Consider the following 46,885-nt stretch of genomic DNA (forward strand, 5'->3'; position numbering starts at 1 on the left):
AAGCGAAAAGTCGCCGCCTGGGACGACGACTTCCTCGCAAGCCTCCTGGCAGCGTGATTTTTCACCCGATTGCCCTGGCGCCTTGCCGGGCGTGAATTTCGGCGCCTTCGACGCCTTGATCTTCACCGGCTTGCCGGTGCGCGGATTGCGGCCCTCGCGCGCGGCGCGCTTGACCACCGAGAACGAGCCGAACCCGATCAGCTTGACGTCCTCGCCCTTCTTCAGCGCCACCGAGATGACGTCGAAGGTCGCCTCGATGGCAGCGGCGGCAGCCGTCTTGGTCGAATCCAGACGATCCGCAACGGCAGCGACCAATTCATTCTTGGTCATACGTTTCATCCTCCATCGAATCACCGGCACCCGCCGGACTGGCCCGCAAGCATTGGCCAAATCCCCGGAAAATCAAGCGCTGCAACGATTCCCGCCGGTCGCGCCACCCCGCGCCACGGCCCGGAACGGGTGCCCGGGCAACGCAGGCGCCGCCGCGGCCCCAAGCATATTTGTTTGATTCGATTTGTATTTTTCTGGAGGATCGGCGGCCGAACGCGCGTTCACCTTGCATTAACGACAACGGGCGGCCACCGGCCGCCCGTTGAAATGGATTTAACCCATGGAGGTGAGGGCTCTTGCATTGCGCTCACCACGCCGGCCCCTGCGGGCCGGCGTCGACCGGGTCAGTGGGCCACCATGCCCGCCGGCTCCTCGTCGGCGATCACCTGGCTGTCCTTGCCGGCCGCGGCGCTCTCGTCCCAGACGATCGGCGTAGGCTTGGCGGTCAGCGCGTGGGCCAGGACCTCGTCCATCCGCGACACCGGGATGATTTCGAGGCCCGACTTCACGTTCTCCGGGATTTCCGCCAGATCCTTGGCGTTCTCCTCGGGGATCAGCACCGTCTTGAGCCCGCCGCGCAGCGCCGCCAGCAGCTTCTCCTTCAAGCCGCCGATCGGCAGCACGCGGCCGCGCAGCGTCACCTCGCCGGTCATGGCGATGTCGCGCCGGATCGGGATGCCGGTGATGATCGACACGATGACCGTGGCCATGGCGATGCCGGCCGACGGCCCGTCCTTCGGGGTCGCCCCCTCCGGCACGTGGACGTGGATGTCCCGCTTGTCGAACATCGGCGGCTCCATGCCGAAATCGACGGCGCGCGAGCGCACATAGGACGCCGCCGCCGAGATCGATTCCTTCATCACGTCGCGCAAATTGCCGGTCACCGTCATGCGGCCCTTGCCGGGCATCATCACGCCTTCGATGGTGAGCAGCTCGCCGCCGACCTCGGTCCAGGCCAGGCCGGTGACGACGCCGACCTGGTCCTCGGTCTCCGCCTCGCCGTAGCGGAACTTCGGCACGCCGAGGTAGTCGCCGATATTGCCTTCGCCGACCGTGATCTCGGTGTTCTTGGTCAGCGTCAGCTCCTTCACCGCCTTGCGGACCAGCGTGGCGAGTTCGCGCTCCAGGTTCCGCACGCCCGCCTCGCGGGTGTAGCGGCGGATCAGCATCAGCAACCCGGCATCGTCGACCGACCATTCCGACGGCTTCAGGCCGTGCTTGGCGAGAACGTTGGGGATCAGATGCTTGCGGGCGATCTGCACCTTCTCGTCCTCGGTGTAGCCGGCGATGCGGATGACCTCCATGCGGTCCAGCAGCGCCGGCGGAATGTTCAGCGTGTTGGCCGTGGTGACGAACATCACGCTCGACAGATCGTAGTCGACCTCAAGGTAGTGGTCGTTGAAGCTGTTGTTCTGCTCCGGATCGAGCACCTCGAGCAGCGCCGAGGACGGATCGCCGCGGAAATCGGCGCCCATCTTGTCGATCTCGTCGAGCAGGAACAGCGGGTTCGACTTCTTGGCCTTGCGCATCGACTGGATGACCTTGCCGGGCATCGAGCCGATATAGGTGCGCCGATGGCCGCGGATCTCGGCCTCGTCGCGCACGCCGCCGAGCGAGACGCGCACGAATTCGCGCCCCGTCGCCTTGGCGATCGACTTGCCGAGCGAGGTCTTGCCGACGCCGGGCGGGCCGACCAGGCACAGGATCGGACCGGTCAGCTTGTTCGAGCGCTGCTGGACGGCCAGGTACTCGACGATGCGCTCCTTGACCTTCTCCAGGCCATGGTGTTCGGCGTCCAGCACCTCCTGCGCGAACGGCAGATCCTTCTTGACCTTGGACTTGACGCCCCACGGGATCGACAGCAGCCAGTCGAGATAGTTGCGCACCACCGTCGCCTCGGCCGACATCGGCGACATCTGGCGCAGCTTCTTCAGCTCGTGCTGCGCCTTCTCGCGCGCCTCCTTCGACAGCTTGGTGCGCTTGATCTTGTCTTCCAGCTCGGTCAGCTCGTCGCGGCCTTCCTCGTCGCCGAGCTCCTTCTGGATCGCCTTCATCTGCTCGTTGAGGTAGTACTCGCGCTGGGTCTTCTCCATCTGCCGCTTGACGCGGGTGCGGATGCGCTTCTCGACCTGCAGCACCGAGATCTCGCTCTCCATCAGCCCGAGCACCTTCTCCAGGCGCTGGGCGACGTCGGTGATCTCCAGCACGCCCTGCTTCTCGGCGATCTTGACGGCCAGATGCGAGGCCACCGTGTCGGCGAGCTTGGAGTGGTCGTCGATCTGCGCGACCACGCCCACCACCTCGGGCGAGACCTTCTTGTTGAGCTTGACGTAGTTCTCGAACTCGGTGACCACCGAGCGGGCCATCGCCTCGGCCTCGACATGGTCGCCGCCGCTTTCCGGCAGCACCACCGCCTCGGCCTCGAAGAACTCGGCGCGGTCGGTGTAGTGGCCGACGCGGGCGCGCTCGACGCCCTCGACCAGCACCTTGACGGTGCCGTCGGGCAGCTTGAGAAGCTGCAGCACGGTGGCCAGCGTGCCGACCTGATAGATGGCATCGGGCGACGGCTCGTCATCGCCGGCGTTCATCTGGGTCGCCAGCAGGATGTAGGTCTCGCTGCGCATCACTTCTTCGAGCGCGCGAATGGATTTCTCGCGACCGACGAACAGCGGCACGATCATGTGGGGGAACACCACGATGTCGCGCAGCGGCAGCACCGGAAACGTCTGGGGCACGCCCGGAGCGAGAGGGGGGCGCGGCTTGGCAGTGGTGGTCATGGCCCTGTCCTTTCTTGGTCTGGGCGGGATCCTGCATTGGGGCTTGCGCGCAGGAGCCCGCGTCGGGCCGGTCGGTCGTAGGGACACTTCGACTGGGCGGAACTCTCGTGCCGACTCACGCGTCCTGTTCGAAACCGGATCGTTGTCAAATTAGGTGGCGTCCCACCCCTAGGGTGTCAAGCCGGGGTGTCAGGCCGGGGGATGACGGGTCGGGCCAAATCGTCAGGTCGGACCAAATCGTCAGGCTGGGCAAATATCTCGCCGCCCCGGATCGCCGCCCCGAATTCCCGCCTCGGATCCCCGAACGGATTGCCCCGAGCCGCGCCACCAACAAACACACGCAAACCAACCCGCGCGCAAAGGAACCCGCGCGCAAACGTCAACGCTCAAACAAAACAAGGACTCCGGGCCGCGCTCTCGCGGCCCGGACGTCGTCATCGTCACGCACTGGCGCCAGCTTCGGCGCGGTCGGCATAGATGTAGAGCGGCCGGGCGCCGGTGGTCACCACCTCTTCGGAGATCACCACCTCCTGGACGCCTTCGAGCCCGGGCAGATCGAACATGGTGTCGAGCAGGATGCCCTCCATGATCGAGCGCAGGCCGCGCGCGCCGGTCTTGCGCTCGATCGCCTTCTTGGCGATGGCGTTGAGCGCATCCTCGTGAATGCCGAGGTCGACGCCCTCCATCTCGAACAGCCGCTGGTACTGCTTGACCAGCGCGTTCTTGGGCTCGGTGAGGATCTTCTTCAGCGCGTTCTCGTCCAGATCCTCGAGCGTCGCGACCACCGGCAGGCGGCCGACGAATTCGGGGATGAGGCCGTACTTGAGCAGATCCTCGGGCTCGACCTCGCGGAAGATCTCGCCGGTGCGGCGGTCTTCCGGTGCCACCACCTTGGCGCCGAAGCCGATCGAGGCGGTGCGGCCGCGGGCCGAGATGATCTTGTCGAGGCCGGAGAAGGCGCCGCCGCACACGAACAGGATGTTGGTGGTGTCGACCTGCAGGAACTCCTGCTGCGGATGCTTGCGGCCACCCTGCGGCGGCACGCTCGCCACCGTGCCTTCCATGATCTTGAGCAGCGCCTGCTGGACGCCCTCGCCCGACACGTCGCGGGTGATGGAGGGATTGTCGGATTTGCGGCTGATCTTGTCGATTTCGTCGATATAGACGATGCCGCGCTGGGCGCGCTCGACATTGTAGTCGGCCGACTGCAGGAGCTTGAGGATGATGTTCTCGACGTCCTCTCCGACATAGCCGGCCTCGGTCAGCGTCGTGGCATCGGCCATGGTGAAGGGCACGTCGAGGATGCGGGCCAGCGTCTGCGCCAGCAGCGTCTTGCCCGAGCCGGTGGGCCCGATCAGCAGGATGTTGGACTTCGCCAGCTCGACGTCGTTGTGCTTGGACTGGTGATTCAGCCGCTTGTAGTGGTTGTGCACCGCAACCGAAAGCACCTTCTTGGCGTGGTCCTGGCCGATGACGTAGTCGTCCAAAACCTTGCGGATTTCGCGCGGCGTCGGAATACCATCACGCGACTTCACCAGAGAGGATTTGTTCTCCTCCCGGATGATGTCCATGCACAGCTCGACGCACTCGTCGCAGATGAACACGGTCGGTCCCGCGATGAGCTTGCGCACCTCGTGCTGGCTCTTTCCGCAAAACGAGCAGTAGAGGGTATTTTTCGAGTCGCTGCCGCCGACTTTGCTCATTCCACTTGGTCTCCCGAAGCGCCGCCGCGCTTCGCAATATGTCACCCTGCCGACCTGTCACGGCGATCCGTAAATATCCGGACCGAGGCGACGATTCCGACAACGTACCGACATTCTAGTCGATCACGATACGGCTTGGCGGATCAATACCGCGTTAAAATGACCAGACTGGAACGAGGCTTGTCGACCCCGCCCGCGCCGGACCTGTCACAAATACGATGCAAAATCGAGGCCGGTTCATGGCGTAACGGCCAAACGCCTGACAATTTGTTGCGGCGCACGCATTCCCTTTCGGAAGGGTCGGCCGGAAACCGCATCTTGCCCACACGTGCAGCCATGCTTGCGCAGGCTGCAGGAATTTGCCTCTCGCGGGCATCCGCGACCCGAAATGTCTCTTGAGGCAAAGACATCAATGGCCGGGACAAGCCCGGCCATGACGAATGACCGAAATATGTCGGTCTCCGTCGAAACCTGCCCGGCCATGACGGCGGCAACCCACTGGCAAAGCCCGAAGGCCCCGGCTCGCTCCGGCCAGACCCTGGCCTTCCGAGCCGCGACTTCGTTCAGCGCTTGATCCCGTTCAGCCTTTGGCCGGTTCCTCGGGGCGCTTGTCGAGCACCTGATCGATCAGGCCGAAGGTCTTGGCGCCGTCCGCGGTCATGAAGTTGTCGCGCTCCAGCGCGTCCTCGATCGTCTTCACGTCCTGCCCGGTGTGGTGGACGTAGATCTCGTTCAGCCGGCGGCGCAGGCCCTCGATCTCGCGGGCATGGATGAGGATGTCGGTGGCCTGGCCCTGGAAGCCGCCGGAGGGCTGATGGACCATGATTCGGGCGTTCGGCAGCGCGAAGCGCATGTCCTTCTCGCCCGCCGCCAGGAGCAGCGAGCCCATCGAGGCCGCCTGCCCGACGCAGAGCGTCGACACCTGCGGCCGGATGAACTGCATGGTGTCGTAGATCGCCAAGCCCGACGTCACCACCCCGCCCGGCGAGTTGATGTACATCGAGATCTCCTTCTTCGGGTTCTCCGCTTCGAGGAACAGAAGCTGGGCGACGACCAGCGTCGCCATGCCGTCCTCGACCGGACCCGTGACGAAGATGATGCGCTCCTTCAGCAGACGCGAGAAGATGTCGTAGGCACGCTCGCCGCGATTGGTCTGCTCGACCACCATCGGGACAAGGTTCATGTAGGTTTCGACGGGGTCGCGCATCGTCATCCTCGTAAAGGCAAGGCCGCAGCTCGGGGGCGAATGAGGGCAAGCCTCAGGCGGCGGGTTTGTCGGCGTCCTCTTCGCGGAACAATTCGTCCTTGGTCACCCGCTTTTCGGCGAGCTGCACAAGCGTCAGCAGATGGTCGACGACCTTCTCCTCGAAGATCGGGGCGCGCAGGCTGGCCAGCGCGTTCGGATTCTTCCGATAATAGTCCCACACCTGCTGTTCCTGCCCGGGGAAGCTGCGGGCACGCTCGACCAGCGACCGGGTGACCTCGTCGTCCGTCACCTTGATATCGGCCTTCTGGCCAAGCTCGGCAAGGACGAGCCCGAGGCGGACGCGCCGCTCGGCGATCTTGCGGTATTCGTCGCGGGCGGCCTCTTCGGTGGTCTTCTCGTCCTCGAAGGTGCGGCCGGCCTGCTTCATCTCGCCGGTGACCTGGGCCCAGACGCCCTCGAATTCCTGCGACACCAGCCCGTCCGGCAGCGCAAAGCTGTGGCGCGCGTCGAGCGCATCGAGCAGCGCGCGCTTGAGGCGGGCGCGCGACAGGCCTTCGCGCTCGCTGGTCAGCCGGCCGCGGATGGCCTCCTTCAGCGCATCGATCGTCTCGATGCCCAGCGTCTTGGCGAAGGCATCGTCGATGTCGACGTGGCCCGGCGCGGCGATCTCCGAGCAGGTGACCTCGAACGAGGCATCCTTGCCGGCGAGGTTCGGCGCCAGATAGTTGACCGGGAAGGTGACGTTGACGGTGCGGGTCTCGCCCACGGCGATGCCGACGAGCTGCTCCTCGAAGCCGGGGATGAAGGAGCCCGATCCGACCACCACCGGCACGTCGTCGGCGCTGCCGCCGTCGAAGAGCTCGCCGTCGATGGTGCCCTTGAAGGAGATCGTCACCCGGTCGCGCTGCTCGGCCTTGCTGCCCTCGGGGCGCGGCTCGTAGGGGCGGTTCTGGTCGACCAGCCGGTCGATCGCCTGGTCGACGTCGGCGTCCTCGACCGGCGCCACCGGCTTCTCCAGCGCGATGGTCGAGAAGTCGGCCAGCATGATCTCGGGCAGGATCTCCATCGCCACGGTGTAGGCGAGGTCGCCGCGGCCCTCGAGCACGGCCTCGATCTCGCTCTGGCTCTCGGGGAAGGTGACCTTCGGTTCGAGCGCGAGCTTGAAGCTGTTGTCGTTGACGATCTGGCCGTTGACGTCGGCCACCGCCTGCTCGATCACCTCGGCCATCACCGAGCGGCCATAGAGGCGCTTCAGGTGCGAGGCCGGCACCTTGCCGGGCCGAAAGCCGTTGATGCGGACGCGGTCCTTGAGTTCCTCAAAGCGGGAGGCGGCGCGACCGTCGAGGTCGCTGGCCTCAAGAACAACGCGAAACTCGCGCTTCAGGCCTTCGTCACTGGTTTTGGTTACCTGCATGATCGCGCTCTTTTCGAATCGACGGTTCGCCCCGGCCGCCCCGCGCGGGCCGAGCGTCGGCCGCTCATCCCAAATTGCCTGGGCGTCCCGACCGGATTCGCGGGGGTGGTGCGGGCGGAGGGGCTCGAACCCCCACGACTTTCGTCACTGGAACCTAAATCCAGCGCGTCTACCAGTTCCGCCACGCCCGCTCACGGCACGGGCTTGCGCACGTGGCCGGTCGGGAGGCGGCTTATAGCACGCGTCCGCCACGACGCCAGCGGGAAATGCGCGGCAGACTTCCGCAAGATGCGGAACCGGTGGCACAACGCGCCCCTTGAAGCCATCTAAAGCAGGCCGACGCGCCGCACCCTGCCCAACCGAGGTTCGAGATGACCGCATTCCGCCCGACCCGACGCACCGTCCTCGGCGGCACCGTTGTGACCATCGCCGCGCTCGGTCCGAGCCGGCCGCTGCGGGCCGAGACCGGCGGAGAGCCGCCTCCGGGCGAGGCGCGGCGCCTCGCGCTGAAGCCGGGAGCCGCATTGCTGCGCGGCCCCGACCTGCCGCCCTCGCCGGTCTGGGGCTTCGACGGCCAGGCGCCGGGGCCGATCCTGCGGGTGCGCCGCGGCGGCGAGGTGTGGGTGCGGGCCGAGAACGGTCTCGACCAGCCCACCGCCATCCATTGGCACGGCATCCGCCTGACCAACCCGATGGACGGCGTGCCGCCGCTGACCCAGGCGGCGATTCCCCCCGGCGGCGCCTTCGACTACCGCTTCGCCTGCCCGGATGCCGGCACCTTCTGGTACCACGCCTTCGCCGGCACGCCCGAGCAGCTCGGCCGCGGGCTGGCCGGCGCGCTGATCGTCGAGGAGGAGACGCCGATCGCCGTCGACCAGGACATCGTGCTGCTGCTGCAGGACTGGCGGCTGGACGACGGCAGCGCGGCCGATCCGGCGCCCGGCGCGGTCAAGGACGACGAGGCCAAGGACGGCGAGGCCAAGAATGCTCAGGCCAAGGAGGCGGAAGCCAAGGAGGCCGACGCCCGCCACGCCACGGTGAACGGCCGCCCGGCCGCGGACATCGCGGTGAAGGGCCACGACCGCATCCGCCTGCGGCTGATCAATGCCGCGGCGTGGCGCATCGCGGCGCTGGCGTTCGAAGGCGGGCTCAGGCCGGTGCTGGTGGCGGTCGACGGACAGCCTTCTGAGGCCTTCGAGCTCGGCCGGCCGCGCGTGGCGCTGCCGCCGGGCGGCCGGGTCGACCTGATCGTCGACATGCCGCCGGCCGTCGCCGACCCGGCGGCGAGCCCGCCGGCCATCCGGCTCCACGGCTACGGCACCGACAGCGTGCTCGCCACCTTCCGCGTCGATCCCGGCCCGCCCCGCCGCCCCGAGCCGCCGGGCGCGGTCGCCCCCCTGCCCGACAATCCCCTGCCCCGCCATATCGAGCTGAAGGGCGCCCACCGCCTCGACCTGGCGATGGACGGCGGCAGCCAACCGCCTGCGGCGGGCTCGCCCTGGACCTTCCGGGGCGGCGACGGCCCGGCCGGGCCGCCGCTGTTTCGCGTGGCGCGCGGGCGCACCGTGGTGCTGGCCCTGGTCAACAAGACGCCGCTGCCGCACGCCGTCCACATCCACGGCCATCACGTGCGGCTGCTCGACAGCCTCGATGACGGCTGGAAGCCGTGGTGGCACGACACGCTGCTGGTGCCCGAGGCGAAGACCGCCCGCATCGCCTTCATTGCCGACAATCCCGGCAAATGGCTGCTGCCCTGCCGCGCCGTTGAGCAGCCGGCGGACGGAACGGGATCGGCGATGGCGGCGTGGTTCGAGGTCACGTGAGCGTGGTACGCCACCCCGTCGCGAGGTCGACGTCGAGCCGCTCGTAGAGCGCGCACGTCACTTTCGGCAGCACCTCGGGCAGATCCTCGGCGATCAGGCCGGGGCCGGCCTCGCGGCCGCTCTCGCCATGCAGCCAGGTGGCCGCGGCCGCCGCCTCGAACGCCGGCATGCCCTGGCACAGCAGCGCGGTGGCGATGCCGGCCAGCACGTCGCCGGAGCCGGCGGTGGCGAGCCAGGGCGGGGCGTTGTTGGTGATGGCGGCGCGGCCGTCCGGCGCGGCGATGACGCTGTCGCCGCCCTTCAGCACCACGACGGCGCCAAGCCGGGCCGCGGCGCGGCGGGCGCGCTCCAGCTTCGAGCCGGCCCCGCCCGCCTCCCCGGCGAGCAGCCGGGCGAACTCGCCCTCGTGCGGCGTCAGCACCACCGGCCGGTCCGGCTGGGCCTGGATGCGGTGGGCGAGGTCGCCGGCCCGGCCGGCGAAGATCGTCAGCGCGTCGGCATCCAGCACGGCCGGGCGGCCCGCGGCCAGCGCGGCATCGACCAAGGCGGCGGCCTCCGGCCCGGTGCCGAGGGCGGGCCCCAGGCCGACGGCCCGGAAGCGCGCGTCCAGCAGCAGCTCCGACAGCGCGGCGGCCTCGGCGAGCGGGCGCACCATCACCGCGGTGAGGCCCATGGCGTTCTCGTCCAGCGCATCGAGGGGGCTTGCCACCGTCACCAGCCCGGCGCCGGCCCGCAGCGCCGCCCGCGCCGCCATGCGGATGGCACCGGTGCGCCCGCGCGGACCCGACACCATGACGGCGTGGCCGCGGACATATTTGTGGTCGAGCAGGGTCGGCACCGGAAAATACCTGCCCCACAGGTCGGGATCATTGGCGAACGCGCGGGGGCCGACCGCCGCCACCGTGTCGTCGGCGATGCCGATGTCGGCGACGCGGATGCGGCCGCAATGCATGCGGCCGGGCAGCAGCAGGTGGCCGGGCTTCCGCCGGCAGAACGTCACCGTCTCCACGGCGCGCACCGCTGCGCCCATCACCGCCCCGGTGTCGCCATTGATCCCGGACGGCAGGTCGACCGCCACCACCGGCACGCCGGAGCGGTCGATGCGGGCGATGAGATCGGCGGCGGCGCCCTCGACCGGGCGGTCGAGCCCGGCGCCGAACAGCGCGTCGATGATGAAGCCGGCGCGCACCGAATCGAACGCCTCCGGCGACTCGACGTCGCCGCGGAAGCGCGCGGCCGCCTCGGCGGCGTCGCCCTTCAGGCGCTCGCGGGCGCCGACCAGGATCAGCCGCACCGGATAGCCGCGCTGGGCGAGGATGCGGGCCGCGACGAAGCCGTCGCCGCCATTGTTGCCGGGCCCGCACACCACAAGCGCCGGCGTCGCCAGCGGAAAGCAGCGCGCGGCGGTATCGGCCACGGCGAGGCCCGCATGGTCCATCAAGGCGATGCCGGGCGTGCCGGCGGCGATGGTGCGCCGGTCGGCCTCGGCCATTTCGGCGGTGGTGAGAAGATCGATCAGCATGACACCTGCTCCCGATACCACCCTGCACAGTCGCCCGTCAGAATGGCATTATGCACAAACAAAAGGCGCAAACCGGTTCCCATGATTGACCGCGGCCGGAAGTGGGGCCTATTTTTTGGGCGCCCCGCCTCTTGGTTGGGCAAGCAAATGGGAACAATTGGGCAAGACATTTCGATCGTCAGCGCAAATCATTGTTCCGCAAGCACTATCTTAACCAGCCTCGTTGGCATGGGATCTGCTAACGCGCTGTCGGCCTGACCGGAGCGGGGCCGGCCGGCCAGGGAGACGCGAGCGATGAAAAAAATCGAAGCCATCATCAAGCCGTTCAAGCTCGATGAGGTGAAGGAGGCATTGCAGGAGGTCGGTCTCCAAGGCATCACCGTCACCGAAGCAAAGGGATTTGGCCGTCAGAAGGGGCATACCGAACTCTATCGGGGCGCAGAATACGTTGTGGACTTTCTGCCGAAGGTGAAGATCGAGGTGGTCCTCGCCGACGACATGGTCGAGAAGGCGATCGACGCGATCCGGCGGGCGGCGCAGACCGGCCGCATCGGCGACGGCAAGATCTTCGTCTCCGACGTCGAGGAAGCCATCCGTATCCGGACCGGGGAGTCCGGGCTGGACGCCATCTAATGCGACAGCTCCTTGCCTATTTGCGCGATACCTTTTTGCGGAATATCTCAATCCTGCCACCACGACCCGTCGAAATCAGAGGAACAGACATGAAGACGGCACAAGATGTGCTCAAGACCATCACCGACAACGACGTGAAGTATGTCGATTGCCGTTTCACCGACCCGCGCGGCAAGTGGCAGCACGTTACCTTCGACATCTCCCAGATCACGGAAGAGACCTTCTCTGAAGGCGTGATGTTCGACGGCTCCTCGATCGCCGGCTGGAAGGCGATCAACGAGTCCGACATGTGCCTGATGCCCGACCCGGCCACCGCCACCATCGACCCGTTCTTCGCCGAGACGACGCTCAACATCGTCTGCGACGTGCTCGAGCCGACCACCGGCGAGCCCTACAATCGCGACCCGCGCGGCATCGCCAAGAAGGCCGAAGCCTATGTGAAGGCCTCGGGCGTGGGCGACACCATCTATTTCGGCCCCGAGGCCGAGTTCTTCGTGTTCGACGACGTGAAGTTCATGGCCGACCCGTACAATACGGGCTTCGTGCTGGACTCGACCGAGCTGCCGATCAACGCCGACACCGACTATGAGGGCGGCAACCTCGGTCACCGCGTCCGCACCAAGGGCGGCTACTTCCCGGTGCCGCCGGTCGACTCCGCCCAGGACATGCGCTCCGAGATGCTGGGCGCCATGGCCAAGATGGGCGTCAGCGTCGAGAAGCACCACCACGAAGTGGCGTCCGCCCAGCACGAACTCGGCATGAAGTTCGACACGCTGACGCTGATGGCCGACCAGCTGCAGATCTACAAGTACTGCATCCATCAGGTCGCCCACATCTACGGCAAGACCGCCACCTTCATGCCGAAGCCGGTGTTCGGCGACAACGGCTCGGGCATGCACTGCCACCAGTCGATCTGGAAGGCCGGCAAGCCGGTGTTCGCCGGCAACAAGTACGCCGACCTCTCCGACGAGTGCCTGTGGTACATCGGCGGCATCATCAAGCACGCCAAGGCCGTCAACGCCTTCACCAACCCGCTGACCAACTCCTACAAGCGTCTGGTCCCGGGCTACGAGGCGCCGGTGCTGCTCGCCTATTCGTCGCGCAACCGCTCGGCCTCCTGCCGCATCCCCTACACCAACAATCCGAAGGCCAAGCGCGTCGAGGTCCGCTTCCCCGATCCGGGCGCGAACCCCTACCTCGCCTTCGCGGCGATGGTGATGGCCGGCATGGACGGCATCAAGAACAAGATCGATCCCGGCCCGGCGATGGACAAGGACCTCTACGACCTGCCGCCGCGCGAGCTGAAGGAGATCCCGACAGTGTGCGGCTCGCTGCGCGAGGCTCTCGAAAGCCTCGACAAGGACCGCGCCTTCCTGACCGCCGGCGGCGTGTTCAACGACGACTTCATCGACAGCTACATCGAGCTGAAGATGGCCGAGGTGATGCGGTTCGAAATGACCCCGCACCCGGTCGAGTTCGACATGTACTACTCGGTCTGACGTTCGATCGAACTCCGGTCTCCGGCCCTGCGGGCCGGAGACCGCCCGACGTATTCTCTCTCGATCCGACGTATTCTCTCAAAACCCTTGCGGGGCGCCACGGCGCCCCGCTTTTTTATGCGTGGTTGCTTTGGGCGTGGTGCTCTTGAAGGTGCCGCTTCTGGGCGTGCTGTAGCGCGGCGGTGAGCGCAACCGCTCTGCGGCATTGGGCTTCATACGTTTCCGGCCGATGCCCTCGGGACGCCGGAGACCGTCTAAATAGAAACTGGCTCTGTGGCGGCGCTCTCCCCGTGGTCATCGCCGGGCTTGTCCCACGGCGATCTCGATGGGAACGCAGCGGTACCTGCAAAGAGGACGGCAGGCGAGATGATCAGGGGGTCGGGAGCGCCGGGACAAGCCCGGCGATGACGGGGGCTGTTTCCGCCACACCGCCTGGACCCGAGATTCCCGTCCACGCAGTCCGGCCTCACCCCTTGTCGCGCAGCAGGCGGCCCTTCTCGCGCGCCCAGTCGCGGCTCTTCTCGGTCTCGCGCTTGTCGTGGGCCTTCTTGCCCTTGGCCAGCGCCAGCAGCACCTTGGCGCGGCCCTTGGCGTTGAAATAGACCCGCAGCGGCACCACCGTCATGCCCTCGCGGGCGACCGCGCTCATCAGCTTGAACACTTGGCGCTTGTGCAACAGCAGCTTGCGCGGGCGCTTGGGCTCATGGTTGAAGCGGTTGGCCTCCAGGTATTCCGGAATATAGGCGTTGACCAGCCAGATCTCGCCATCCTTGGCGTCGGCATAGCTGTCGCCGATCGTCGCCTTGCCGCCGCGCAACGACTTGACCTCCGTGCCGGTCAGCATGATGCCGGCCTCGAAGGTCTCGCCGATCTCATAGTGAAAGCGGGCCTTGCGATTGTCGGCGACCACCTTGCCGGTGGTTTCGTCCTTGCCCTTCGCCATTGTGTGCCTGTCGGGCCGCTCAGTTGAGCAGGCCGGCGTGAGCCATCGCTTCGCGCACCGCGCGCTGGGTCGCCTCGCCGACCGTCACCATCGGCAGCCGCACCTCGTCCGTCATCTTGCCGAGCAGCGACAGCGCGTACTTCACCGGCGATGGGTTGGTCTCCACGAACAGCGCGGTGTGCAGCGGCATCAGCCGGTCCTGCAGCTCCAGCGCCTTGGCGTAGTCGCCGGCGAGGCAGGCGGCCTGGAACGCCGCGCACTGGCGCGGCGCCACGTTGGAGGCGACCGAGATGCAGCCATGGCCGCCATGGGCCATGAAGCCCAGCGCCGTGGCGTCCTCGCCGGAGAGCTGGTTGAAGTCCGGCCCCAAATGCTGACGCTGCAGCGAGGCGCGCGCCACATTGGCGGTGGCGTCCTTGACCCCGGCGATGTTCTTCAGATCGAACAGCCGCTTCATGGTGTCAACCGACATGTCGATCACCGAGCGGGCCGGGATGTTGTAGATGATGATCGGGATGCCGATGGCGTCGTTGATCGCCTTGAAGTGCTGGAAGAGCCCCTCCTGGGTGGGCTTGTTGTAGTAGGGCGTCACCACCAGCACGGCGTCGGCGCCGGCCTGCTCGGCGTGGCGGCTGAGCTCGATGGCCTCGATGGTGGAGTTCGACCCGGTGCCGGCGACCACCGGCACGCGACCGGACGCCTCCTGGACGCACCATTCCACCACCTGCTTGTGCTCGTGATGGCTCAGCGTCGGGCTCTCGCCGGTGGTGCCGCACGGCACCAGCCCATTGGTGCCCTCCTCGACCTGCCAGGCGGCGTGCGCCCGAAAGGCGGCCTCGTCGACCCTGCCATTTTTGAACGGTGTCACCAGTGCGGTGAAGGAGCCACGGAAATTCGTCTTGGCCGTCATGGATGGTTCCTCGGGTCGTTCCTTGCTGCCGGCGCCGGTCCCCGCCGCGGCACCACGGTAACCAATCTTCATAGAGGCGATCCGCCGCGGGCGGAAGGATTTTCGGCGCCCTCGTTTCGCCGCAAGCGGCCGACAGGGTCCGCCGCAGCCAGGCCGTGCCGCCGTTTGGTCAACGATTCGTCAACGAGATCGCCGGAAGGTGGCTCGATCCGGAGCACCCCATGCGCACAGCCGCGACCCTCGCCATCCTCGCCACCGTCTTGTCCCCCCTGCCCGCCGCCGCCAGCAGCGACTCGACGGCCGTCGCCCAGGCGATCCAGCTGATCGAGCGCGGCCGCGGCGCGGAGGCCGACCAGATCGCCGCGACCTTGCGCGATCCGGCCGCGCGCAAGACCATCGAGTGGATGCGGCTACGCCGCAACAGCGGCGACGTCCGCTTCGAGCGATTCGCCACCTTCGCCCGCGAAAACCCCGGCTGGCCGAGCGTCGGCCTGATCCGCAAGCGCGCGGAAGGGAAGCTGTGGGAGGACAGGGCTTCCGCCCGCACCATCTTCGCCTATTTCGGCCAGAGCCGCCCGACCAGCGGCAAGGGCAAGCTGGCGCTGGCCCGCGCCCACCTGGAGACCGGCAACCAGGCCGCCGCCCAGGCGCTGGTGCGCGAGGCCTGGCGCGAGGAGCCGTTCTCCAAGGACGGCGAGGACGACATCCTGCGCGTCTTCGGCCCGCTGCTCGGCCGCGCCGACCACAAGGCGCGCACCGACATGTTCCTCTATGCCGAGGACGGGGCGGATGCGCTGCGCAACGCCGCCCGCGTCGGCTCCGACATGGTGGCGGTGGCCAAGGCCCGCATCGCCGCCATCAAGAAGGACAAGGCGCTGGCCAAACTGCTCAATGCCGTGCCGGCCTCGGCCCGCAACGAGCCCAGCTACATCTATGCCCGCTCGCAGTTCCATCGCCGCGCGGACAAGCCCAAACTTGCCGCCGAGTGGGTGTTCAAGGCGCCGAGCGACCCCAAGGCGCTGGTCGACACCGACCAATGGTGGATCGAGCGGCGCCTGCTGGTGCGCCACCTCCTTGAGGAGAACGAGCCGCGCACGGCCTACCGCATGGCCGCCGGCGCGGCGATGCCCGAGAAGGAGAACTACAAGGTCGAGCGCGACTTCATGGCCGGCTGGGTGGCGTTGCGCTTCCTCAACGACCCGGCCACCGCCCGCCGCCATTTCGCGCGCATCCTGCAACTCACCAACAACCCGACCAGCGAAGCGCGCGGCCATTATTGGCTGGGCCGCGCCGCCGAGGCGACGGGCGACCGGGCCGGCGCCCGCGCCGCCTATGAGAAGGGCGCGCGCGTCGTGTCGGCCTATTATGGGCAGTTGTCGCGCGCCAAGCTCGGCCGGACCGACCTGCCGGTGCCGAGCCTGCCGCGGCCCTCCGCCCAGGGGCGCGCGGCGTTCCTGAACTCCGACACCGGACGGGCACTGCAGATCCTGCACGATATCGGCCGCTCCGACCTGACGGTGCCGATGTATGCCGAGCTCGGCGAGCGCATCCACGACCCTGACCGGCTCGCGGCCCTCGCCGAATTCGTCGCCCAGCGCAAGGATGCCCGCGCCATGCTGCTGGTCGGCCGCGACGCGATCAACCGTGGCCTGCCGTTCGAGGCGGCGGCGTTCCCCGCCGTCGGCCTGCCCTCCTTCCCGGCCCGGGAGCCGGCGGCCGACCTGCCGGTGGTCTATGCCATCGCCCGGCAGGAGAGCGCCTTCAACCCGGCCACCGTGTCGAGCGCCAACGCGCTGGGCTTCATGCAAGTGACACCCGCGGCCGGGCGCTACGTGGCCAAGAAGTTCGGCCTGCCGTTCGACGCCAAGCGGCTGTTGTCCGACCCGGTCTACAACATGCAGATGGGGGCGCTGGAGATCGGCGACCTGATCCGCGACTACGACAACAACATGATCCTGGCGTTCGCCGGCTACAATGCCGGGCGCGGGCGGGTGCGCGACTGGGTGGCCCGCTTCGGCGACCCGCGCGACCCGAAGGTCGATCCGGTCGACTGGGTGGAGAAGATCCCGTTCTTCGAGACCCGCAACTATGTGCAGCGGGTGCTGGAGAATCTGCAGATCTACCGCGTGCGGTTCTCCGGCCGGCAGGCACTGCACATCGAGGCCGACCTGCGCACCGGACGGTGAGGGGTGGGGGGCAATGTCGCCTCTCCCCTCAGTCCGGTAGACATCCTTCGCCGCCGTCATCCACCGCCGTCTCGCCGGACCGGGCTGCCGCCGGCCCTGACGTGCGTGCGCACTCTCTCCGTGGTCGTCGCCGGGCTTGTCCCGGCGATCCCGACCCGAAGAGCTCGGCTGCCGTGACGGCGCTGTCGGAGAAAAGGGCGGCAGGCGGAGTGGCCAGGGTGTCGGGATCGCCGGGCCAAGCCCGGCGATGACGGTGGGGTGGCCCGGCGGTGACGGGAGTGCCCGGCGATCCGGTCACATGACGAGTTCGGGATAGAGATCCCGCCATGTCGGGTTTGTCTGCGCGATCAGCCGCGTCTTCCACACCCGTGGCCAGTGCTTGATGTTCTTCTCGCGCTGGATCGCATCGATGATCCTGTCGAACTGCTCGAAGTGCACGAGCAGTTTGATGTTGTATCGCTTCGTGAAACCGTCGAGCGCTTCCGTCCGGTGTTCATGAACACGCCGGACCAGATCATTGGTGACGCCGACATAAATCGCGCCACCCGGCCTGCTGGCGAGAATGTAGACATAGGCTCGCGTCATCGGTCGACCCTCTCCGATCGGGATCGCCGGGACAAGCCCGGCGATGACGGAGGGGTGGCCCGGCGGTGACGGTGGCGTGCCCGGCGATGACGGAAGGATGCCGGCGATGACCGATGGCGCCCAGCGATGGCGGAACAGGGGCCTGCGACGACCGGAGCTCCAGCGTCCGACGTGATCGGCCCCGGGCGAGCCCGGCCCACCAGCGATCCTGACGTGCGTCCACACTCTTGCCGCCGTCATCGCCGGGCTTGCCCCGGCGATCCCGATTGGAACGGTGCGGCGGTGGTGGCGGTTGTCTCGGAGAAAAAGGCGGCGAGCAGAGTGACCACGGTGTCGGGATCGCCGGGACAAGCCCGGCGATGACGGAGGGGTGCTGGCGATGACGGGGATGTGCGCCCGGCGATGACGGGAGAATTCCACCTCGCCACAAACGAAAACCCCGGCGGTTGCCCGCCGGGGTTTCCTTCAAGACCGAGCCTTCGCCGGATCAGAAGTTCCGCTGAACGCGGACCATGCCGGAGAAGATGTCTTCGTCGTGGCTGTAGGAGAGAGCGCGGTCTGCGTTCGCCTGGGTGCCCATATTGGCAGCCGTATAGCCCTTGAATCCTTCAACATCAACTTTAGTATAGAGCATTTCAACACCGATGTCGAGGTTCTTGACCGGCGACCACGTGGTGTTGAAGCCGACCTGCCAGAGGTTGAAGTCGCGGACGGTCTGGGAGTCCTCTGTACCTGCGCCCAGATTCAGCGGCGAGCCAGCCGTGATGCCGTCGATGAAGGGCACCTCAACCGCGGAATAGCCGCCGAACAGGGTCGAGCGCAGCGACGGGGTCCAGAAATGACGGAAGTCGGCGCGGATGGTCCAGGCGTCGACCTGCTCGATGCTACCGTCCACCGGGTTGATGAAGGCGTCGGCGAGATCGACGATCGCACCGGTGGCGCCGCGAATCATGCCAAGTGCGGAAGGACCGCTGGTGGTCTGGCGGCTAGAGACGCCAGTGTATTCCGTAGCGCCCGAGGCGTAGCTGCCCTGAACCATGAACTGGTCGCCCTTGGCGAGCGAGTCAAGGTTGAAGGTGATGCCAGCACCGATGGCGTAGCCATAATCAGTTTCGTTGATGTCCGCAGTCGCAGGCAAAAACGCGTTACCTAAATTATCGTAGGCGTCGGCGGCGCGAAGCTGGTGGATGGCGCCGGAGAGCTGCGCGGAGCCCCAGGACTGATCGACACGAATGTTGGCGACGATGTCCGGCATCGCCTGGCCGCCCTGGTAGTTGGTGGCGTCGGTGTAGTCGAAGACCGTCGTTGTGCCGAGCTGGGTAACGGTGCCCGGCGCCACCTGGATCGCATTACGGCGATAGGTGGCGTCTTCCACGCCTATGGTCGCCGACAGACCGTTGCCGAGCGAGGCGGTGTAGGCAACGACGTTGGTGAATTTGTTGGAGCCGACGTTGATAGTGGTGAAGGTGCCAAGGCCGGCCGAATAGTCGAAGAACGACTGCAGGTAGCCGAAGGTGAAGCCGGCGAACTGGATGAAGGCGCGGTCCATACCAGCGGAGGCGCCACCAAAGCCCTGGTCCTGCCAATTTCTCCTTCCCGTACCCGACGCATAATCATAAGTGGTATAGAAAAGTCCATAGGCCCGCAGCGTGCCATACTCGGTGCGCGTGCGAGCGTCCATGGTGACAGCAATACGCGACCGGAACGCGGTCAGATCGTCCTGACGGTCATAGGAGATGTCGCCACCCGCACCCGAACCAGGAGCGAGACCGGTCAAGGCGTTTGCAGGGTACAGCGGCGTATGGTAGCCGGGAACCATGCCGTAATAGGTGTCGGCACGGACATAGCCGCCGACCTTCAGGCAGATGTCGGTGCCCGGGATGTAATAGAAGCCGGCGCCGTAGGCGTCGCAAACCTTGACGTAATCGACGGCCTTCGCCTTCATCGGCAGGTCGGCAGCTTGAGCGCTGGCAACCGCCACGAGACCCGCCGCGGAGCCGAGGAGAAGGCTCTTCACGATAGACATAGATAACCTCCGTTTTCTCTCTCGTTCTGATGGAGCGGGTTCTTGCCGTCAGGTGTCGCCACCCGGGGAAGTTCCCCAAACCCCTTGCCCAGTCCTTCCAGGTGCTTTCGACCTTGCGGCCAATGCCACCCTTGTTCCGGGGCGAGGCGGGGTTCCCCCCTCCGTCGCGTCATCACCATGACGCGACAAGGTTTCGCGATCAATGATTCGAGGGGCTTCGGCGGGGGGTGGATGCCGCATTTCCCGGCACTGTTGCAAGACTGCCACGGACCGTTAATCAACCGCAAACCATGCCAGCGGCGTGGCAATTTCGTCGCGGTTCGCTGGTCTGCCGCGACCTACGCCATCCGGCTGCCGCGCCCAACGGCGCTCATCGGTCACCGCCGGGTGCGCCCCAACGTCATCGCTGGCACTCTCCATGGTCATCGCCGGGCTTGTCCCGGCGATCCCGATACCCTGCCACGCCCCCTCCATCGTCATCGCCGCCGTGTCCTTCGAATCGAGATCGCCGGGACAAGCCCGGCGATGACGGCGGCGAGGGCGCGCGAACACCTCCGACGCCGGGACAAGCCCGGCGATGACGAAGGAGGGGGAGTGCAAAGGCGATGACGACGGAGAGGTAGAATCAGCCAGCCCGAAATCTCCGCAGTCCGGGCCGCTGGGCATTCTTACGCGAAGTCGCCGTCGTCGAAGCCGCCATCGTCGAAGCCGATGTCGTCCTCGTCGGCGGAGGCGTCCTGCCAGCCCTTGTCGGCGGCGGGGGCATCGCTGCCGGCGGCGGCCGGGCTGCTGTTGCCGGACTCCTTGCCGGACTCGCCCAGGCCGAGCCCGCCGGCCAGCTTCGAGGCCTCATCGCCGCCGGAGAAGGCGCTGGAGAGCGCGTTGGCGATCATCATGCCGCCGGCAACGCCGAGCGCCGTCGACATGGCGCCGGCCAGAAAGCCGCCGCCACCCAAACCGCCGCCGCGCTGGCCGGGCGCGGCCTGCTGGCCCCACGGGCCGGCGGCCGGCGCCGGCTGCGCCCGGCCCCACGGACCGGACGACGGGCCGCCCGTCTCCGGTTGCATCGGCGCGGCCGGCCGGTTGGGCTGGGACTGATAGGATTGATATTGCGGCTGGGGCTGGGGTTGCGGCGCGCCGCCGCCGAACAGGCCCGACAGGAAGCCGCTCGAACCCTGCGGCGCGGCCTGCGGCCGCCGCGACAGCTCCTCGACCTCGGCGCGGAGCTGCTCGACCTCCTGGTTCAGATTGGTCAGCGCCTGCTCCTGGACGTAGATCGCCTGGGCCATGACGTAGGGCGCATAAGGCTGCGCCTGGATGCGCTCGGCGATGAAACGTTCCGCCTCGGCGTCGCGCGGCTGGCCTTCGGCCTGCGCAAGACGGTCGAAAATCCCGGCGATGACGGTCTTTTCCTCGGGCGACATGACGGCGAATTCCCCTTTCCATACGGCCGGACGTCCGGCCCGCGCGTCACATAGGAAGCGCGGGCGTGGTTTGCGAGGGGGGTCGGCGACCCGTACGTCATGCGGCTTCCGGTCGATCCCTTCGGGATCATCCGGAGACGATCACCCGCCGGTAGAGATGCCAAGTGGCATGGCCCAGCACCGGCAACGCCACCGGCAGCAGCAGGAACGCCGCGGCCACCGCACTGACCAGCGCGCTCGCGACGATCAGGGCAAAGGCGAACATCGGTCCCGGATTGACCAGCACCGCGCGCACCGACACCGCCATTGCGGTCGCGAAGTCGACGTCGCGGTCGAGCAGATAGGGGAAGGACACCACGCTGATCGAGAACACGACAGCGGCGAGCATGGCACCGACGATATTGCCGAACACGAAGAAGCCGAGCCCGGTCGGGGTGGTGAGGATGGCGTCGAGCAGCTCGCGCGGGGCCACCGGGTGAAGGCCGAAGGCGATGGCATAGATGTAGGTGGCGAGCTTGACCCAGACGATCAGCGCGAACACCAGCACCACACCGAGCATGGCGATCTCGCGACCGGACTGGCCGTGGATGGCGCCGAGGATGGCGCGCCAAGTCAGCGGCAGGCCGAGTTCGCGGCGGCGGCTGACCTCATAGAGGCCGACCGCGACGAACGGGCCGATCAGCACGAAGCCGGCGGTCATCGGAAAGACCAGAAAGGTCCAGTTGATGAAATATTCGAGCGAAACGATGGCAAGCCCGGCCGCCGCATAGATGCCGCCGAAGAACAGGCCGAACTGCGGCGCGGCGGTGAAGTCGTCGATGCCGGCGGCGATGACGGCCTTGATGTCGGCGCGGGTCAGCCGGCGAATGGACGGCAGCGCCATCGCCAGCGGCCTGCCCTCCCGGACGGGGCCGCCCGTCGCGTTCACGTGCATGGTCATGCGCTCTCTCCCTCGATACCCCCTCCCCCGCTGCTGCCGCCCTGACTTGCGACTGCGTGGCAGTTTGAGTGGTATATTGAGGTGGCGTCAATCGACGTTGCCGTGAGAGGGGCGCGGCCAAACGCCCCGAAGAAACGGTTTCCGGTCGGTCCCTTCGGGATGCCGGAAACGATCTCGCCGAAAGATCCCTGATCCGGACAGGACTTCGGCGACCGGAACACGACTCGAAGACCTGTTCAGCCGGAAACCAAATGAAAACGGCGCGCCGGAGACCGGCGCGCCGCAAAACGTCAGGTCAAGGCAATGCCTTGAACGAAGCCTTCGCTCACTTCAGGCTGTCGAGGGTGAGGTCGACCGACAGCTTGGCCAGGAAGGTGGCGCCGCACCACTTGGACTGGCCGAGGTCGTTGGCCCCGAAGTCGCCGGTGATCAGGTAGCAGTCGGTCTTGCTCAGGTCGGTGTCCGAATAGCGCAGGTCGAGCGTGAACACCTTGTAGGTGAAGCCGAGACCCGCGTTCCAGGTGGTGTAGGACGGCAGCGACACATAGCCGTAGAAGTCGTCGGTGGTGCCGAGATCCTGGTAGCCCACTTCGCCGGACACGTAGACGCCGACGCCGTTCGCGAAGGTCGGGAAGACGTACTTGGCGACACCCGAGTAGTAGATGCCCTCGGCGCCGGTGTTCACGTACGAGTCGGTGTAGTAGATGTTGCCGCCGATGCTGAAGGCATCGGTCAGAGCGAGGCTGGCCTTGCCGTAGACTTCGAAGAAGCTGGCATCTTCCTTGGCCAGCGTGGCGACGCCGTACTTGTTCCACTCCCAGGTGCACGCCGGGTTGGAAGTGTCGTAGCACTCGCCGCCCGGATACCAGTAGTAGATGCCGCCGATGTCGAGGGCGAGCTTGCCGAAGGTCGGGCGGATACCGCCGTAGAGATCGATCTCGGCCGCGGCGCGGTTCGGGAAGTCGATGCTGGCGCCGGCGATGCCGACGTAGCCCTGGAAGTTCGGCGTGAAGTTGAAGCGCGGCTCGAAATAGGCCGACACCGACGGCTCATTGTTCGACTGGGAGATGCCGCGGAAGAGGTAGTTCGACGACAGCGCAGCGCCGAACGCAATGTCGAAGATCGACGGCGGCGGCGGCACCTCGATGGTCTTGCTCTGGGCCCGCAGATCGGCGGCATTCGCCGCGCTCGCGGCCAGCAGGACGGCGGCAGCGGCCGTCAGCGTTGTGAAGGTCTTCATCATGATACTCATCCCCTGCTTCCTCCGCGGCGAGGCCCCAGCCCCCACGAAGCGTCGCACCATTTGTGACAAATCCAACGCACGCAGAGGAAGGATAAACAGCGGGCAGTTGCCTAATAAATGAGCAAAAATCGCCTTGTTTTGAACTTTACAAACTGCTGTTGCCGAACCGCAACAGCCATGCTGCCGCTCCCGGCAACCCGACTCCACCTTGAAGGGTACGGTAGGGCAATTTACAGTTTTCGGTTGGTCCGGCTGGCGGTATCGCGAATCGAATCCGCTGGAAACTTCGCGGCGCAGCACCTTTAGAGCGTGATCCGATCTGACTGCATCAGATCGGACGCTCTAAGTTTCTGGTTTGTCGCATTTTCTTTCGCACAACCGGTATCCACTTGTGCGGAAAATGCTCTAGCGGAGCTCGGCCCGCGGCCTCCGCGATCCCGAAAGGGCACCGGGAGCCGGCGTGCTCACGCCCCCGTCGCCGCGGGCGGGTGGGACCGGCCGCCGAGCCAGGCGCCGACCCGCCGGCGTCCCGCCCCGAAGATCAGCGACGCCAGCGCCACGCCGATGACGAAACCAGCACCGGCATGGACCGCGCCCTCGATGGTGGCCGGTACCGCCGGGCGGAAATCGGCGAAGGCGGCGCGCCCGACCTCGCGGTCATAGGTGCGCACGAACACCGCCAGCCGTTCCATCGGTGCCGCCGTGTCGAGCGCGGTCTTGGTGGCCTGGAACGCCTCGAAGCGGTGGATCATGAAGGCGGCGTCGTCGCCGCGGTCGCGCAGGAAGGTCGAGCCCGGCTTGGCGAACTCGGCCAGCCCCTGTTCGCGGGTCAGCCCGGCGCGGGCGGCGTCGGCATCGAAGCGCTCGGCAAAGCCGCGCAGCTCGTCCAGCCGGCCGCCGAGGCGCTGGCTGTACTGCTGGGCGAACTCGGGAAACTGCGCCAGCGCGATGGCGCAGGCGGCGCCGACGGCGAGGGCGAACAGGCGGTTGACCATGGCGGCCTCCTGATACTCGACCAGCATGACGAGAAGCCGGGCGGAATGTTCCCCCGCCCGCCGCTACAGCGTCAAGATGCCCGCCGCGCCGTCCTCGGTGCCGTAGAGCAAGGTCGATGCGTTGCCGGCCCCCTTCGCCGCCCCCTTGGCCGCCCCCTTGCCAGCCCAGGCGAGCGCGCTCACCGGGCCGGCGCCGGGCGGCCTGACCAGGATCTCGGCGCCATCGGAGAGGCGGATGAGCAGGATCAGCCCGTCCTCGAAGCCGATGGCGGCGATCTCGGTGGTCGGGTGGCAGGCCACCGCCGCGATGCGGCTCGAGCCCGCCGCGAATATCGCCGGCTCTCTGCCCATCGGCCCGTCCTTGGCCGCGAACGGCCAGACGATCAGCGCCGTCGCCCCGCCGGTGGCGAGGCCGTTGCCGGTGGCGGTCCAGCTCATCGAGCGCACCCGGCCGGGATAGCCGGACATGCGCATGTTGGCGCCGTCTGCCACCCGCCAGCCATGGAGCTGGGGCTCGTGCATGGCGGTGACGACGAAGCGCCCGTCCGGGCTCCAGGTCACCGGCAAATGCGAGCCCTTCCAGTCCAGGACGTCCGGCTTGGTCGCGGCGTTGGGGAACCACAGCGTCACCCCGCCATAATGGGATACCGCCAGCCGCACCCCTTTGGGCGCGAAGGCGAGGCCGCCGGGCGTCGAGGGCGCGGCGAAGGTTTTCGGGGCCCCCTTGCCGGGCTCGATTTTGCCGGTGTCGGCATGAACGGTCTTGCCGGCCGACCACGCCCGCGCGCCGGCCGGGCCGAGCGCCACCGTGTCGATCCAGGCCTTGCCGGAGAACACTTCGCGCGCCGTGCCGTCGGCGGTTGTCTCCACCACGCGGCCGTCGTCGCCGCCGGTCAGCAACCGGCTGCCGTCGCAGGCGGCGCACAGGATCACCCCGCCGGGGTGCGCGGCCACCCGGCGCTCGTCGGTGCTGGCGAACAGGATCCCGCCCTCGGCGAGCACCAGCACCGGCGTCTCGCCGAGGAAGCCGCAGGCGGTGACCGTGTCGCCCGGTGTGAGGTGGCGAACGCGGTCGGCCACCGAAGGGGTCGGCGGGGTGCCCGGATTGGCCGTCATGGTCACGCCGCGACGCAGGCGGAGAAGCCGGATTCGATCTTGGCGCGGTCGAGCTTCCGGCCGATGAACACGAGGCGGCTCGTCCGCCGCTCGCCATCGTTCCACGGCCGCTGGTGGGTGCCGTCGAGGATCATGTGCACGCCCTGGAACACGAAGCGGTCGGGGTCGTCCTTGAACGACAGGATGCCCTTCGAGCGCAGGATGCTCGGGCCATCCACCGCCACCAGATTCTGGATCCAGGGAAAGAACTTCTCGGGATCGAGCGGCGCCTCGAGTTCGAGCGCGACCGAGTCGATCTCCTCGTCGTGAATGTGCTTCAGCCCGCCGTGGCGGTGGATGATGCGGCCGGCCTCGTCGCGCTCGCTGCAGCCGCAGTCCTTGCCGTGCTCGTGGTGATGGGCGTGATCGTGCTTGCAGCCGCAACCCTCGCCGTGCGCATGGTCGTGGCCGTGATCTTGGTCGTGGCCGTGATCTTGGCCGTGATCTTGGCCATTCTTGCAGCCGCAGCCCTCGCCATGATCGTGCGCGTGGTCGTGATCGCAGCCGCACCCCTCGCCGTGCGCGTGCTCCTCCTCAGCTTCCAGGAAGCCCGGCTCCAGCGTCAGGATGCGGTCGAGGTCGAAGGCGCCGCGGCCGAGCACCCGGTCGAGCGGGATGGCGCAGCGCTGGGTGAGGTGAAGCGTGGCGTAGGGGTTGAGGCCGCGGATGCGCGCCTCCACCTCGGCGAGCTCGTCCGGGGACACGAGGTCGGTCTTGTTGAGCAGCACGACGTCGGCGAAGGCGATCTGGTTCTTGGCCTCCGGGGCATCCTTCAGCCGGGCCGACAGCCATTTGGCGTCGGCCACCGTGACCACCGCGTCGAGCCGCGTCTTGGCCGAGACGATGTCGTCGACGAAGAAGGTCTGGGCCACCGGCGCAGGATCGGCGAGGCCGGTGGTCTCGATCAGGATGGCGTCGAACCTGCCCTTGCGGCGCAACAGGCCGTCGATGACGCGGATCAGGTCGCCGCGCACCGTGCAGCAGATGCAGCCATTGTTCATCTCGAACACTTCCTCGTCGGCGCCCACCACGAGGTCGTTGTCGATGCCGATCTCGCCGAACTCGTTGACGATGACCGCGAACTTCTGGCCGTGCGGCTCGGAGAGGATGCGGTTGAGCAGCGTGGTCTTGCCGGCGCCGAGATAGCCGGTGAGGACGGTGACGGGAACCTTGTCGGACATCGGGGCTTCCAAAAATCGGGGGCAAATCGGGGACGAGGCGGGCATACGCGCCCTCCCCTCTCATCGAGAGGGAAGAGCGCGACAGGCGTCGTCCGTCAAGCGCAACCTTGCGCCGGCTGGGCCGGTCAGCTCGTGGCCAGCGCGCCGGTCAGAGCTTCTATATTATGGCGTATCATGTCGATGTAAGTGGGCGCCGGGCCGTCCGCCGCGGTCAGGGCGTCGGAATAGAGCGTGCCGCCGATCTTCGCGCCGGTCTCGTCGGCGATGCGCTTGACGAGGCGCGGGTCGGTGACATTCTCCAGGAAGACCGCCGGGATCTTCTGCTTCCTGATCTGGGCGATGATCCTCGACACCGCCTTGGCCGACGCCTCGCTTTCGGTCGAGACGCCGGTCGGCGCCACGAACGCGATGCCATAGGCTTTCTCGAAATACCGGAACGCCTCGTGCGAGGTGATGATGCGTCGCCGATTGGCCGGAATGCGGGCGATCGCCGCCGTCACCTCCACCTCCAGCGCATCGAGCCTGTCGAGATAGGCCTTGGCGTTGGCCTCGTAGACGTCCTTGCCGGCCGGATCGGCCGCACTCAGCGCGTCGCGGATATTGGCGACGTAGATTTTTGCATTGCCGACCGACTGCCACGCGTGCGGATCGAACGCGCCATGGTGATGGCCGGCATGGCCGTGATCATGACCATGATCATGGTCGTGGTCATGATCGCCATGCTCGTCGTGCTCGGACTTGAGCGGGCTCACGCCCTTGGTGGCGACAACCAGCGTCGCCTTGGTGCCGGACGCCTTCACCAGCCGGTCGATCCAGCCCTCGAAGCCGAGGCCGTTGACGAAGACCAGATCCGCGCCGGCCAGCGTCCTGGCGTCGGCCGGCGACGGCGCAAAGACGTGCGCATCGCCATTGGGGCCGACCAGGGTCGTCACGTCGAGCCGGTCGCCGCCGACCGTCTTCACGAAGTCGCCGAGGATCGAGAAGCTGGCGATGGCCCTGATCCTGGCCGGGCTGGCTGCTTGATCCGCCTTGTCCTCGGCGGCGGCGGGAACGGCCGCCAGCAGCAGGGCGGCGGAGGCGAGAAGCACGCAGCGTCGGTCGAGCATCGCATTCTCCTGCATCGGGATCTTTTGGGGGTCAGGCTTCGAGGTGACGGGCCGGGATCAGCCGGCGGAGGATGCCGCCGACCGGGCCGATGAAGATCGAGACAAGGCAGATGCCGCCCGCCACCAGGATGATCGAGGGGCCGGAGGGCAGCTCGGTGTTGTAGGAGACCAGAAGTCCGGCATAGCCCGAGACCATGCCGACCAGGACGGCGATGGCGGCAAGCGCGGTGATGTCGCGCGCCCAGAACCGTGCCGCCGCCGCCGGCAGCATCATCAGCCCGACCGCCAGAAGCGTGCCGAGCGCGTGGAAGGCGCCGACCAGATTCATCACCACCAGCGCCAGGAAGACGAGGTGCACCGGCCCGCCCGCGCCCGACACCGAGCGCAGGAAATTGGGATCGACGCACTCCATCACCAATGGCCGCCAGATCACCGCCAGCGTGACGAGCGACAGCGAGGCGACGGACGCAAGCAGCAGCATGGCGGCGTCGTCGAGCGCCAGCACGCTGCCGAACAGGATGTGGAACAGATCGACATTCGAGCCGCGCAGCGACACGATCACCACGCCGAGCGCCAGCGACACCAGATAGAACGCCGCCAGCGCGGCATCCTCCTTCAGCTCGGTGCCGCGCGCGACGAGGCCGGCGAGAACCGCCACTACCACGCCGGCAACGAGGCCGCCCAGCGTCATCGCGAACAGGTCGAGCCCCGCCACCAGAAAGCCCACCGCCGCGCCGGGCAGGATGGCGTGCGACATGGCATCGCCGGTAAGGCTCATCCGCCGCAGCATCAGGAACACGCCGACCGGCGCGGCGCCCAGCGCCAAGGCCAGCGTGCCGACCAGCGCGCGGCGCATGAACTCGAAATCCTGGAACGGCGCGATCAGAAGGTCGTGGAGCATAGTCACCGATCAGATAGGACTGGGCGCGGCGAAGCCGCTTTCTTCCTTCCCCTCTCCCCTTGTGGGAGAGGGTGCCCGAACGAAGTGAGGGCGGGTGAGGGGTAACGGCGAGCTTGAACTCCGTTGCCCCCTCACCCGGCTCGGATCTCGCTCCGCTCAATCCTCGCCACCCTCTCCCGCAAGGGGAGAGGGGAAGGAAGAAGCGTCTCACGCCGCGCGCTCGCAGACGCCGGCCTCGTCGTCCCACGCCTCGGTAATGTGGCGGGCGCGCAGCAGATTGTCCGGCGTCAGCACCTGCGGCGTCGGACCCCAGGCGACCGGCTCGCGGGCGAGCAGCAGTGTGGTGGGAAAGTGCGCCCGCACGGTCTCCAGATCGTGCAGCACGGCGAGGATGGTGCGGCGCTCGCCGTGCCAGCGCTTGATCAGCGCGAGCAGGTCGGCCGCCGTCCGGGCGTCGATGGCGGTGAACGGCTCGTCGAGCAGGATGAGGCGCGCATCCTGCAGCAGCAGGCGCGCGAACAGCGTGCGCTGCATCTGCCCGCCCGACAGCGTGCCGATGGTGCGGTTCTCGAATCCCGCCAGCCCCACCGCCGACATGGCGGCCTTGATGCGTGCGCGATCGGTGCCGGCGATGGCGCCGAACAGGCCGGCGCGGCGCCACAGCCCCATCGCCACCATGTCGTAGACGGCGATCGGAAACGACCGGTCGATCTCGGCGATCTGCGGCAGGTAGGCGATGTCGCGCGCCTTGACGCCACCGCGCTCGATGACCCCGTCGAGCGGCCTCAGCGCGCCGACGATGCCCTTGAGCAGGGTCGACTTGCCGGCGCCATTGGGGCCGACCACCGCCAGCAGCTCGCCCTCGGCCACCGAGCCATCAAGGTGGTGGACGGCCGGGTGGCGCTCATAGCCGAGCGTGAGGGTGCGAAAGGTCAAGGCCGGCATGGTGCGTCCCCGCTCACCCGATCAGGACCCCGACGACCGCGAGCCAGATCGCCGCCACCAGCACCCCGGCCACACCGAGCCGCGCCGCCAGCGACAGGCGCAGCAGCGAGGGGGCGAGGGAGACGGGACGGCGATGCGCGCGATGGTGGCGGTGCACTCTCATGAACGGTCCGGGCAATTCGGGTGTCACTGTTATACTATAACATTGCGGCTGTCGAGCCCGCCGTAGGGAGCCTCGTCGTCCCGAGCAAGCGGCAACGCCGCGCGGGATCGTTCCCTCCGGGTGTCATCCCGACCGAGCGTCAGCGAGAGCCGGGATCGTTTTCAGAAAGAGGTCCCTTTCCGGCACGCGGTCCCGGGTCTCGCTGCGCTCGCCGGGACGATGGCCCCCATCACAGCCCGCTTCTCCAGCGCTTGAGCAGCAGCGAGTTGGAGACCACCGACACCGAGGACATCGCCATCGCCGCCCCCGCCAGCGCCGGGGTGAGGAAGCCCAGCGCCGCCAGCGGCAGGCCGCTGACATTGTAGATGAACGCCCAGAACAGGTTCTGGCGGATCTTGGCCACTGTGCGCCGGGCGATGTCGAGCGCCGCCGGCACGAGGCGCGGATCGGGCCGCATCAAGGTGACGCCGGCCGCGGCAATCGCCGCGTCGGTGCCGGTGCCCATGGCGATGCCGAGCGTGGCGGCGGCCAGCGCCGGCGCGTCATTGATGCCGTCGCCGACCATGGCGACGCGGTGGCCTTCCCGCTCCAGCGCCGCCAGCGCCGCCGCCTTGCCCTCGGGCTTCACCTCGGCATCGAATCCGTCGAGCCCGGCCTCGCGGGCGATGGCCGCGGCGACCGCCGGATTGTCGCCGGTCAGCATGCGCACGGTGAGGCCGCGGGCCTTGAGCGCAGCCACCGCCTCGGCGGCGCCGGGGCGCAGCGGATCGGCGAAGCCGAGCACGCCGCGCGCGGTCCCATCGAGCGCGACGATGGCGGCGGTGCGGGCCTGGCCCTCGATCCGCGCCAGCGCCACGGCGACCGGCGCCGGATCGATGCCGCGCTCGGCCATCAGTTCGCGATTGCCGATCGCCACCGCCTGCCCCGCAACCTCACCCACCAGGCCGCGGCCGATGGCGGCGGCAACACCGGTGGCCGGCTGGAGCGCGAGGCCGCGCGCCCGCGCCGCCTCCACCACGGCGCGGCCCAGCGGATGCTCGCTCGCTGCCTGCAATGAGGCTGCGACAGCCAGCAGCCCGGCCTCGTCGCCATCGGCGGCAAAGACGTCGGTCACCGCCGGGCGCCCTTCGGTGAGCGTGCCGGTCTTGTCGAACACCACGGTATCAACGCTCGCCGCCCGCTCCAGCGCCTCGATGTCCTTGACCAGGATGCCGGCCTTCGCCGCAGCACCGGTGCCGGCCACCAGCGCGGCCGGCGTCGCCAGCCCCAGCGCACACGGGCAGGCGATCACCAGCACCGAGACGGCGGTCATCAGCGCCTCCTCGAAACTGGCACCGCCGATGAGCCAGCCGGCCATGGCGGCGAGCGCGATCGCCACCACCGCCGGCACGAACACGGCCGCCACGCGATCGACCAGAAGCTGCACCGGCGCCTTGCCGGTCTGGGCTGCCTCGACCAGGCGGGTGATGCGGGCAAGCGTGGTGTCCTCGCCAACCGCCACCGCCCGCACCAAGAGCCGCCCTGCCCCATTGAGCGCGCCGGAGGCGACGCGGTCGCCCGGCCGCTTGGCCACCGGCAGGCTCTCGCCGGTGATCAGCGATTCGTCGGCCTCGCTCGTGCCCTCCTCGACGATGCCATCGACCGGCATGCGGGCGCCGGGGCGCACCACCACCAGATCGCCGCCTGCGACCGCCTCGATGCCGACCTCGCGCTCGACGCCGTCGCGCAGCACCGCCGCCCGTTCGGGGCGCAGCGTCATCAGCGTGCGCACCGCCTCGGTGGTGCCGCGCCGGGCGCGGGTCTCCAGCCATTTGCCGAGCATCACGAAGGTGATGACCGCCGCCGCCGCCTCGAAATAGAGGTGGCCGGTGGCATGCTCGCCATGCAGCGCGATCATCCACAGGCTGAAGGCGTAGGCGGCGGAGGTGCCGAGCGCCACCAGCACGTCCATATTGGCCGAGCCGGCACGCAGCGCCTTGGCGGCGCCGCGATAGAACCGGGCGCCGACCAGCACCTGCACCGGCGTCGCCAGGAGAAGCTGCGTCCAGGGGCCGAGGTGCAGGTTGAGCCCGAACGGCGCCAGCACCATCGGCGCCACCAGCGGCAGCGTCAGCACCACCGAGACGATGAGGGCGAGCAGCGTCCGGCGCTCGTCGGCGAGGCGACGGGCCTCGCGCTCGGCCTCGGCCAGCTTCCGGGCCTGGGCATCGCGCAGGCGGGGGGTGGCGGAGAAGCCGGCGCCCTCCACCGCCTCGGCCAGCGCCTTCTCGTCCGGCCCGCCGGGCGCGACGCGAACATCGGCGCGCTCCAGCGGCAGGTTGACGCTGACGGCCGTGACGCCCGGCAGGCGGGCCAGCACCCGCTCCACCCGCGCCGAGCAGGCGGCGCAGGTCATGCCGGAGATGTCGAGCACGATGGTGCGGGCGGGCTGAGCCCCGGCAGCGGACAAGGGCGGATCGGCGGCAAGGTGCGTGGCGGCGGTCATGGCCCATCATATAGGCCGCCGCCGGCGGGCGGGAACGCCAGCGGATCCGCCGGTGGCGGAGAATGCGGCGGCACGGGCCGGCTCGCCCCTCCCCAGTGTCTGTCACACGATGCACACGATCCGCCGAACAGCGTCTGGACATGGCGAAAACCTGCCCTTATAACCCGCCCACTTCGCAGCGACCGGCCTTGAGCCGGAGCGGTGCGGCGCCCAGGTAGCTCAGTTGGTAGAGCACGTGACTGAAAATCACGGTGTCGGTGGTTCGATTCCGCCCCTGGGCACCACTAAATTCCGCATAGTCAGCTTGTTGAGATGAGCGCCTTCCGGCGTCCCTAAGGCGCGTTCCCTTTGGGGTATCGCTGCGGGTAACGGCGGAAAGTCACAGCCCTCGCTTCCCCCCAGAACGAAAGAGCCGTCCGAAGGCGACTCCAGCGTGGCGATGCCAGGCAGGATCAGCGGCGCCGGACGTAGAAGCCCTCCGCCTCGGGCAGCGGCGTTTCGCCGATAATGATGCCGACCGCGAGGGACAGCGCGCACGACACAGGGCGACAGAGGCAGCAGAGTAGGCTCAATCGGCGGCATCGCGCGCGGCCTCCTCGACCTCGGCGCTGCCAGCGTCGAGTTCATCCCGAGAGCGGTTGCGGGACCAGGAGTTGAAGCTGAGAATGGCTTGAGCGATAAAACCAAAAGGGACACAGCCGCTTAAGCTAGCTCTGCACAAGAGTCTGATTTTTCTTGATTTTTCGGAGAGAGTCGCTAGTTTAATCAATGGCAGCCATGCGCCGGAATTACCCAGAGCATTCGCAAGATTGCAGGCGAGAAATCGCAATCATGGGCCGGGGGGCTGCCGCTTTCATTTAAACAGGTCGATCAGTCGATTTTGTTCATCGGTAAGACCGCATTCCTCCGGTTTCGGAACCACCTTCACGCCATATGAAAGGTAGTTCCCCTTCCTCTGATAAGTAATAGGCTTCAATATCTCTGCATACCTCAGTTCACAATTACCATATGGGTTAGGCGCGACCGCGCAAGCAAACGATGACGCGATAGCATCTACCAACTGAAGGCTAGCGCTTCTTGAGTGATCCTGCGCATCAACACCATCAATGTCGATAACTGGCCAGTGAATTTTTATCTCAGGATCATTCAGCGCTTTCAAGCGACGCAAATATTCACGAAACGTTTCGTAGGACATCCCGCCACGACGAGAGAATGTAATTGCAACGCGACCGTCACCTTCGGGCACGCGCGGGCGAAGGTCGCGGCACAGCCATGATAGACGCTCTATAAGGTAGCGTGTCATATAGAAATAAAATTGGTTCTTATTGGCGTAAATCCCCTGAGGAATTGGTCGTTTTGCTGCAATCACACTCATTGCTCGAAGTGGCTTCGTAGAAATTATTTGAGCGGCGACAACTCTTTGACTGTGATTTAGCTCCACAAAGTGCAGTGCACGACTCTTCTTTTCGGGCATCCTTGCGGAAATCTCATCGCGCCAAGCTACTGCATCAAGTCGGTGAACTTGGCGGAAGAGGCACGCCGAAAGTATCAACCAGGACGACGACCCACCGCGTGCGCCGGCTCGCGGAATTTTTCAAGCCCATCATCGCCCGACTCATCAATGAATGCCAAATAACTGTGTGTCATGTGACGTTATTATCATGAATCTAATTTGTTCCCCTTGTTCCCCAACGCCCAAGCGTTTGGGGAACAGAGCGCTCGGTGCTCTGATCGCCGAAAATCTCCGGCGGCACCATGAGCGGCGCTGGCCGCGACGCTCTCGCTCTGCCCGGCCCGGTGAAGACCTGCCGCAAGCTCGGCCTGTCGTTCTTCGCCTGTCTCGGCCAGCACCTCCGCATCAAAGGCGCCCGTCCCGGCCCGTGCCGCCGCTCGCCGATCTCGCCAGCCCTCGCGCCAACCCGCTGCCCGGGAGCCTGCCACGGTTACGGCTGATGATCCGGCGCGAGGCCAGCGGTCCTGTGCAAGACCAACGGCCGCGAAAGCTGGCCGTTGGTCCGCGCGCGGATTTTCGCGAAATCTTTGATTTCGGATGAGAAAATACGCGAGAGCCAACGGCCCCACACGTCAGCGTCTGGGGCCGTTCGTATCTCGCACTGAGGGCTTCCCGCCGGCCCCGCCAGATCGGCCGCATCGGCCAGCGGGGCCGCGCGCGCTTGCGAGGAGGATCAGCGTCTGATCCTGGCCGGGTCGCCCGTCACGTCGGCCGACGGCTCGGAACTGAGCCAGCGATACAGCAAGCCGCCGATGGCGCCTCCGACCAATGGCGCCACCCAGAACAGCCATAGCTGCGCCAGCGCCCAACCGCCGACGAACAAGGCCGGTCCTGTGCTCCGGGCCGGATTCACCGAGGTGTTGGTCACCGGAATGCTGATGAGGTGGATAAGGGTGAGCCCGAGGCCGATCGCGATCGGCGCAAACCCGGCCGGCGCCCGACCGTGGGTCGACCCCATGATGATGAAGAGGAACATCATGGTGAGGACGATTTCGGCGAGCAGGCAGGAGACCAGGCCGTACTTGCCCGGCGAGTGATCGCCAAATCCGTTCGCGGCGAAGCCCTTGGCCAGACTGAAGTCGGCGGTGCCGCTCGCGATCGCATAGAGGACGGCGGCGCCGATCACCGCACCAACGACCTGCGCAAGGATGTAGGGAACGACCTGGCCGGCCGGAAACCGTCCGCCGGCCGCGAGCCCCACGGTGACGGCCGGATTGAGATGACATCCGGAGACGTGACCGATGGCATAGGCCATCGTCAGCACGGTCAAGCCGAACGCGAGCGACACGCCGACGAGGCCGATCCCGACCTCCGGAAAGCCCGCCGCGATCACCGCGCTGCCGCAGCCGCCAAAGGTGAGCCAAAACGTGCCGATCATCTCGGCCACGAGTTTCCTTGCGTTCACGGGCATCCTCCTGTCGACAATCGAGACGGCTCGATCTGCAGTTCCGTTTTTGCAACGCTTGGTCGTGTCGCCGCGATCGTCCCCAAATACGCCGGCCGGCGCAATGCAATTTGTGACGCGATCTCTCGGATTCGGATCGATCGGCCACCACGGATCAGCCGCCATCGACGAGGGCGTCGGGCAGCACGAAGGTCTCGGCGTCGTCGACGGTGACGAGGGTGTCGTCGCCGTCCCGCCGCGTGGTCACCGTGCCGGCGCTGGTCGTGACCTGCCCGTGGCTGACGTGCAGCGTGCGCTTGAAGCCGTCCGGCAAGGTCACATCGACGGTCGCCACGCCCTTGCCGCTGCGCACGACGCCGAAATCGCAGGCCCGGACCGAGTCGTTGCCCTTGAAGCTGCACGGGATCTGACCGGTCGCATGATAAAGCGTGTCCGCCACCCGGGCGTCCTGCGGCCCGGCGGGGGCTGCGGCCTCCCGGAGATGGCGGCCGTCCACCCAGCCGGCCGCGTCGGCGTCGCCGGTGAGCTGGACACGGCACCAGCGCGCGCCGTCGATGGGCCGGCACCCCAAATTGCGCACCACGGCGCCTTCGCCGAGCTGGAGGATGGTTTGCGCCTGCGCCGAAGGCTCGGCGCGAAGCTTGAGCGTGTCGCCGGCCACAAGCCCCATCACGGCCCAGAAGTCCGGCCCACCGCCATAGCTGTCGGCGAAGTCGGGCTGCGGGACGGGCGGCATGGCAGGGCTCCCGTCCGGTCCGGCGGAACCACCCTGTCCAGCGTCGATCCGGAAGTCGATGGCGAAGTCGGCTCCCTCGTTGCGGCGTGCGGCGGCGCGCACGAGATGGACATCGACGACATAGACGCCGTCCACCGGCAGGACGCCCGAGAAGTCGCTGCCCGAGACCTGACCGATGAACATGGCCGTATCGCTGCCGGGGGCCAGTACATTGAAATTGGCGCTGGCGTTGCGCGCGCGCAGGCTGACCGACAGGGTCTGGCCGGCCTTGGCCTCAAGCCGGTACTGCGCGCTGCGGTCACCCTTCACGCTGCCCTTGAAGGACGCGGAGGCGGCCCCGGCCGCGAACTGGACATCGACTTGGCGAACACCCTTTGCGGTCGCGCCTGGAACGCCCGTCGCGGCCAAAATCATCGCAGCGATCGCGGCCACCAGCGCATTTTTCATGGATTTCCCCCTCCGCCGGCGATGGTTTGCGGCACATTACGTTCCTGGAGCAGTCAAAACGGATACACTCCAACTTTTCTGGAGCCCGAAGACCTTAAGCTCGGCTTTGCCAGAGATTCAACAACACGTCGAAGCATTTTGACGCTCGATGTCCATCCCGCTTTTATAGTATGGTATAATGTATTGAATGGCGACACGCCTCGCGTCATGACTTGCGGAGGAGATGCCCATGGGATTCCTCGACGATGTCGGAAATGCCCTGCAGGGCGTCATTAATCGCACGGGACCGGACGGCATCCCGCCGATGATCACCGAGGCTTTGGCGAAGACCAGCCTCCGTGATTTGCAGGGCGTGGTGACCAAGCTGCAGGAGAGCGGCCTCACCGAGCAGGTGCAGTCATGGCTCGGAACGGGAGCCAACCTGCCCATCTCCGCCGACCAAATCCGCGAGGCGCTCGGCAGCGGTTACATCAAGCAGCTCGGAGATAAGCTCGGCTTGCCGCTCGACGCGGCCGCCAAGTTCCTGGCCGACCAGTTGCCGGAGGCCGTCGACAAGGCAAGCCCCGACGGCACGCTGGAAACCCAGAGCGTTCGCTGATCTGATCGAACCAGGCGGACGCTCTAAAGTAATGAGTTGTCGCATTCTGTTTCGCAAATCGGTTCCCACTTTTGCGGAGAATGCTTGGGTCTTCGAGTTGTCGCATTCTGTTTCGCAAATCGGTTCCCACTTTTGCGGAGAATGCTTGGGTCTTCGAGTTGTCGCGTTCTCTTTCGCAAAACCGGTTCCCACTTTTGCGGAGAATGCTTAATACCAAGGGCCGCAAGATACCAAGGGCCGCAAGACATGACGCGTCATGCCCGTGATTGCAGCCAAGCTTGTGCAGGCTGCATGAATTTGCCTGCGCGGGCATCACGACTTGAAACGTCCTTTGAAACAAAGACGTGGATGGCCGGGACGGAGCCCGGCCCTGACGAGGGCCAATCAAAGACGAGGGCCGCCGGTATAAGCGCGCCGGCGGCGCATCTGCCGGCCGGCAAGACGAGTTCCGACAGGCTTGCGGGATCCCGTTTGCAGTGAGTGACGAGCCTCAACACGGAGGATGGAGATGAGCATACTCGACAAGATCGTGTCGTCGATCTTCGGCCGGGCCAAGGCGAGCGAAGTCGCCGCAACGCCGGCGAAACCGGCCTCGCCGGCGGCGTCGGCCGCCAGCGCCGCCCCGGCATCTGCGTCCGCAGCGGCGACGGCGACGGCTTCAGTCGACGTCGCGGCGGTCCTGTCGGCGTTGGCCAGCCAGACCACGGAGAAGCTCGACTGGCGCCGCTCGATCGTCGACCTGCTGAAGCTCCTCGATCTCGACAGCAGCCTGGCGGCCCGCAAGGAATTGGCCAGGGAGCTGCACTATCCCGGCGATCCGGACGGCTCCGCTGCGATGAATGTCTGGCTGCACAAGCAGGTGATGCAGAAGCTTGCGGACAATGGCGGCAAGGTGCCCGACGATCTAAAAGACTGAGCGGCGAACCGTGACCTCGCGCCAGCTTTGCTCTCGCTCATCGCCGCAATCCGGTCGAGGACCGGCCCGTTCTGGGCCGGGCTGAAGGGTCCATCGGGGGAAGGCCGCGCGCGTCACTCCGGTTTTGAGATCTTTTGCTGTAACTCGCCATCATATCCACAAAAAAGAGGGCCAGCATCGGCTGGCCCTCTTGGTATTCCACACTGGAATCTATTCCATCACCAGGAATTGAACCGGTAGTTCACGGAAAGCTTGAACGTCTGAACGGTCGGCTCGAGGGTCGCGTAGAGGGCGTCGTTCAGATTGAACCCGTTGATCGCAGGCAGGCTGAGGTCCTTCGTATCGAACGACGAATAGCGATACTCCGCCTTCAACGAGATGTTGTTCGTCAGCTTCGATTCGGCACCGACGCCGACGAACCAGCCGTCGAAGTCCGGGATGCCGACCACAAACGTGCCGTTGCCGAAGCCGAGGGTGCCGCTCGCCTCCAAGTCATCGATGCTGAGATTGGTGTATCCGGCCGACAGATACCAGAGCGTGGCAGGCGACGACAAGTATCCGAGACGGACGCCGACCGACCACTGGCCGTTGACATCGGTTTTCGCCTGGCCGCTTGCGGTGCGCCGTCTGGCTTCCTCGCCCTCCCAGTCGATGTAGGACGCCGAGGCCGACGCTTTGACGTCTTCGTTGTGCCAGTCGTAATCGACGAAGGCACCGATCACGAACTGCTGGGAAAACTGGTAGTCGAAGCCGGCATTGAGGCCGAACAGGAACCCCTGGGCGCCCAGGCCGTTCAGCTCGGCGGACACATCGCCGTAGCCGGGATAGGTGCCGCCGGCCAGATCATAGGTGCCGGCCGCGCCGCCAATGCCAGCGCCGACATAGAAGCCGGTCCATGTGGGCGGCGCCTCGATGGGCGTCTTGTAGACACGGGTGCCCAGGTCGGCCGCAACCGCCGGCTGAATGACGAACGCCGCGGCAAGCACCACCCCAGCGCCAAGGAAACTACGTTTCATGGTTGCCCTCCTCAATGACCGAACAGCGGCGAATCGCGGTTGCATGGCGCCGAATGTTCAATCAGTGGGCGGCACTTTCCCTTAGCCGTTGCAGGCCGGCTAGTGCATAAAAGTCACAGAGGCGACAGAATCCGCCAACCTGTGATTTAACCTTAAGCGATGTTGTAATTATGCGTTGCGCTTTCGGCGATCGGCGGCGCGCGCGCCGATACCGTCCCCCGCCGCCAGCCAATCGCCTGGGTTGCAGTCCGCCCTCAATGGCGGGGCCTCACCGGAGGCCCCTTCCCTGCAACCCGGCGGGACTCACGGACCCAGCGGGACTCACGGATCTGAGTCTGCCGCGTGAGATCAATGGCTTAATATCAACGGCCCCAGACGCTGACGCGTTGGGCCGTTGACACTTGCGGATTTTCTTTTTGGAAATCGTTACTGCCCAGGTACCCTGCGGAGCGCTAACTCATTGAAATATAAGGCGCCAGTGCCATACGCCGTCCGGAAACATGCGGGAAACGGGCCAAAAATCGCCCTGTTTGGCTCGCCCCCCGAAAAAACATGACGACTTTTCAATAGGTTGGGGTACCTGGGCAGTAACTGGAAATCAGAGATTTCGCGACAATCCGCGAGCGGAACCAACGGTCCGCGTTCGCGGCCGTTGGTCTTAAACGCGCTTGAAATCTTGGTCTTAAACGCGCTTGAAATCAAAGGCGTCATGGCCGGGACAGCCCGGCCATGACGACGGCGGGTCAAATTCAAGGGCCGTTGATATCACGCGTCATGCTTCGCGCCCGCGGGGCTCAGGGCTTCTTCGAGAACACCAGCTCGGGCGCGGCCGGGGCCGGGGTCAGCGGTGTCGACAGGATCCTCTTGGCAAGGGGATCGAAGCTCGGCAGGTCGATGGCGCGCAGCACCTGGTCGTCATAGGTCTTGACGTAGTAGCGCAGGCTGGCGAGGTCGGCGATGGTCGACCACTGGGTGAACTCCATGACCGACGCGTCACCCTGGTCGGGCCGCACCCATCCCTGCGGGATGTCGAAATTGTTCAGGATGTGCTCGGCCAGCCGCACGCTCTCCATGCCGCCGGCCTTGGGCTGCACCGACATCGCGTAGCCCAGCGCGCGGATGAAGCGCGAGGGCGGGGTCGGGTCGCCGGGAATGCCGAGCAGGCCGGAGCCCTGGCCGAGCGGCGCGACCGTCTGCCCGCCGACCCGCAGCGGCGGGGCATTGGTGGGCGAGATCTTCACATAGTTGCGCAGATTGCTGAGGTGCCAGTCGAACGTCGGCGAATTGGTCATCACGCCGAACGGGTTGTCGTGAACCTTGAGCACCCCGTCCACCGGCTCGATCACCACCGCGGCGCCCGAGGCGTCGTGCAGCGTGTAGTGGAGCGGCGGCGCCACGCCCATATTGGGATCCTTGACCCCGATCACCGATATTCCGGCCAGCGCCGCCTTCACCTCGGCGACCGAGGCGAAGCTGGTCAGCGCCCAGGTGAGGAAATCCCATTGTGCCAGCGAATGCTTGGGGTTGGCCTTGGCCGGGTCGGCGTAGCCGACATAATCCGGGAAATACAGCGCGCCACCGACGAGCCCCTTCTCGTTGAGCCCGTCGACCAGCACCGGCATGTCGAAGGCGTTGAGGCCAACGGCGGCGTACCTGCTGGTCCAGGTCATGGCGCCGGGCTTGCCGTCGGGGCCGGTGGCCGTGAAGGCGAAATTGCGCGGCACGACGATGGCCGCGGACTTCAGCAGGAAGCCCATCTCCATCGTCCGCCCGTAGATGACGCCACCATCGGTTGTGCGGATGACGAAGCTGGTGCAGGCGTCGACGGGCGAACTCACCGCCACGGCGCCCGCCAGGGCCGGGGCAAGTGCCCAGACCGCGGCCTTCGAGCGGATACGTTTCAGCCAGGACATTGATTCCTCACTTGTTTTCTTGACGCAGCGCCGGGTCCTGCCGGTCCCGGCATCTCTCCCGGATGGTCCGGGGCAAAGGCAGGCGTCTCACACAAACCCGAGCCAAACCCTAGCATCGCAAGCTCGCCGAGAGGTTAAGACGGCGCGGAAAACGAGAATCCGTCTTTCAGTCTCCTTCTAGGGCCTCCGCCGATCCGACTGACCCAAGCGGATGCGTCTCAAGTGTTTGCCTCCCAAGCCTCTGAGTTGTCGCATTTTCTTTCGCAAAACCGGTTCCCACTTTTGCGGAGAATGCTCAAGTCTCTGAGTTGTCGCATTCTCTTTCGCAAAACCGGTTCCCACTTTTGCGGAGAATGCTCTAGGTCTTTGATCTGTCACATTCTCTTTCGCAAAAACGGTTCCCACTTTTGCGGAGAATGCTCTAGGTCTTTGATCTGTCGCATTCTCTTTCGCAAGACCGGTATCCGCTTCTGCGGAGAGTGCTCTAAACCAACCGCCGTTGACAACCACTGATTATGCCCCAAGGGGCGATGTGGCTCAACGGCACGGGCCGCCCGCCACGCGCCGTGCCGTGGTGCGCGCGCGGCCGCGGGATCCGGCGGCTGGCTGGTCTTGAAAATCATTCTGCCATCAACTCGCAAATACAGACGTATCCCTTTGAGATCTGGCGCGAGGTCCTTGGCGCGGAGATGAAATCATGCGTCTTACCTGCGCCGGGCAGCATATTTCCATTGACTTTTCGCACCTGCAAAAATGTAATCACCGCCGCAACAGATTGCTCGGCATCGGCGACCGCTGGCCTCTCCCCCGGGACCAGCATAGCGAGCGAGAGGGGGAAATGACGCGACAACACAACAGGTTGGGCCGGCGGCGCGCGCCGCGGCAACGATGGCGCCTGGGCTGACGCCAGCCCGGCCCGCCGCTCGCGCCGCGGGCTTCGGCTCCCCTTGCCTGGTCCGATGGCCGGTCGACGGCAGCCGCGACCGCACCGCCGAAAGCATCGGGCCGGGCGACGACGCATTGCCCGCCGGGCCCGCGCCGGACGCGGTCGTTGCGGCGCCGGATGAGGCCGTTGCGACGGCGGACGCGGCCGTTGCGGCGTCGCCCGCATGCGTTGCGGCGCCGTTCGCTCGACCAGACGACACGCCACACGACCCCAACGCCAACGGACCGCTCTCCCCCGCCGGTCTGGACGAAACGACCTTGTAGCGCCGGTGCCCTCCGGCGGTGGAGACATGCCATGTTGCTGACGGAACAGGACAAGCAGAAGGCGCAGATTTCCCAGCTCGCCGAGACGCATTCCCGCAATCGCTCGGCCCTGATTCCCATCCTGCAGACGGTGCAGCGCGATTATGGCGAGGTGTCGCAGTTCGCGCTGCAGCACATCGCCGACGTGCTCGGCCTGCACGCCGCCGACGTCTATTCGGTCGCCACCTTCTATCAGTTCATCAACACCGCGCCGAAGGGCAAGTTCATCATCCGGCTCAGCCGCGACATGTCGTCGATGATGAAGGGGGCCAAGATCGTCGCGCGCCAGCTCGAGAACGACCTCGGCATCAAGTTCGGCGAGACCACGCCCGACGGCATGTTCACGCTCGAATGGACGAGCTGCATCGGCATGAACTACCAGGCGCCGGCGATGATGATCAACAATGAGGTGTTCTCCAACCTCACGCCGCAGCGCGCCCATTTGATCATCGAGGACTGCCTGCAGGGCTTCCGCTCGCACCGGCCGACGGTGGGCAAGATCGGCGAGACCTATTCGTCCGCCCTCACCTATGCCAGCCACGAGGCCGAGGCCGGCCTGCGCAACGCGCTGGCGATGAGCCCGCCGGAGGTGGTCAGCGAAGTCGCCGCCTCCGGCATCCGCGGCCGCGGCGGCGCCGGCTTTCCGACCGGCACCAAGTGGCGGCTCGCCGCCGCCGCCAAGGGCGACCTCAAATACATCGTCTGCAACGCCGACGAGGGCGAGCCCGGCACCTTCAAGGACCGCATCCTGCTCAGCCGCTTCGCCGACGTGGTGTTCGAGGGCATGACGATCGCCGCCTATGCGGTGGGAGCGCGCGAGGGCGTGATCTATCTGCGCGCCGAATACACCTTCCTCAAGCCGCAGCTGGAGGCGGCGCTGGCGGCGCGCCGCCAGACCGGCCTCCTGGGCAAGAGCATCCTCGGCCATGACGGCTTCGACTTCGACATCCGCATCCACATGGGCGCCGGCGCCTATGTGTGCGGCGAGGAAACCGCGCTGATCGAGTCGCTCGAAGGCCGGCGCGGCCATCCGCGCAACCGCCCGCCCTACCCCATCGATGTCGGCCTCAACGGCAAGCCGACGGTGGTCAACAATGTCGAGACGCTGTCCTCGATCTCCTGCATCCTGGCGCGCGGCGCCGCGTGGTTCTCGTCGATCGGCACCGAGCGCTCGAAGGGCTTCAAGCTGTTCAGCGTGTCGGGCGACTGCACGCGCCCGGGCGTCTACGAGCTGCCGTGGGGCATCACCGTCGAGGGGCTGCTGGAGACGGTCGGCGGCGGTAACGCCAAGGCGGTGCAGGTCGGCGGCTATTCCGGCATGCTGATCCCGGCCTCGCAGTTCGACCGCCGCCTCGCCTATGAGGATCTCGGCATCGGCGGCTCGGTGATCGTCTACGGCCAGGACCGCGACATGCTCGACGTCGCCGAGAACTATTTCGAGTTCTTCGTCGACGAATCCTGCGGCCAGTGCACGCCGTGCCGCGACGGCAACGTCAAGCTGCTCGAAGGCATCCGCGCGCTGCGCCAGGGCAAGTGTTCGAGCCGCTACCTCAACGAGCTGATCAGCCTGTGCGAGACCATCCAGGTCGCCTCCAAATGCGGCCTCGGCCAGCTCAGCCCCAACATCCTGATCGCCATCAACAAGCACTTCCGGGACGAAATTCTCGCGCGTCCCATGGTCGGCCAACACTGACGCCGGAGGATCAAGTCCATGGACACCGCAAGCCACAACGCCAGCCCGGCCGCCACCAGCTCCGCGCGCGCCCCGCGCAGCCATGCCCACAGCCATCCCGCCGTCGATCCCAACGCCGCGCCGGTAACCCTCACCATCGACGGCATCGAGGTCACGGTGCCGAGCGGCACCACCATCCTCGCCGCGGCCGAGGCGGCCGGCGTCCGCATCCCGACGCTGTGCCACCATGCCGACCTCGCGCCGGCCGGGGTGTGCCGGGTGTGCGTGGTCGAGGTCGAGGGCTCGCGCGCGCTGCAGGCGTCGTGCGCCTATCCGATCACCCAGCCGATCAAGGTCAACACCACCACCAAGGCGGTGCGCAAGGCGCGCCGCCACATCATCGACCTGATGCTCGCCAACCATTATGGCGACTGCTACACCTGCGCCCGCAACGGCAATTGCGAGCTGCAGGCGCTGGCCCAGGAATACGGCGTCGACGGCCTCAAGTTCGGCCGCACCACCGAGCCGAAATACGAGATCGACCGCTCGAACGGCACCATCGTGCGCGACATGAACAAGTGCGTGCTGTGCGGCCGCTGCGTGCGCACCTGCAACGAGCTGCAGGAGGTCGGCTGCCTCACCCTCGACGGGCGCGGCGCGCAGTCCAAGGTCTCGACCTTCGCCGACAAGGCGCTGGCGTCGGTGATCTGCATCAGTTGCGGCCAGTGCATCAATCGCTGCCCGACCGGCGCGCTCAGCGAACTCGACCAGACCGACGAGGTGTGGGCGCTGCTCGACGATCCTTCCAAGCACGTGGTGATCCAGACCGCGCCGGCGCCGCGCGCGGCGATCGGCGAATGCTTCGGGCTTGAGCCCGGCACGCCGGTGACGTTCGAGATGAACTCGGCGCTGCGGCGCATCGGCTTCGACGGGGTGTTCGACACCAACTTCACCGCCGACCTCACCATCATCGAGGAGGGCACCGAGCTGATCCTGCGGCTCTACAAGGCGCTGGTGAAGAAGGATCCCGCCGTCATGCTGCCGATGTTCACCTCCTGCTCGCCGGGCTGGGTGAAATACATCGAGCACTTCAACCCGGACATGCTGGCGCACCTGTCGACGGCCAAGAGCCCGCAGCAGATGTTCGGCGCGCTGATCAAGACCTACTACGCCCAGAAGAAGGGCATCGATCCCGCCGACATCGCGGTGGTGTCGCTGATGCCGTGCACCGCCAAGAAGTACGAGGCCAACCGGCCGGAGATGGTCTCCAGCGGCTTCAAGGACGTCGACTACGCGCTGACCACCCGCGAGCTCGCCAAGATGGTGAAGGAGGCGGGCATCGACCTGCCCAAGCTGCCGAAGTCGGACTTCGACCCGCCGTTCGGCTCGGCCACCGGCTCGGGCGTGATCTTCGGCGCCACCGGCGGCGTGATGGAGGCGGCGATCCGCACCGTCATCGAGCTGGTCACCGGCAAGACCGTCGAGAACTTCTACGACCACGCCGACATCGTGCCGCTGCGCGGCTTCGAGGGCGCGCGCATGGCCGAGCTCACCATCGGCGAGGTGGGCGAGGTGCCGGGGATTCTCAAGCACCTCGTGCCCGACTGGAACTGGCTGAAGGGCGCGACGCTGAAGGTCGGCGTCGCCCACGGCACGGCCAATGCCCGCAAGGTGCTCGACGACATCAAGGCCGGCGGGCCGTTCAGCCAGTGCCACTTCATCGAGTTCATGGCGTGTCCGGGCGGCTGCCTCGGCGGCGGCGGCCAGCCGATCCCGACCGATGCCGAGATCCGGGCGGCGCGCGCCAAGGCGATCTATGCCGAGGACCGCGGCGCGCCGGTGCGCAAGTCGCACGAGAACCCGGCGGTGCTGCAGCTCTACAGCGAGTTCCTGCTCGGCGGGCCGGCCGGGCACGAGGCGCACCAGCTCCTGCACACCCACTACACGCAACGCGGCAAGTTCATCGCCTGACGCCAAAGCTCCGTCATCGCCGGGCTTGTCCCACGGCTGTCCGTGCCGGACAGCCGTGGGCTTGTCCCGGCGATGACCGGGTGGTTGTGGCCGGCAGGGGTGCCGTGACGGCGCGGTTGTGGCGGGGCTCTGCCGTGGCGGGGGCTTCCGGGGCGGGGGCTTCCGGGGCGGAGCTGTCGCGGCCGGCGGGGGCGCCAGCGGGCGGCCCGTGGCCACGGAAAGCTTTCATCAAGCATGAGAATCAAGAGGATAAAGCTTAGGTTTGATTAACCCATCTTCTTAAGCGGGTGGCGAACTCGCAGTGGCAGTCTTCTCGTCAATTGAAGCAAATAATAACTCGGCGAGGAGTGCAATGAAGCGTCAAACCGAGTTCGGCGGAAGTGCAACCGCCGGCGCCACTTGTACGTCATGGGTCGATCCCTTCGCATTGCCTGCGCGGTTCGCCGCGGCCGACCCGACGGCCGATGGACGGGTGCGCGACATCGAGATCGACCGCAACCGCGTGGTGCTCCGGCGGGCGGTGGCCGGCATCCGGATGCGGCTCAACGTGCCGATCGAGAGCTATCTCGGCGTGGTGGTGCGCATCGAGCCCGGCCCGGCGCCTTCTTACGGCAACATCGCCGTGGTGCTGGCGCACCGCGACCCGGCGCTGTCGGTGACGCTGTCGGCGGCCGGCGATTGCGACGACGTGATCGCTGACTGGCAGGCGTGGTCGAAGAGCCTCGGCTGCCCGATGCTGGTCGGCGACGGCGAAGGGGCGTGGCGCGAGCCGATGTCCCGGCTCGGCGCCCTGGTGGTGACCCCAGCCGTGCCGCGCCGCCGCCGCCGCTCGGCCCACGTCAAGCGCCGCCCGCGCGCCTTGATGCGGCGCAAGCCCGGCCGCCCGGCGCTCACCGCATTGGTCCATCGCGACGAGCGCGAGATCATCGCAAGATCTTGACCAACCCCTGAGACGTCGTCCCGGACGGACGCGAAGCGTCCGAGCCGGGACCGTTCGCCGAAAAGCACACGCTCAAAACGGTCCCGGGTCGCGCGGCTGCCGCCGCTTGCCCGGGACGACAGCCCGGGCCTCGTCATCCCGGCCGAGCGTCAGCGAGAGCCGGGATCGTTATCCAGATAAGGCACCCCGTCCTGCAAACGGTCCCGGGTCGCGCGGCTGCCGCCGCTTGCCCGGGACGACAGTCCGGGCCTCGTCATCCCGGCCGAGCGTCAGCGAGAGCCGGGATCGTTATCCAGATAAGGCACCCCGTCCTGCAAACGGTCCCGGGTCGCGCGGCTGCCGCCGCTTGCCCGGGACGACAGTCCGGGCCTCGTCATCCCGGCCGAGCGTCAGCGAGAGCCGGGATCGTTATCC

General features: G+C 66.8%; 35 protein-coding genes, 2 tRNA genes and 1 pseudogene. 11 read left to right on the forward strand and 27 right to left on the reverse strand.

Going from position 1 to position 46,885, the window contains the following annotated elements; genetic code table 11:
- Positions 1-81: 81 nt before the first annotated feature.
- The 6 genes and pseudogenes from F1193_RS12970 to F1193_RS12995 all read right to left on the reverse strand — a co-directional run.
- Positions 82-330: pseudogene (locus tag F1193_RS12970) on the reverse strand (HU family DNA-binding protein); the annotation flags it as partial.
- Between the two features lie 344 nt (positions 331-674).
- Positions 675-3,107: an endopeptidase La gene (gene lon / locus F1193_RS12975; RefSeq protein ID WP_150098237.1), complete on the reverse strand. Its 2,433-nt coding sequence runs from the start codon at positions 3,105-3,107 to the stop codon at positions 675-677.
- A 440-nt stretch (positions 3,108-3,547) separates the two neighbouring features.
- A complete protein-coding gene (clpX, locus tag F1193_RS12980; protein ID WP_150098238.1) occupies positions 3,548-4,810 on the reverse strand; it encodes an ATP-dependent Clp protease ATP-binding subunit ClpX in 1,263 nt (420 codons plus the stop codon).
- Positions 4,811-5,390: 580 nt separating this feature from the next.
- Positions 5,391-6,017 (reverse strand): ATP-dependent Clp protease proteolytic subunit, encoded by a 627-nt coding sequence (locus F1193_RS12985; RefSeq protein ID WP_150098239.1) that lies wholly within the window; start codon positions 6,015-6,017, stop codon positions 5,391-5,393.
- Between the two features lie 52 nt (positions 6,018-6,069).
- Positions 6,070-7,431 carry a trigger factor gene (gene tig, locus F1193_RS12990; protein ID WP_150098240.1) on the reverse strand — a complete coding sequence of 454 codons (1,362 nt, stop codon included), beginning with the start codon at positions 7,429-7,431 and terminating at the stop codon, positions 6,070-6,072.
- Between the two features lie 106 nt (positions 7,432-7,537).
- Positions 7,538-7,622, reverse strand: a tRNA-Leu gene (locus tag F1193_RS12995).
- Between the two features lie 180 nt (positions 7,623-7,802).
- Between F1193_RS12995 and F1193_RS13000 the strand changes: the two genes are divergently transcribed.
- Positions 7,803-9,254: a multicopper oxidase family protein gene (locus tag F1193_RS13000; protein ID WP_150098241.1), complete on the forward strand. Its 1,452-nt coding sequence runs from the start codon at positions 7,803-7,805 to the stop codon at positions 9,252-9,254.
- On the opposite strand, the gene F1193_RS13005 is transcribed toward F1193_RS13000, so the two are convergent.
- Positions 9,247-10,770 carry an NAD(P)H-hydrate dehydratase gene (locus tag F1193_RS13005; RefSeq protein WP_150098268.1) on the reverse strand — a complete coding sequence of 508 codons (1,524 nt, stop codon included), beginning with the start codon at positions 10,768-10,770 and terminating at the stop codon, positions 9,247-9,249. The two genes, F1193_RS13000 and F1193_RS13005, sit on opposite strands and share 8 nt — an antisense overlap.
- Before the next feature lie 300 nt (positions 10,771-11,070).
- Between F1193_RS13005 and F1193_RS13010 the strand changes: the two genes are divergently transcribed.
- Positions 11,071-11,409 (forward strand): P-II family nitrogen regulator, encoded by a 339-nt coding sequence (locus F1193_RS13010; protein ID WP_150098242.1) that lies wholly within the window; start codon positions 11,071-11,073, stop codon positions 11,407-11,409.
- Positions 11,410-11,498: 89 nt separating this feature from the next.
- Positions 11,499-12,908, forward strand: coding sequence for a type I glutamate--ammonia ligase (gene glnA, locus F1193_RS13015; RefSeq protein ID WP_150098243.1), 1,410 nt, complete (start codon positions 11,499-11,501; stop codon positions 12,906-12,908).
- A 466-nt stretch (positions 12,909-13,374) separates the two neighbouring features.
- Here the strand turns inward: glnA and smpB are convergent, their stop codons facing one another.
- Positions 13,375-13,851, reverse strand: coding sequence for an SsrA-binding protein SmpB (gene smpB / locus F1193_RS13020; RefSeq protein ID WP_150098244.1), 477 nt, complete (start codon positions 13,849-13,851; stop codon positions 13,375-13,377).
- Positions 13,852-13,870: 19 nt separating this feature from the next.
- Positions 13,871-14,761, reverse strand: coding sequence for a 4-hydroxy-tetrahydrodipicolinate synthase (dapA, locus tag F1193_RS13025; protein WP_150098245.1), 891 nt, complete (start codon positions 14,759-14,761; stop codon positions 13,871-13,873).
- 221 nt (positions 14,762-14,982) lie between these two features.
- Here dapA and F1193_RS13030 point away from each other — a divergent pair, with 221 nt between their 5' ends.
- Positions 14,983-16,947: a lytic transglycosylase domain-containing protein gene (locus tag F1193_RS13030; protein ID WP_150098246.1), complete on the forward strand. Its 1,965-nt coding sequence runs from the start codon at positions 14,983-14,985 to the stop codon at positions 16,945-16,947.
- A gap of 294 nt (positions 16,948-17,241) precedes the next feature.
- Here the strand turns inward: F1193_RS13030 and F1193_RS13035 are convergent, their stop codons facing one another.
- From F1193_RS13035 to F1193_RS13090, 13 genes are all read right to left on the reverse strand, one after another.
- The gene (locus F1193_RS13035; RefSeq protein ID WP_150098247.1) at positions 17,242-17,532 is read right to left on the reverse strand and encodes a GIY-YIG nuclease family protein; all 291 of its coding nucleotides are present in this window, start codon (positions 17,530-17,532) and stop codon (positions 17,242-17,244) included.
- Positions 17,533-18,019: 487 nt separating this feature from the next.
- The gene (locus tag F1193_RS13040; protein WP_150098248.1) at positions 18,020-19,558 is read right to left on the reverse strand and encodes a porin; all 1,539 of its coding nucleotides are present in this window, start codon (positions 19,556-19,558) and stop codon (positions 18,020-18,022) included.
- Between the two features lie 668 nt (positions 19,559-20,226).
- The gene (locus F1193_RS13045) at positions 20,227-20,982 is read right to left on the reverse strand and encodes a DUF2076 domain-containing protein (RefSeq protein ID WP_150098249.1); all 756 of its coding nucleotides are present in this window, start codon (positions 20,980-20,982) and stop codon (positions 20,227-20,229) included.
- Between the two features lie 127 nt (positions 20,983-21,109).
- Positions 21,110-21,922, reverse strand: coding sequence for a DUF2189 domain-containing protein (locus F1193_RS13050; RefSeq protein WP_150098250.1), 813 nt, complete (start codon positions 21,920-21,922; stop codon positions 21,110-21,112).
- Between the two features lie 325 nt (positions 21,923-22,247).
- Complete coding sequence (locus F1193_RS13055; protein WP_342781823.1) at positions 22,248-23,174, reverse strand: TorF family putative porin; 927 nt, start codon at positions 23,172-23,174, stop codon at positions 22,248-22,250.
- 455 nt (positions 23,175-23,629) lie between these two features.
- A complete protein-coding gene (locus tag F1193_RS13060; protein WP_150098251.1) occupies positions 23,630-24,187 on the reverse strand; it encodes a DUF2937 family protein in 558 nt (185 codons plus the stop codon).
- Between the two features lie 36 nt (positions 24,188-24,223).
- The gene (locus F1193_RS13065; protein ID WP_150098252.1) at positions 24,224-25,276 is read right to left on the reverse strand and encodes a WD40 repeat domain-containing protein; all 1,053 of its coding nucleotides are present in this window, start codon (positions 25,274-25,276) and stop codon (positions 24,224-24,226) included.
- Positions 25,277-25,278: 2 nt separating this feature from the next.
- Positions 25,279-26,496, reverse strand: coding sequence for a CobW family GTP-binding protein (locus tag F1193_RS13070; protein ID WP_150098253.1), 1,218 nt, complete (start codon positions 26,494-26,496; stop codon positions 25,279-25,281).
- A gap of 125 nt (positions 26,497-26,621) precedes the next feature.
- Positions 26,622-27,602 carry a metal ABC transporter substrate-binding protein gene (locus F1193_RS13075; RefSeq protein ID WP_150098254.1) on the reverse strand — a complete coding sequence of 327 codons (981 nt, stop codon included), beginning with the start codon at positions 27,600-27,602 and terminating at the stop codon, positions 26,622-26,624.
- A 31-nt stretch (positions 27,603-27,633) separates the two neighbouring features.
- Positions 27,634-28,503 (reverse strand): metal ABC transporter permease, encoded by an 870-nt coding sequence (locus F1193_RS13080; protein ID WP_150098255.1) that lies wholly within the window; start codon positions 28,501-28,503, stop codon positions 27,634-27,636.
- Between the two features lie 207 nt (positions 28,504-28,710).
- Positions 28,711-29,448 (reverse strand): zinc ABC transporter ATP-binding protein AztA, encoded by a 738-nt coding sequence (gene aztA / locus F1193_RS13085; protein ID WP_150098256.1) that lies wholly within the window; start codon positions 29,446-29,448, stop codon positions 28,711-28,713.
- 13 nt (positions 29,449-29,461) lie between these two features.
- The gene (locus F1193_RS17130; protein ID WP_170263622.1) at positions 29,462-29,611 is read right to left on the reverse strand and encodes a hypothetical protein; all 150 of its coding nucleotides are present in this window, start codon (positions 29,609-29,611) and stop codon (positions 29,462-29,464) included.
- Between the two features lie 229 nt (positions 29,612-29,840).
- Positions 29,841-32,096: a heavy metal translocating P-type ATPase gene (locus F1193_RS13090; protein ID WP_170263624.1), complete on the reverse strand. Its 2,256-nt coding sequence runs from the start codon at positions 32,094-32,096 to the stop codon at positions 29,841-29,843.
- Positions 32,097-32,304: 208 nt separating this feature from the next.
- Between F1193_RS13090 and F1193_RS13095 the strand changes: the two genes are divergently transcribed.
- Positions 32,305-32,380: transfer RNA gene (locus F1193_RS13095), tRNA-Phe, on the forward strand.
- A 569-nt stretch (positions 32,381-32,949) separates the two neighbouring features.
- Here F1193_RS13095 and F1193_RS13100 read toward each other — a convergent pair.
- The gene (locus tag F1193_RS13100) at positions 32,950-33,570 is read right to left on the reverse strand and encodes a hypothetical protein (RefSeq protein WP_170263626.1); all 621 of its coding nucleotides are present in this window, start codon (positions 33,568-33,570) and stop codon (positions 32,950-32,952) included.
- A gap of 281 nt (positions 33,571-33,851) precedes the next feature.
- On the opposite strand from F1193_RS13100, the gene F1193_RS13105 reads away from it, so the two are divergent.
- Positions 33,852-34,049 (forward strand): hypothetical protein, encoded by a 198-nt coding sequence (locus F1193_RS13105; RefSeq protein ID WP_150098258.1) that lies wholly within the window; start codon positions 33,852-33,854, stop codon positions 34,047-34,049.
- 233 nt (positions 34,050-34,282) lie between these two features.
- Here F1193_RS13105 and aqpZ read toward each other — a convergent pair whose 3' ends face one another.
- Together aqpZ and F1193_RS13115 are read right to left on the reverse strand one after the other, a co-directional pair.
- Positions 34,283-35,020, reverse strand: coding sequence for an aquaporin Z (gene aqpZ, locus F1193_RS13110; protein WP_425457239.1), 738 nt, complete (start codon positions 35,018-35,020; stop codon positions 34,283-34,285).
- Between the two features lie 148 nt (positions 35,021-35,168).
- Positions 35,169-36,197: an SH3 domain-containing protein gene (locus F1193_RS13115; RefSeq protein WP_150098260.1), complete on the reverse strand. Its 1,029-nt coding sequence runs from the start codon at positions 36,195-36,197 to the stop codon at positions 35,169-35,171.
- Positions 36,198-36,426: 229 nt separating this feature from the next.
- Here F1193_RS13115 and F1193_RS13120 point away from each other — a divergent pair, with 229 nt between their 5' ends.
- Both F1193_RS13120 and F1193_RS13125 read left to right on the forward strand, forming a co-directional pair.
- Positions 36,427-36,795, forward strand: coding sequence for a YidB family protein (locus F1193_RS13120; protein WP_170263629.1), 369 nt, complete (start codon positions 36,427-36,429; stop codon positions 36,793-36,795).
- A 508-nt stretch (positions 36,796-37,303) separates the two neighbouring features.
- Positions 37,304-37,711 (forward strand): DUF3597 domain-containing protein, encoded by a 408-nt coding sequence (locus tag F1193_RS13125; RefSeq protein WP_150098262.1) that lies wholly within the window; start codon positions 37,304-37,306, stop codon positions 37,709-37,711.
- 218 nt (positions 37,712-37,929) lie between these two features.
- On the opposite strand, the gene F1193_RS13130 is transcribed toward F1193_RS13125, so the two are convergent.
- Together F1193_RS13130 and F1193_RS13135 are read right to left on the reverse strand one after the other, a co-directional pair.
- Complete coding sequence (locus F1193_RS13130; protein ID WP_170263631.1) at positions 37,930-38,727, reverse strand: outer membrane protein; 798 nt, start codon at positions 38,725-38,727, stop codon at positions 37,930-37,932.
- A gap of 794 nt (positions 38,728-39,521) precedes the next feature.
- A complete protein-coding gene (locus F1193_RS13135) occupies positions 39,522-40,640 on the reverse strand; it encodes a choloylglycine hydrolase family protein (protein ID WP_150098264.1) in 1,119 nt (372 codons plus the stop codon).
- A 1,240-nt stretch (positions 40,641-41,880) separates the two neighbouring features.
- Between F1193_RS13135 and F1193_RS13140 the strand changes: the two genes are divergently transcribed.
- The 3 genes from F1193_RS13140 (at position 41,881) to F1193_RS13150 (ending at position 46,471) form a co-directional block, all read left to right on the forward strand.
- Positions 41,881-43,581: an NAD(P)H-dependent oxidoreductase subunit E gene (locus F1193_RS13140; RefSeq protein WP_150098265.1), complete on the forward strand. Its 1,701-nt coding sequence runs from the start codon at positions 41,881-41,883 to the stop codon at positions 43,579-43,581.
- Positions 43,582-43,599: 18 nt separating this feature from the next.
- Positions 43,600-45,531 carry an NADH-dependent [FeFe] hydrogenase, group A6 gene (locus tag F1193_RS13145; RefSeq protein WP_150098266.1) on the forward strand — a complete coding sequence of 644 codons (1,932 nt, stop codon included), beginning with the start codon at positions 43,600-43,602 and terminating at the stop codon, positions 45,529-45,531.
- Between the two features lie 352 nt (positions 45,532-45,883).
- The gene (locus tag F1193_RS13150) at positions 45,884-46,471 is read left to right on the forward strand and encodes a DUF6101 family protein (protein ID WP_150098267.1); all 588 of its coding nucleotides are present in this window, start codon (positions 45,884-45,886) and stop codon (positions 46,469-46,471) included.
- Positions 46,472-46,885: the final 414 nt, after the last annotated feature.

Origin of the sequence: Blastochloris sulfoviridis (genome assembly GCF_008630065.1) — a bacterium.
Taxonomy (GTDB): Bacteria; Pseudomonadota; Alphaproteobacteria; order Rhizobiales; family Xanthobacteraceae; genus Blastochloris; species Blastochloris sulfoviridis.

What these genes read in the sequence shown, in the direction of transcription:
- lon (WP_150098237.1), bottom strand. Translation starts at nt 3,107, where the DNA reads ATGACCACCACTGCCAAGCCGCGCCCCCCTCTCGCTCCGGGCGTGCCC.
- clpX (WP_150098238.1), bottom strand. Translation starts at nt 4,810, where the DNA reads ATGAGCAAAGTCGGCGGCAGCGACTCGAAAAATACCCTCTACTGCTCG.
- F1193_RS12985 (WP_150098239.1), bottom strand. Translation starts at nt 6,017, where the DNA reads ATGCGCGACCCCGTCGAAACCTACATGAACCTTGTCCCGATGGTGGTC.
- tig (WP_150098240.1), bottom strand. Translation starts at nt 7,431, where the DNA reads ATGCAGGTAACCAAAACCAGTGACGAAGGCCTGAAGCGCGAGTTTCGC.
- F1193_RS13000 (WP_150098241.1), top strand. Translation starts at nt 7,803, where the DNA reads ATGACCGCATTCCGCCCGACCCGACGCACCGTCCTCGGCGGCACCGTT.
- F1193_RS13010 (WP_150098242.1), top strand. Translation starts at nt 11,071, where the DNA reads ATGAAAAAAATCGAAGCCATCATCAAGCCGTTCAAGCTCGATGAGGTG.
- glnA (WP_150098243.1), top strand. Translation starts at nt 11,499, where the DNA reads ATGAAGACGGCACAAGATGTGCTCAAGACCATCACCGACAACGACGTG.
- smpB (WP_150098244.1), bottom strand. Translation starts at nt 13,851, where the DNA reads ATGGCGAAGGGCAAGGACGAAACCACCGGCAAGGTGGTCGCCGACAAT.
- dapA (WP_150098245.1), bottom strand. Translation starts at nt 14,761, where the DNA reads ATGACGGCCAAGACGAATTTCCGTGGCTCCTTCACCGCACTGGTGACA.
- F1193_RS13030 (WP_150098246.1), top strand. Translation starts at nt 14,983, where the DNA reads ATGCGCACAGCCGCGACCCTCGCCATCCTCGCCACCGTCTTGTCCCCC.
- F1193_RS13035 (WP_150098247.1), bottom strand. Translation starts at nt 17,532, where the DNA reads ATGACGCGAGCCTATGTCTACATTCTCGCCAGCAGGCCGGGTGGCGCG.
- F1193_RS13040 (WP_150098248.1), bottom strand. Translation starts at nt 19,558, where the DNA reads ATGTCTATCGTGAAGAGCCTTCTCCTCGGCTCCGCGGCGGGTCTCGTG.
- F1193_RS13045 (WP_150098249.1), bottom strand. Translation starts at nt 20,982, where the DNA reads ATGTCGCCCGAGGAAAAGACCGTCATCGCCGGGATTTTCGACCGTCTT.
- F1193_RS13050 (WP_150098250.1), bottom strand. Translation starts at nt 21,922, where the DNA reads ATGACCATGCACGTGAACGCGACGGGCGGCCCCGTCCGGGAGGGCAGG.
- F1193_RS13055 (WP_342781823.1), bottom strand. Translation starts at nt 23,174, where the DNA reads ATGAGTATCATGATGAAGACCTTCACAACGCTGACGGCCGCTGCCGCC.
- F1193_RS13060 (WP_150098251.1), bottom strand. Translation starts at nt 24,187, where the DNA reads ATGCTGGTCGAGTATCAGGAGGCCGCCATGGTCAACCGCCTGTTCGCC.
- F1193_RS13065 (WP_150098252.1), bottom strand. Translation starts at nt 25,276, where the DNA reads ATGACGGCCAATCCGGGCACCCCGCCGACCCCTTCGGTGGCCGACCGC.
- F1193_RS13070 (WP_150098253.1), bottom strand. Translation starts at nt 26,496, where the DNA reads ATGTCCGACAAGGTTCCCGTCACCGTCCTCACCGGCTATCTCGGCGCC.
- F1193_RS13075 (WP_150098254.1), bottom strand. Translation starts at nt 27,602, where the DNA reads ATGCTCGACCGACGCTGCGTGCTTCTCGCCTCCGCCGCCCTGCTGCTG.
- F1193_RS13080 (WP_150098255.1), bottom strand. Translation starts at nt 28,503, where the DNA reads ATGCTCCACGACCTTCTGATCGCGCCGTTCCAGGATTTCGAGTTCATG.
- aztA (WP_150098256.1), bottom strand. Translation starts at nt 29,448, where the DNA reads ATGCCGGCCTTGACCTTTCGCACCCTCACGCTCGGCTATGAGCGCCAC.
- F1193_RS17130 (WP_170263622.1), bottom strand. Translation starts at nt 29,611, where the DNA reads ATGAGAGTGCACCGCCACCATCGCGCGCATCGCCGTCCCGTCTCCCTC.
- F1193_RS13090 (WP_170263624.1), bottom strand. Translation starts at nt 32,096, where the DNA reads ATGACCGCCGCCACGCACCTTGCCGCCGATCCGCCCTTGTCCGCTGCC.
- F1193_RS13100 (WP_170263626.1), bottom strand. Translation starts at nt 33,570, where the DNA reads ATGCCCGAAAAGAAGAGTCGTGCACTGCACTTTGTGGAGCTAAATCAC.
- F1193_RS13105 (WP_150098258.1), top strand. Translation starts at nt 33,852, where the DNA reads ATGAGCGGCGCTGGCCGCGACGCTCTCGCTCTGCCCGGCCCGGTGAAG.
- aqpZ (WP_425457239.1), bottom strand. Translation starts at nt 35,020, where the DNA reads ATGCCCGTGAACGCAAGGAAACTCGTGGCCGAGATGATCGGCACGTTT.
- F1193_RS13115 (WP_150098260.1), bottom strand. Translation starts at nt 36,197, where the DNA reads ATGAAAAATGCGCTGGTGGCCGCGATCGCTGCGATGATTTTGGCCGCG.
- F1193_RS13120 (WP_170263629.1), top strand. Translation starts at nt 36,427, where the DNA reads ATGGGATTCCTCGACGATGTCGGAAATGCCCTGCAGGGCGTCATTAAT.
- F1193_RS13125 (WP_150098262.1), top strand. Translation starts at nt 37,304, where the DNA reads ATGAGCATACTCGACAAGATCGTGTCGTCGATCTTCGGCCGGGCCAAG.
- F1193_RS13130 (WP_170263631.1), bottom strand. Translation starts at nt 38,727, where the DNA reads ATGAAACGTAGTTTCCTTGGCGCTGGGGTGGTGCTTGCCGCGGCGTTC.
- F1193_RS13135 (WP_150098264.1), bottom strand. Translation starts at nt 40,640, where the DNA reads ATGTCCTGGCTGAAACGTATCCGCTCGAAGGCCGCGGTCTGGGCACTT.
- F1193_RS13140 (WP_150098265.1), top strand. Translation starts at nt 41,881, where the DNA reads ATGTTGCTGACGGAACAGGACAAGCAGAAGGCGCAGATTTCCCAGCTC.
- F1193_RS13145 (WP_150098266.1), top strand. Translation starts at nt 43,600, where the DNA reads ATGGACACCGCAAGCCACAACGCCAGCCCGGCCGCCACCAGCTCCGCG.
- F1193_RS13150 (WP_150098267.1), top strand. Translation starts at nt 45,884, where the DNA reads ATGAAGCGTCAAACCGAGTTCGGCGGAAGTGCAACCGCCGGCGCCACT.